At 69.6% G+C, this 57,671-nt stretch carries 53 protein-coding genes, 2 tRNA genes and 1 riboswitch (2 of these 56 only partly in view); of the genes, 33 read left to right on the top strand and 22 right to left on the bottom strand.

Annotated features, from left to right (window positions below; all coding sequences use genetic code 11):
- Positions 1–1,234 carry the 5' portion of a patatin gene (locus tag ACSHWB_RS05625; RefSeq protein ID WP_439661024.1) on the bottom strand. Its footprint begins 647 nt before the window's first position, so the window shows 1,234 of its 1,881 coding nt (coding positions 1–1,234); its start codon is at positions 1,232–1,234; its stop codon lies off the left edge, out of view.
- Between the two features lie 78 nt (positions 1,235–1,312).
- Here ACSHWB_RS05625 and ACSHWB_RS05620 point away from each other — a divergent pair, with 78 nt between their 5' ends.
- A complete protein-coding gene (locus ACSHWB_RS05620) occupies positions 1,313–1,972 on the top strand; it encodes a hypothetical protein (protein ID WP_439661023.1) in 660 nt (219 codons plus the stop codon).
- Here the strand turns inward: ACSHWB_RS05620 and ACSHWB_RS05615 are convergent.
- From ACSHWB_RS05615 to ACSHWB_RS05600, 4 genes are read right to left on the bottom strand one after another with little or no spacing between them, the layout of a single operon-like run.
- Complete coding sequence (locus tag ACSHWB_RS05615; RefSeq protein ID WP_439661022.1) at positions 1,960–2,484, bottom strand: AAA family ATPase; 525 nt, start codon at positions 2,482–2,484, stop codon at positions 1,960–1,962. The two genes, ACSHWB_RS05620 and ACSHWB_RS05615, sit on opposite strands and share 13 nt — an antisense overlap.
- Positions 2,481–3,116, bottom strand: a complete 636-nt coding sequence (locus ACSHWB_RS05610; protein WP_439661021.1) for a CatB-related O-acetyltransferase — start codon at positions 3,114–3,116, stop codon at positions 2,481–2,483. The genes ACSHWB_RS05615 and ACSHWB_RS05610 overlap by 4 nt, the downstream gene beginning before the upstream one ends.
- A complete protein-coding gene (locus ACSHWB_RS05605) occupies positions 3,113–4,987 on the bottom strand; it encodes an ABC transporter ATP-binding protein (protein ID WP_439661020.1) in 1,875 nt (624 codons plus the stop codon). Before ACSHWB_RS05605 ends, ACSHWB_RS05610 begins: the two co-directional genes overlap by 4 nt.
- Before the next feature lie 34 nt (positions 4,988–5,021).
- Entirely contained in the window at positions 5,022–5,918 is an 897-nt protein-coding gene (locus tag ACSHWB_RS05600) for an alpha/beta hydrolase (protein WP_439661019.1), read from the bottom strand.
- A 69-nt stretch (positions 5,919–5,987) separates the two neighbouring features.
- Between ACSHWB_RS05600 and ACSHWB_RS05595 the strand changes: the two genes are divergently transcribed.
- Together ACSHWB_RS05595 and ACSHWB_RS05590 are read left to right on the top strand one after the other, a co-directional pair.
- Positions 5,988–7,010, top strand: a complete 1,023-nt coding sequence (locus ACSHWB_RS05595; RefSeq protein WP_439661018.1) for a M48 family metallopeptidase — start codon at positions 5,988–5,990, stop codon at positions 7,008–7,010.
- Positions 7,011–7,025: 15 nt separating this feature from the next.
- Complete coding sequence (locus ACSHWB_RS05590) at positions 7,026–7,808, top strand: S1 family peptidase (RefSeq protein WP_439661017.1); 783 nt, start codon at positions 7,026–7,028, stop codon at positions 7,806–7,808.
- A 26-nt stretch (positions 7,809–7,834) separates the two neighbouring features.
- On the opposite strand, the gene ACSHWB_RS05585 is transcribed toward ACSHWB_RS05590, so the two are convergent.
- Together ACSHWB_RS05585 and ACSHWB_RS05580 are read right to left on the bottom strand one after the other, a co-directional pair.
- Complete coding sequence (locus ACSHWB_RS05585) at positions 7,835–10,024, bottom strand: tetratricopeptide repeat protein (RefSeq protein ID WP_439661016.1); 2,190 nt, start codon at positions 10,022–10,024, stop codon at positions 7,835–7,837.
- A 15-nt stretch (positions 10,025–10,039) separates the two neighbouring features.
- Entirely contained in the window at positions 10,040–10,648 is a 609-nt protein-coding gene (locus ACSHWB_RS05580; RefSeq protein WP_439661015.1) for a LysE family translocator, read from the bottom strand.
- Positions 10,649–10,796: 148 nt separating this feature from the next.
- Between ACSHWB_RS05580 and ACSHWB_RS05575 the strand changes: the two genes are divergently transcribed.
- Positions 10,797–11,531 (top strand): serine protease, encoded by a 735-nt coding sequence (locus ACSHWB_RS05575; protein WP_439661014.1) that lies wholly within the window; start codon positions 10,797–10,799, stop codon positions 11,529–11,531.
- A gap of 13 nt (positions 11,532–11,544) precedes the next feature.
- The gene (locus tag ACSHWB_RS05570; protein WP_439661013.1) at positions 11,545–12,003 is read left to right on the top strand and encodes a GNAT family N-acetyltransferase; all 459 of its coding nucleotides are present in this window, start codon (positions 11,545–11,547) and stop codon (positions 12,001–12,003) included.
- Here the strand turns inward: ACSHWB_RS05570 and ACSHWB_RS05565 are convergent.
- Entirely contained in the window at positions 11,957–13,150 is a 1,194-nt protein-coding gene (locus ACSHWB_RS05565) for an 8-amino-7-oxononanoate synthase (RefSeq protein ID WP_439661012.1), read from the bottom strand. The two genes, ACSHWB_RS05570 and ACSHWB_RS05565, sit on opposite strands and share 47 nt — an antisense overlap.
- Positions 13,151–13,193: 43 nt before the next feature.
- Between ACSHWB_RS05565 and ACSHWB_RS05560 the strand changes: the two genes are divergently transcribed.
- On the top strand, positions 13,194–14,255 hold the full coding sequence (locus ACSHWB_RS05560) for a hypothetical protein (RefSeq protein WP_439661011.1): 1,062 nt from the start codon (positions 13,194–13,196) through the stop codon (positions 14,253–14,255).
- Here the strand turns inward: ACSHWB_RS05560 and ACSHWB_RS05555 are convergent.
- Positions 14,239–15,072, bottom strand: a complete 834-nt coding sequence (locus ACSHWB_RS05555; RefSeq protein ID WP_439661010.1) for a quinone oxidoreductase family protein — start codon at positions 15,070–15,072, stop codon at positions 14,239–14,241. The genes ACSHWB_RS05560 and ACSHWB_RS05555 overlap by 17 nt on opposite strands.
- An 84-nt stretch (positions 15,073–15,156) precedes the next feature.
- Here ACSHWB_RS05555 and ACSHWB_RS05550 point away from each other — a divergent pair, with 84 nt between their 5' ends.
- From ACSHWB_RS05550 to ACSHWB_RS05480, 15 genes are all read left to right on the top strand, one after another.
- A complete protein-coding gene (locus ACSHWB_RS05550; RefSeq protein WP_439661009.1) occupies positions 15,157–15,663 on the top strand; it encodes a helix-turn-helix domain-containing protein in 507 nt (168 codons plus the stop codon).
- 10 nt (positions 15,664–15,673) lie between these two features.
- Positions 15,674–16,633, top strand: a complete 960-nt coding sequence (locus ACSHWB_RS05545) for a threonine aldolase family protein (protein ID WP_439664525.1) — start codon at positions 15,674–15,676, stop codon at positions 16,631–16,633.
- A gap of 30 nt (positions 16,634–16,663) precedes the next feature.
- Positions 16,664–16,802: riboswitch (cobalamin riboswitch) on the top strand.
- A 39-nt stretch (positions 16,803–16,841) separates the two neighbouring features.
- Positions 16,842–18,749: a putative cobaltochelatase gene (locus ACSHWB_RS05540; RefSeq protein WP_439661008.1), complete on the top strand. Its 1,908-nt coding sequence runs from the start codon at positions 16,842–16,844 to the stop codon at positions 18,747–18,749.
- Between the two features lie 10 nt (positions 18,750–18,759).
- Entirely contained in the window at positions 18,760–19,374 is a 615-nt protein-coding gene (cobO, locus tag ACSHWB_RS05535; protein ID WP_439661007.1) for a cob(I)yrinic acid a,c-diamide adenosyltransferase, read from the top strand.
- Positions 19,371–20,747 carry a cobyrinate a,c-diamide synthase gene (locus ACSHWB_RS05530; protein WP_439661006.1) on the top strand — a complete coding sequence of 459 codons (1,377 nt, stop codon included), beginning with the start codon at positions 19,371–19,373 and terminating at the stop codon, positions 20,745–20,747. The genes cobO and ACSHWB_RS05530 overlap by 4 nt, the downstream gene beginning before the upstream one ends.
- Before the next feature lie 31 nt (positions 20,748–20,778).
- Positions 20,779–21,861, top strand: coding sequence for an SAM-dependent methyltransferase (locus ACSHWB_RS05525; RefSeq protein ID WP_439661005.1), 1,083 nt, complete (start codon positions 20,779–20,781; stop codon positions 21,859–21,861).
- A 5-nt stretch (positions 21,862–21,866) separates the two neighbouring features.
- Positions 21,867–22,682, top strand: a complete 816-nt coding sequence (locus ACSHWB_RS05520) for a hypothetical protein (protein WP_439661004.1) — start codon at positions 21,867–21,869, stop codon at positions 22,680–22,682.
- A gap of 31 nt (positions 22,683–22,713) precedes the next feature.
- A complete protein-coding gene (locus ACSHWB_RS05515; RefSeq protein ID WP_439661003.1) occupies positions 22,714–23,970 on the top strand; it encodes a cobalamin biosynthesis protein in 1,257 nt (418 codons plus the stop codon).
- A gap of 102 nt (positions 23,971–24,072) precedes the next feature.
- Entirely contained in the window at positions 24,073–25,443 is a 1,371-nt protein-coding gene (locus tag ACSHWB_RS05510; RefSeq protein WP_439661002.1) for a M36 family metallopeptidase, read from the top strand.
- A 123-nt stretch (positions 25,444–25,566) separates the two neighbouring features.
- Complete coding sequence (locus ACSHWB_RS05505) at positions 25,567–26,343, top strand: S1 family peptidase (RefSeq protein WP_439661001.1); 777 nt, start codon at positions 25,567–25,569, stop codon at positions 26,341–26,343.
- Between the two features lie 50 nt (positions 26,344–26,393).
- Positions 26,394–27,107: a PIG-L deacetylase family protein gene (locus tag ACSHWB_RS05500; protein ID WP_439661000.1), complete on the top strand. Its 714-nt coding sequence runs from the start codon at positions 26,394–26,396 to the stop codon at positions 27,105–27,107.
- 51 nt (positions 27,108–27,158) lie between these two features.
- Positions 27,159–28,367, top strand: a complete 1,209-nt coding sequence (cobA, locus tag ACSHWB_RS05495; RefSeq protein WP_439660999.1) for a uroporphyrinogen-III C-methyltransferase — start codon at positions 27,159–27,161, stop codon at positions 28,365–28,367.
- 123 nt (positions 28,368–28,490) lie between these two features.
- Positions 28,491–29,354 carry a ricin-type beta-trefoil lectin domain protein gene (locus tag ACSHWB_RS05490; protein WP_439660998.1) on the top strand — a complete coding sequence of 288 codons (864 nt, stop codon included), beginning with the start codon at positions 28,491–28,493 and terminating at the stop codon, positions 29,352–29,354.
- 130 nt (positions 29,355–29,484) lie between these two features.
- Positions 29,485–31,215, top strand: a complete 1,731-nt coding sequence (locus tag ACSHWB_RS05485; protein WP_439664524.1) for an ABC transporter ATP-binding protein — start codon at positions 29,485–29,487, stop codon at positions 31,213–31,215.
- A complete protein-coding gene (locus tag ACSHWB_RS05480; RefSeq protein WP_439660997.1) occupies positions 31,212–33,050 on the top strand; it encodes an ABC transporter ATP-binding protein in 1,839 nt (612 codons plus the stop codon). Before ACSHWB_RS05485 ends, ACSHWB_RS05480 begins: the two co-directional genes overlap by 4 nt.
- Here ACSHWB_RS05480 and ACSHWB_RS05475 read toward each other — a convergent pair.
- The 4 genes from ACSHWB_RS05475 to yaaA form a co-directional block, all read right to left on the bottom strand.
- Positions 32,995–34,173, bottom strand: coding sequence for an MFS transporter (locus ACSHWB_RS05475; protein WP_439660996.1), 1,179 nt, complete (start codon positions 34,171–34,173; stop codon positions 32,995–32,997). The genes ACSHWB_RS05480 and ACSHWB_RS05475 overlap by 56 nt on opposite strands.
- A 68-nt stretch (positions 34,174–34,241) precedes the next feature.
- Positions 34,242–35,801 (bottom strand): DEAD/DEAH box helicase, encoded by a 1,560-nt coding sequence (locus ACSHWB_RS05470; RefSeq protein WP_439660995.1) that lies wholly within the window; start codon positions 35,799–35,801, stop codon positions 34,242–34,244.
- 225 nt (positions 35,802–36,026) lie between these two features.
- Entirely contained in the window at positions 36,027–36,995 is a 969-nt protein-coding gene (locus ACSHWB_RS05465; RefSeq protein WP_439660994.1) for a serine protein kinase RIO, read from the bottom strand.
- A gap of 210 nt (positions 36,996–37,205) precedes the next feature.
- Positions 37,206–37,934, bottom strand: coding sequence for a peroxide stress protein YaaA (yaaA, locus tag ACSHWB_RS05460; RefSeq protein WP_439660993.1), 729 nt, complete (start codon positions 37,932–37,934; stop codon positions 37,206–37,208).
- A gap of 61 nt (positions 37,935–37,995) precedes the next feature.
- Here yaaA and ACSHWB_RS05455 point away from each other — a divergent pair, with 61 nt between their 5' ends.
- The 3 genes from ACSHWB_RS05455 to ACSHWB_RS05445 all read left to right on the top strand — a co-directional run bounded on the left by ACSHWB_RS05455 (position 37,996) and on the right by ACSHWB_RS05445 (position 39,492).
- Entirely contained in the window at positions 37,996–39,324 is a 1,329-nt protein-coding gene (locus ACSHWB_RS05455) for a hypothetical protein (RefSeq protein WP_439660992.1), read from the top strand.
- A gap of 16 nt (positions 39,325–39,340) precedes the next feature.
- Positions 39,341–39,412, top strand: a tRNA-Gln gene (locus ACSHWB_RS05450).
- A gap of 8 nt (positions 39,413–39,420) precedes the next feature.
- Positions 39,421–39,492 (top strand) — tRNA-Lys (locus ACSHWB_RS05445).
- Between the two features lie 277 nt (positions 39,493–39,769).
- On the opposite strand, the gene ACSHWB_RS05440 is transcribed toward ACSHWB_RS05445, so the two are convergent.
- The gene (locus tag ACSHWB_RS05440; protein ID WP_439660991.1) at positions 39,770–40,525 is read right to left on the bottom strand and encodes an SAM-dependent methyltransferase; all 756 of its coding nucleotides are present in this window, start codon (positions 40,523–40,525) and stop codon (positions 39,770–39,772) included.
- A gap of 85 nt (positions 40,526–40,610) precedes the next feature.
- Here ACSHWB_RS05440 and ACSHWB_RS05435 point away from each other — a divergent pair, with 85 nt between their 5' ends.
- Positions 40,611–41,567, top strand: coding sequence for a GNAT family N-acetyltransferase (locus ACSHWB_RS05435; protein WP_439660990.1), 957 nt, complete (start codon positions 40,611–40,613; stop codon positions 41,565–41,567).
- Positions 41,568–41,628: 61 nt separating this feature from the next.
- On the opposite strand, the gene ACSHWB_RS05430 is transcribed toward ACSHWB_RS05435, so the two are convergent.
- Positions 41,629–41,988, bottom strand: coding sequence for a VOC family protein (locus ACSHWB_RS05430; protein ID WP_439660989.1), 360 nt, complete (start codon positions 41,986–41,988; stop codon positions 41,629–41,631).
- 135 nt (positions 41,989–42,123) lie between these two features.
- Between ACSHWB_RS05430 and ACSHWB_RS05425 the strand changes: the two genes are divergently transcribed.
- Positions 42,124–43,866, top strand: a complete 1,743-nt coding sequence (locus ACSHWB_RS05425) for a proline--tRNA ligase (RefSeq protein ID WP_439660988.1) — start codon at positions 42,124–42,126, stop codon at positions 43,864–43,866.
- 61 nt (positions 43,867–43,927) lie between these two features.
- On the opposite strand, the gene ACSHWB_RS05420 is transcribed toward ACSHWB_RS05425, so the two are convergent.
- Complete coding sequence (locus tag ACSHWB_RS05420; RefSeq protein WP_439660987.1) at positions 43,928–46,468, bottom strand: BTAD domain-containing putative transcriptional regulator; 2,541 nt, start codon at positions 46,466–46,468, stop codon at positions 43,928–43,930.
- 44 nt (positions 46,469–46,512) lie between these two features.
- Entirely contained in the window at positions 46,513–46,782 is a 270-nt protein-coding gene (locus tag ACSHWB_RS05415) for a hypothetical protein (protein ID WP_439660986.1), read from the bottom strand.
- Between the two features lie 745 nt (positions 46,783–47,527).
- On the opposite strand from ACSHWB_RS05415, the gene ACSHWB_RS05410 reads away from it, so the two are divergent.
- The gene (locus ACSHWB_RS05410) at positions 47,528–50,515 is read left to right on the top strand and encodes a BTAD domain-containing putative transcriptional regulator (RefSeq protein WP_439660985.1); all 2,988 of its coding nucleotides are present in this window, start codon (positions 47,528–47,530) and stop codon (positions 50,513–50,515) included.
- Between the two features lie 45 nt (positions 50,516–50,560).
- Here ACSHWB_RS05410 and ACSHWB_RS05405 read toward each other — a convergent pair whose 3' ends face one another.
- The gene (locus ACSHWB_RS05405) at positions 50,561–51,508 is read right to left on the bottom strand and encodes a hypothetical protein (protein ID WP_439660984.1); all 948 of its coding nucleotides are present in this window, start codon (positions 51,506–51,508) and stop codon (positions 50,561–50,563) included.
- Between the two features lie 116 nt (positions 51,509–51,624).
- Between ACSHWB_RS05405 and ACSHWB_RS05400 the strand changes: the two genes are divergently transcribed.
- Positions 51,625–52,587, top strand: a complete 963-nt coding sequence (locus tag ACSHWB_RS05400; protein WP_439660983.1) for an ABC transporter permease — start codon at positions 51,625–51,627, stop codon at positions 52,585–52,587.
- Here the strand turns inward: ACSHWB_RS05400 and ACSHWB_RS05395 are convergent.
- Positions 52,483–52,890 carry a YjbQ family protein gene (locus ACSHWB_RS05395; protein ID WP_439660982.1) on the bottom strand — a complete coding sequence of 136 codons (408 nt, stop codon included), beginning with the start codon at positions 52,888–52,890 and terminating at the stop codon, positions 52,483–52,485. The genes ACSHWB_RS05400 and ACSHWB_RS05395 overlap by 105 nt on opposite strands.
- 4 nt (positions 52,891–52,894) lie before the next feature.
- Positions 52,895–53,452, bottom strand: a complete 558-nt coding sequence (locus ACSHWB_RS05390; RefSeq protein WP_439660981.1) for a sugar O-acetyltransferase — start codon at positions 53,450–53,452, stop codon at positions 52,895–52,897.
- A 22-nt stretch (positions 53,453–53,474) separates the two neighbouring features.
- On the opposite strand from ACSHWB_RS05390, the gene ACSHWB_RS05385 reads away from it, so the two are divergent.
- The 4 genes from ACSHWB_RS05385 to ACSHWB_RS05370 all read left to right on the top strand — a co-directional run bounded on the left by ACSHWB_RS05385 (position 53,475) and on the right by ACSHWB_RS05370 (position 56,631).
- Positions 53,475–54,428 (top strand): glycosyltransferase, encoded by a 954-nt coding sequence (locus ACSHWB_RS05385; RefSeq protein ID WP_439660980.1) that lies wholly within the window; start codon positions 53,475–53,477, stop codon positions 54,426–54,428.
- Between the two features lie 11 nt (positions 54,429–54,439).
- Positions 54,440–54,904 (top strand): DUF4442 domain-containing protein, encoded by a 465-nt coding sequence (locus tag ACSHWB_RS05380; protein WP_439660979.1) that lies wholly within the window; start codon positions 54,440–54,442, stop codon positions 54,902–54,904.
- The gene (locus ACSHWB_RS05375; RefSeq protein ID WP_439660978.1) at positions 54,897–55,850 is read left to right on the top strand and encodes an aminotransferase class V-fold PLP-dependent enzyme; all 954 of its coding nucleotides are present in this window, start codon (positions 54,897–54,899) and stop codon (positions 55,848–55,850) included. The genes ACSHWB_RS05380 and ACSHWB_RS05375 overlap by 8 nt, the downstream gene beginning before the upstream one ends.
- 67 nt (positions 55,851–55,917) lie before the next feature.
- Positions 55,918–56,631 (top strand): hypothetical protein, encoded by a 714-nt coding sequence (locus ACSHWB_RS05370; protein WP_439660977.1) that lies wholly within the window; start codon positions 55,918–55,920, stop codon positions 56,629–56,631.
- 6 nt (positions 56,632–56,637) lie between these two features.
- On the opposite strand, the gene ACSHWB_RS05365 is transcribed toward ACSHWB_RS05370, so the two are convergent.
- Entirely contained in the window at positions 56,638–57,066 is a 429-nt protein-coding gene (locus ACSHWB_RS05365; protein ID WP_439660976.1) for a ferritin-like domain-containing protein, read from the bottom strand.
- The gene (locus tag ACSHWB_RS05360) at positions 57,063–57,506 is read right to left on the bottom strand and encodes a hypothetical protein (RefSeq protein ID WP_439660975.1); all 444 of its coding nucleotides are present in this window, start codon (positions 57,504–57,506) and stop codon (positions 57,063–57,065) included. The genes ACSHWB_RS05365 and ACSHWB_RS05360 overlap by 4 nt, the downstream gene beginning before the upstream one ends.
- A 129-nt stretch (positions 57,507–57,635) precedes the next feature.
- Between ACSHWB_RS05360 and rimP the strand changes: the two genes are divergently transcribed.
- A protein-coding gene (gene rimP, locus ACSHWB_RS05355; protein WP_439660974.1) for a ribosome maturation factor RimP crosses the window boundary here: on the top strand, positions 57,636–57,671 show its 5' portion. The gene runs 489 nt beyond the window's last position; only the first 36 of its 525 coding nucleotides appear in the window; it begins with the start codon at positions 57,636–57,638; its stop codon lies off the right edge, out of view.

Here is a 57,671-nt window from a genome sequence, read left to right as displayed (position 1 = left end):
TGGGGAAGTTGCTGGTGATACCGCCGTCGGAGAACCAGTGCACGCGCCCGTCCCTGCACAGCGGCACCGCGGCGATCAGGCCGGGGAACGACAGCGACATCCGCACGGCGAGCGCGACCGGCAGTTGGTCGCGTGGAGGCAGTTCACGCAACGGCATGTACTTGTGCAGCGGGCACTTCTCGGCCGTCTCGCGTCCGTTGAGCTGCTCGACCACCCTGCCCGGCAGCACGTAGCCGAGGCACTCCTCGCAGTACTGCCACTCCTCCTGGAACGGCAACCGGTACGGCCGTCCCTCGGACAGGTCCGTCGTCATCAGCACGAGGTTGATGTCGCCGAGATCGCCGAACGTCAACGCCTCGTCGGTGCCCGCGAGGTCGTCCAGCGTGTCGGCGATCCAGTCGGCCAGCGGCGGCACACCCGTCGACTTCGGCACCCCGGCCAGCCGGTCGAACCACGACGGCGTGAAGTCGCCCGTGCCCGGCACGAGTCCGAAGTGGATGGACTGCGCGTTGTTCCTCAGGAACCGCTGCATGGCATACCCGTACGTGACGAACAGCGCGCTGACGGCCGCGAGCGACAGCACCAGCCACACCAGCAGCACGATCGCCGCCGTCGCGTAGTGCCGCGCGAACGCCAGCCCCAGCACGAGCGGCACCGCGACGAACACCCAGACAGGCCAAGGCAAACTCGACCGCAACGGCCACAACACCATCACCAGGCACGCCACCGCGAGCACCACGACCAGCGCCGCGATCCACCCGGGATACGCCGAGGGCGCGAGCCACGCCGAGAACAGCACAGGCCCGCCCAGCCACAACAACGCCATCAGCGCCAGCACCGACTTCGCCCGGAGCCCGACCGCCCCGAGCAACGCGAAGAACAGGCACGAGATCGCACTGCGCCCAGTGGTCTCGCGCTTCTGCATGGACGCGATGACGATCCGGTACAGCGCACGGGTCTTCTCCGCGGGCTGGAACAGCTGCGCCATCCGCCACCGCTCCGCGCCCGAGCCGGACGTGAACCAGTCGATCAGCCCGGCGAGCTTCTCGAACCCACCGGAGGCGCGGCCGCGTTCGGCGGCTGCGGTGAACCCCGCGGCGATCGCACCGGCGGACGCGCCACCGATCTGCTTGAACTCGTAGTGGCGGGCCAGCGAGGCGACCGCTAGGGGGTACACGACGCCGCTGGTCGTGCCACCCCGCATGGTCAGGTCGCAGTAGCGGTCGTACTCCATGTGCCCATGATCGCGCGTTCGGCGCAGTCCGTCGGAAAAATCACTCGGACGCCATGGTGAACAAGCTTGGATGTCGGCATGACCGCGTACGACGTCGCTCGTCTCCTGCCTGCCATCCCGGAGCTGCGTGCGCTGTGCCGTGCGCTGGCTGCGCTCGACGTAGTGCTCAGCCCCGAAAGCGATGACCGGTACCACCTCTACGACACGGCTTGGGCGCCTGATCAGGAGATGGCGTCGATGTACGACGGAAGCGGCAACGAGTACTCCATCGTGTTCACCGCCGCCGGCGCGTACGTGCGCGGGTTCGACCACGAGTCGCCCATGAGCCCCTACGCAACGGACGACGAAAAGGCTTGGCCCGGTGTTCTCGACAGCGTGCCCGAAGTGTTCCGGGAGTGTGTGGAGGAGCCGGCGTTCTCCGATGAGTTCGGCACGCCGTACGTCACCGTGTGCCTGTGGCGTGAGCACGGTGACACCGCCTGGCGGCACGGCGACATCGACTTCCCCGGCGACGGCGAGGACGGGGCCGACTGGATGTTCGCCCTGCTGACGGACGGCACGCCCGAGGCGTTCCAGGACTGGGCGCAGGACTACTACGAGATGCCGGTCGACCTCGGCGCGGTGCGGCACCTCTACGCGGGGCTACCGCTGACCGCGGACGTCGTCACCGCGCTCAACCCCGCCACCACCCTGGCCGCCGTCACCGACGAGGTCGTGGCGACCGGTTATCCGACCTGACGTTCCGCCGCCAGCCACCAGGAGATCACGTCCTGCGCCACCTCGGCCACGGGCTGGTCGGCGTCGACGACGAAGTCCTCGATCCACGACGCGGTGAAGAGCATTTCGAGCTCCTCGGCTCGGGCCAGGTGCCACCGCAGGTCCGCCTCGTCGTCGTGCCGCCGCACGAGCCGCCGCTGGACGACGGTCAGGTCGGCCTTCAACCGGCAGACGTTGAGCTTCGCGCCGATCACCTCGGCGTACCGCGCGCGGTCGTCCTTGCTCTCCACCACGCCCGCGAGCACGACGCGGTGGACCCCGGCGGCGACGTAGTTGGCCACCACGGCCTGAAGGTTCCGCAGCTGCAGCTCGAAGTGGAACGGGTCGTCCGCCGGCGCGGGCCAGCAGGACGACAGCCGGTCGAGGTCGATCACCGCGTGCGGGACCTTCGCCCCGGCCAGCCGCGAGCCGACCGCCTCGGCGACCGTCGTCTTGCCCACGCCGACCGGGCCGGTGATCAGCAGTGCCTTCACGGGGCGATCTCCGCCAGCTCGGCCGGGGTGCCCGCCATGATCACGCGGACGTGCTCGGTCACCTTCTCCACCGGCCAGTCCCACCACGCGACGCGTTCCAGCAGCTCTACTTCGGAGTCGCTGTACCGCTTCTTGATCAGCGTGGCAGGGTTGCCGCCGACGATGCCGTACGCGGGCACGTCCGACACCACCACGGAGCCGGCGGCGATGATCGCGCCGTTGCCGATCCGCACGCCCGGCATGATCAGGGCGTTGTAGCCGATCCAGACGTCGTTGCCCACCACCGTGTCGCCGCGGCTCGGTGCGCCGAGGGCGATGTCGAGCGTCCTCTCGCCCCAGACGCCGCCGAAGATCGTGAACGGGAACGTCGACACGCCCGCCATGCTGTGGTTGGCGCCGGACATGATGAACCGCACGCCTTCCGCCAGTGCGCAGTAGCGGCCGATGACCAGCTTCTCGGCGCCGAAGTTGTAGAGCACGTTGCGCTGCTCGAACTCCGTGGCGTGGTGCGGGTCGTCGTAGTAGGTGTACTCGCCGATCTCGATCTGCGGGTTCTTCACCAACGGCTTGAGCAGCACCGTGCGCGCGTAGTCCGGCAACGGGTACAGGTTGTCGGGCGAGGGGATGGTCACGGTGCTCCGATCGGCTCTTCACTGAACTGAGTGCGGTACAGCTTGGCGTAGTGGCCTTCCCTGGCCAGCAACGTCTCATGCGTACCACGCTCGACGATCTGACCTGCGTCGACGACGAGGATCTGGTCCGCGGCCCGGATCGTCGACAGCCGGTGTGCGATCACCAGCGACGTCCTGCCCGCCAGCGCCTCGACCAGCGCCTCCTGCACGGCGGCCTCCGATCGCGAGTCCAGGTGTGCGGTCGCCTCGTCCAGGATCACCACGCGGGGCTTGGCCAGCAGCAGGCGGGCGATGGTCAGCCGTTGCCGTTCGCCGCCGGAGAGGCGGTAGCCGCGTTCGCCCACCACGGTGTCCAGCTGGTCCGGCAGCGACGACACCAGGTCCGCCAGCCGCGCACGGGTCAGCGCGTCCCAGATCTCCTCGTCCGTGGCCGTGGGGGCCGCGAGCCGCAGGTTCGCGCCGATCGACTCGTGGAACAGGTGCCCGTCCTGCGTCACCATGCCCACGGTCTCGCGGATCGAGTCGAACGACAGGTCGCGCACGTCCACACCGGACAGTCGAACGGACCCGGAGTCCGCGTCGTACAGGCGGGGCAACAGGGAGGCGATCGTCGACTTGCCCGCGCCCGACGCGCCGACCAGCGCGATCAGCGAACCCGGCTCGGCGACGAACGACACGCCGCCCAGGATCACCTCGCCACCGCGGGTGTCGAGCGACGCCACCTCCTCCAGCGAGGCCAGCGAGACCTTGTCGGCGGACGGGTAGGCGAACTCCACGTCCGCGAACTCGACGGACACCGGCCCGTCCGGCACGGCCACCGGTGAGGGCTTCTCCTTGATCAACGGCGGCAGGTCCAGCACCTCGAAGACGCGCTCGAACGACACCAGCGCCGTCATCACGTCCACCCGTGCGCCGGCCAACGCGGTCAGCGGCGCGTACAGACGGGTCAGCAGCAGCGCCAGCGTCACGATCGTGCCCGGCGCCATCTGCCCGGCGAACACGAAGTACCCGCCCAGTCCGTAGACCAGCGCCAACGCCAGCGAGGACACCAGGGTCAACGCCACCAGGAACAGCCACTGCGCCACCGCGGTCCGCACGCCGATGTCCCGCACTCGCCGTGCGCGCGCCCCGAACTCGGCGCTCTCGATGGACGGCCGGCCGAACAGCTTGATCAACGTCGCGCCCGGCGCGGAGAACCGCTCCGTCATCTGCGTCGTCATCGCCGAGTCGAGGTTCGCGGCCTCGCGGTGCATCGACGCCAAGCGCTTGCCCATCCGCCTCGCCGGGATCAGGAAGATCGGCAGCAGCACCATCGCGAGCACCGTGACCTGCCACGACAGCGTCAGCATCACGATCAGCGTCAGGACCAGCGCGATCACGTTCGTGACGACACCGGAGATCGTCTCGGAGAACGCCCGCTGCGCCGCGATCACGTCGTTGTTCAGCCGCGAGACCAGTGCGCCGGTGCGCGTGCGGGTGAAGAACGCGATCGGCATCCGCTGCACGTGGTCGAAGACGGACTGCCGCAGCCGCAGGATCAGGTCCTCGCCGACCCGCGACGACTGCCATCTCTCGGCCATCGAGAACCCGGCCTCGAGCACCGCCACGCCGGCGATCGCCAGCGCGAGCCACACCACCAGACCGAAGTCGCGGCCGCCGATGATGGTGTCGACGACACGTCCGGCCAGCACCGGGGAGGCCACCGCCAGCACCGCCGCGACCGACGAGGTGGCCAGAAGTCCGTACACCGCACGGCGTTGCGGGTGCGCGAACCGGACGACACGCTTCAACGTCGCCCGGCTCACGCGACGGCTCTTCTCGTCCTGCATCGCGCTTTCGAGCGCGTACCAGGCGTTGAAGTCGATGTTCATGAGGACAAGTCTCGAACCTCGACCTACAACGAGGTCAAGCCGTTTTCAGGAACTCGTCGACTTCGGCGAGTGCCGCCGCACGCACCGGCTCAGGCGACAGGAACAGGTCGTGCATGCCCGCCTTGATCTCCACGACCTTCACCGAAGATCCGATCTTCGGGCCCCACTTGCGCATTCCCTCGACGTCGAGCACGGCGTCCGCCTTCGAGACGTCCTCGCTCCACTCGCGGGCGTTCAACATGCTCTTGTCGGAGTGCAGCACCAGAACGGGCACGCGCACGTCGAGTCCGTTGTGGACCTTCTCCTGCGCCAGCAGCACCGCGCGGATCCACCCGGCGAGCACGGGGAAACCGGCCAGGGGCTTCCACTTCAGGTCGAAGTCCCACTCGCCGTTGCGCGAGTTGTGGATCGCGGCCCCGTACGCCTCACCGAGGTTCGCGCGGATCTTCACCTTCGGCGCGATCCCGCCGATCAGCTTCACGACCTGGCGCACGAACGGCGGCTCGACGACGTCCAGCCACGGGCTGTTGAGCACCAGCGCGTCGATCAGGTCGCTGGAACGTCGCTCGTGCGCCCACAACGACGTGGTGAGACCACCGGTCGAGTGCCCCATCAGCACCACACGCGAATGCTCTTCACGAACGACGGCGATCGCGGCGTCGATCTCCTCGAAGTACACGGCCATGTCCGTCGTGTAGTTCGGCACCTCGCCCTCGCGCAACGACCGCCCGTATCCGCGCAGGTCGACGGCGTAGAAGTCGTAGCCCTGGGCCGTGTAGTGCGCGGCCACGTGCTCCTGGAAGAAGTAGTCCGCGAAACCGTGCACGTAGAGGATCGCCCCGCGGTCGTTGGCGACCGCGCGACGGCGGACCAGAGTCGCTGAGGCCCCGCCGCGCAACGGCAGAACTGTGGTGTCTTCGTCGCTGCTCACCGCGCAAGTTTGCAACGGTCCAGGGTCGTTTCCGTGCACCCTTGTCCGGATCGTGTCTAACCTGGGGGAGTGACGGGGGATATTGAGCAGTCATCGAGGGTGCGGTTCCCGGGCATCAGCCCACGCGCCTATGAGCATCCTGCCGACCGAGGCGCCCTCGCGGTGCTGAGGGCGGTGCCCGCTGTGGCACCGATCCTCAAGGCGGTCGCCGGAGCCTTCACCGAGCGGGGTGAGCGCCTGCTTCAGGTGGCGTCCTCCGTCCGGGTGGGTCCCAAGCAGTACCCGACGCTCGACCGCATCCGCAACGAGGTGGCGGCGACGTTCGACCTCGCGGAGGTGCCCGAGCTCTTCGTCGAGCGCAACGCGCAGGCGTACGGCTACACCTACGGCATCGACAAGCCGTTCATCGTGATCAGCACCGGCTCGGTCGACCTGCTCGACAACGAGTCGCTGCGCTTCCTGATCGGTCACGAGATGGGCCACGCGATGTCGGGCCACGCGCTCTACAACACGCTGCTGCGCAGGCTGGTCGACCTCACGACGTCGTTCGCGTGGGTGCCGGCCGGTGCGATCGCCATGCGCGCGGTCATCGCGGCGTTGCGCGAGTGGCAGCGCAAGACCGAGCTGTCCTGCGACCGGGCGGGTCTGCTGGCCTGCCAGGACCCGCAGGCCGCGCTGCGCACGCACCTCGCGCTCGCGGGTGACCTCGGCGGTCAGGTCGACATCGCGTCGTTCCTCGCCCAGGCCAAGGAGTACGAGGAGGTCGAGGACATTCGCGACAGCATCCTCAAGCTCCTGCACACCGAGACCCGCACGCACCCGCTGGTCGTGGTGCGCGCCGCCGAGCTGCAGCGCTGGTCGGCGAGCGAGGAGTACCGCGAGATCCTGACGGGCACGTACGCGCGCCGTGAGGACGACAGGCCGACGACGAACCTCGGCGACGACATCAAGTCCGCGGCCAGGTCGTACAAGGACTCCATGAGCAACTCGGCCGACCCGCTGATCAAGACGATCAACGACATCGGCGAGTCGGTCATGGGCGCGGCCGGCAGGGTCTGGAGCAAGGTTGCTCCGAACGGCCCAGCGGAATAGCTACCATCTGGAGTCATGAGACGACTCCTGGTGTTGGTTCTCTCCGCATTGCTCGCTTCCACGGGCACCGCCGCCGCCGACGAGCAGGTCGTCGGCGGCGAGCGGGCCTCCATCGAGGCCAACCCGTGGGCCGTCTACCTGGTCGACGACCGCGGCACCCAGTTCTGCGGTGGCACGATCGTCGCGCCGGCGAAGGTGCTCACCGCGGCGCACTGCGCGCTGGGCCGCTCGCCGAAGGACCTGAAGGTCGTCGCCGGTCGTGAGGACAAGCTGGACCGCGGCGCCGGGGTGACGGCCACCGTCACCAAGATCTGGATCCACAAGCAGTACGTCTCCGCGGACGAGGGCGAGGACGTCGCCGTCCTGACGCTGAAGGACGAGCTGCCCTCCACGTACACGCCGCTGCCGCTCGCCGAGCTGTCCGACCGGGCGCTCTACCAGCCCGGCACGCAGCTGCGCGCGCTCGGCTGGGGCCGGACGGCGGAGAACGGCAAGACGTCCCGCTTTCTCATGCAGGCCACCGTGCCGGTGCTGCCGGACGAGTTCTGCGTCGACACCTACCCGCAGTTCGTCCGTGCGGACATGTTCTGCGCGGGCTACGAGGGCGGCAAGGTCGACACCTGCCAGGGCGACTCCGGCGGCCCGATCGTGGCCGACGGCAAGCTCGTCGGCGTCACGTCGTGGGGCGAGGGCTGCGCGCGCAAGAACAAGCCCGGTGTGTACGTCAGGATTTCGCGCTACGCGAAGGACCTTCACTCGGTCGTGGATGCTTCCACGCCTGGAGTTGTCGACCCGTAGGCCGCCCCCCAGCGTCTACACGCACGTCACGGCGTACTTGCGTTCCTGATCAGATCGGCCCGGTAGCGCAGCCCCGCGCTCTCGGCCCGTTCGATCGCCTTGTCGTACAACGCCTTGTCGTGCGTCAGCGCGGCCTTGCCCGCCAGCGCACGCACCTCGATGATGCGGAACTCGGCGTCGGCCGCGCGGCGCAGCACCTCGTCGTACTCGGCGACCGACCGGTTGACCTCCGCGAGCACCAGGCAGGCGTCGACCTCGATGAACAGGTCGTCGTCGCCGGCCAGTTCGAGCGCCCGTTCGGCCTGGTCACGGGCTTCCTCGCGGCGGTCGACGGCGATGAGCAGCTCCGCGTACTCGACCCGTGCGGACATCTCGATCGGCCTCAGGCCGTGCTGCCGGGCCAGGTCGAGGGCCTCGCTGAACGCGCTTTCCGCGGCCGCGTGCTCCTGCCGGGCCGCCAGCACCACACCGAGGTTGTTGAGGCCGTTCGCGAGGTGCTGCCAGTCGTCGATCTCCGCGGCCAGCTCGACGGACCGGCGCAGCGCGTCCTCGGCGGAGGCGAGCCTGCCGAGCTCCAGTTCGACCAGCCCGAGGTTGCCGAGGCCGCCGATCAGCTGCGCGCGCATGCCGTTGGGACCGTAGAGCGCGATGGCGGAGGCGAGGTGCTCGCTCGCGCGGTCGAGCTCACCGAGGTCGTGGTAGATCCCGGCGAGGATGTTGAGCGCGGTGGCCTCCGGGGCCTGCGAGCCGGCGGCGCGGTACTCGGCGATGGCCCGTTCGCTGTGCTCGATCGCCCTCCGGTGCTCTCCGGACCGCCAGTCGAGGTAGGCCAGGCACACCCGCATCGCCGCCGCGCGCTGGCCGGTCTCGCCGCTGTCCAACGCGGCGCGCGCGATCGTGCGCAGATCGGTGTAGTGGCCGGTGAGCAGCAGGTACGGCCTCGTGGCCGCGACCAGCGACGCGTCCGGCCGTTCCTCGGCGAGCGCGACGAGGTTCAGCCGTTCCGCCTCGAACCAGGCCATCGCCTCGTCGCGGTCCGCGAACGCGACGGGGTCCGGAGTGGACGGGAGGAGGCGGGTGAAACCGACCTGCAGCTGGGCTTCGGCACCGTCGGCGCGTTCGAGGTACCAGTCGAACACCGCCTGCCGGTCCTGCGCGGTCGCCCGTTGGTGCGCGTAGAGGCGCAGGAGGTCGTGCAGCTGGTAGCGGTTGTTGTTCTGCTGCACCAGGTTCGCCGCGACCAGCTCGTCGGTCGCGGCACCGGCCAGCTCGCGCGGGATGTCCGGGCCGGGCACCGCGCCGAGGAAGTCGAACGTCCGGCGCGCCTGCGGGGAGAGCTTGCGGTACGAGAGGTCGAACGTCGCCTGCACGGCCGTGTCGTCGTCCTCGATCTCCAACGCTTCCAGCCGGTGTTCGCGCAGCTCCTCGACGTAGTCCGGCAGGTGCCGCCCGGCGAGGTTCGCCCCGGCGATCCGCAACGCCAGCGGCAGCCGCGCGCACAGCCCGACCAGCTCGCCGGTGTCGCCCTCGACCCGCATGTTCTTCAGCAGCTCGCGTGCCTCCTGCTCGGCCAGTACGGAGAGCGTGACCTGGGCGAACTGCGGCAGGTCCTGGCGGCTCGTGATCAACGCGGCGCAGCCGGGGGTGGCGGGCAGCAGCGGCTCGATCACCTCCGCCGTCGCGTTGTCGAGCACCACCAGCACCCGCCGGTTGCGCAACAGCTCGCGGTAGTCGTCGTTCGGCCCGCCTCCCAGCGCCCTCACGAACCGCTCCAGCGCCTGCTCGACCGTCATGGACGGCCCGGTGGAGAAGCCGCGCAGGTTCACGTAGAGCTGCCCGTCGGGGAACTCGGGCCGCAGCCGGTGCGCCTCCCTGACGGCGAGCACGGTCTTGCCGACGCCGGGCAGCCCCGTGATGGCCCGCACCGGCTCGTCGATCCGCTCCAGCCGCGCGATCTCCGCAGTCCTGCCGACGAAGTCCGGCAGGTCGGCGGGCAGCTGGCACGGCGCGGGTGGCCGCGGCACGAGCCGGTACCCGGTCGGTTCGGTGATCACCTGCTCGGTGGCCCGCAGCCGGCTGACCAGCGTCCGCAACGCCGCGCGCGGGTGCATCGGCGGTTCGTCCGGCCACACCTCGGCGGCCAGCACGTCGAACGGCACGGGCTCGCCGGGACGTGCGGCCAGCGAGTCGAGCAGGGCACGCAGTCGATCCGCCACGTGATCGAGTGTGCCTCAGAGCACGAGACCCACGGACATGGTCAGGAAGACGGCGGCACAGACCGCGTCCAGCGCCGTCGTCACGCCAGGCCGCTTGAGCCTCCCTGCCACCCGCGAGGCGGCCAGCACGATCATCAGCTCCCACACCGCCGCGAGTCCGAGGAACACGACCGCGAGCATCGCGAGCTGCGGTGCCGGTTCACCCGATCCGATGAACTGCGGCAGGAACGCGAGCGAGAACAGGATCATCTTCGGGTTCGTGATGTTGGTCAGGAAGCCCTGCCGGAACGGGCGGCTGCTCATGACCTCCTCCGGCTCGCCACCGGACCGCTTGATCAGCCCGCGCGTGATGGAGATCGCCAGGTAGAGCAGGTAGCCGGCACCGATCCAGCGCAGTGCCGTGAGCACCACCGGGTACTGCGCGAGCAGCACGCCGAGGCCCGAGATCACCAGGGCGACCTGGACCGCAGCGGCCGCGTGGATGCCGCCCAGCGCGAGCAGCCCGGCGCGGGTGCCCGAGCGCAGTGACGTGCGCAGCAACAGGAACGCGTCCACGCCGGGGGTCACGATGACGACCGCGCACGCGATGAGAAAGGCCGGAACCTGGCCGAAGTCGAACAACACCGTACATACCCCCGTGATCTAAGTCATAGACCGCAAAATCTCCGGCCTGATGGGACATTAACACGAGAATCTCCGGTTTTGACGCCGTCCTAGCGCGGTCGCTACCGTTGGTGACCGATCGTCCACCTGGCGCAACGAGGAGTGGTCCGTGAGGGGTAAGCGGTGTGCCGTGCTGGTAGCGGTGATCGCGCTGGTCAGCGGTGCGACGTCGGCCGATGCGATCGTTGGGGGGACCCCCGCGCGGGTGGCGGACACCCCGTGGGTTGTGGCGATCACCACCACGGACGGTCAGCTGATCTGCGGCGGCGCGCTCGTCGCCCCGGACAAGGTCATGACGGCCGCGCACTGCGTGACGCTCAAGGGCGTGCTCGGCAAGAACCAGCGCCCCGCGGAGCAGTTGCGGGTGGTCGCCGGCCGCACCGACCTGCGCGAGAAGAGCGAGGGTGTCGAGGCCGCGGTCGCGGGCGTGTGGCGGCACCCCGAGTACGTCGAGGTCACCAAGGGCGACGACGTGGCGATCCTGACGCTGGGCCGCGCGCTGCCGTACCGGACGATCGCGCTCGGCGAGGTCGGGGACGACGGCGTGGTGCTCGGCTGGGGCCGCACCTCCGAGACCACCCCGCCCGCGATGTCGCTGCGCAAGGTGACGGTGCCGATCCTGTCCGACTCCGAGTGCCTGCTGAAGGAACCGGACTACCGGCCGGGCGCGATGCTGTGCGCTGGACGCGGTGGCCGCGACGCCTGCACCGGTGACTCGGGCGGCCCGCTGGTCGTGCGCGGCAGGCTCGCGGGCGTCGTCTCGTTCGGTCGCGGGTGCGCCCGGCCAGATGAACCCGGTGTCTACACCCGGCTCGCTCACTACCGGGAGACGCTCGGGTTCTGATATCCACGACCAGGTGCGAACCACACAGTTTCCCGCCACCCTGCGCCGGCAGTGGGGGCTCGACCTGAGCCCAGCCCAGCTCTACGCGATCCTGCGCCTGCGGCAGGACGTCTTCGTCGTGGAGCAGAACTGCGTCTACGCCGACGTGGACGGTCATGATCTCGACCACGGCACACGGCACTTCTGGCTGGAGGCCGAGGGATCGCACGATCCGCTCGCGTACCTGCGGTTGGTCGAAGAGCCCGACGGCACGTTCCGCGTCGGCCGTGTCGCTACCGCGCGGATGGCCCGCGGCCGGGGTTACAGCCGTCGCCTGATGCAGGCAGCGCTCGTGGACATCGGCACCACGCCGTCAGTGCTCGACGCGCAGACGTACGTCGCCGACTTCTACGCGTCGTTCGGGTTCGTCGCCGAGGGCGCCGAGTTCATCGAGGACGGGATTCCACACCTGCGGATGCGGCGCTCTCCCTGATCACGCGCACCGCGCGCTCGATGTCGGCCTCGGTCAGATCGGCGCGTGCGGTGAGCCGCAGCCTGCTGATCTGGTCCGGCACCGACGGCGGCCGGAAGCACCCGACGACGACACCGCTCGCGCGGCAGTTCTCGGCCCACTTGAACGCCTGCTCCGGGCCGGGCGCGCGCACGCTCACCACGGCCGCCGTCGGAGTGCTGACCTGGAAACCGGCCTCCTTCAGGCGGTTGCTCAGGTCGTGCGCCACCGTCAGCGCGCGCTCGGGACGGTCGGGCTCCTCGCGCAGGATCTTGATCGCGGTCAGCGCCGCGGCCACGCTGCTCGGCGCGAGTCCGGTGTCGAAGATGAACGGGCGCGCGGTGTCGATCAGGTGCTTGATCACCCGGCTCGGGCCGAGGACCGCACCGCCCTGCGCGCCCAGCGACTTGCTCAGCGTCAGCGTGGTGATCACGTCCGGCGCCCTGATGATGCCCGCCTCGGCGACCGCGCCGCGCCCACCGGGCCCGACGACACCGAGGCCGTGCGCGTCGTCCACGACCAGCGCGGCACCGGTCGCGCGGCACGCCTCGTGCAGCTCGTTCAGCGGGGCGATGTCGCCGTCGACGCTGAACACCGAGTCCGTGACGACGATCGCGCGCCGCTTGCCTCGGGTCTCCAGCGCGTGCCGGACCTTGCCGACGTCGCAGTGGTCCGCGACGACCACGTCCGCCTTCGACAGGCGCGTGCCGTCGATCAGGGAGGCGTGGATGTGCTGGTCGGCCACGATCGCCGTGCCGGGGCCCGTCAACGCCGTGACCGCGCCGAGGTTCGCCATGTACCCGCTGCTGAACACCAGCGCCGACTGCGAGCCGCAGAAGTTCGCGAGCTCGAACTCCAGCTCGGCGTGCAGCTCCGTCGAGCCCGTGACCAGGCGCGATCCCGTCGAGCCAGAGCCCCACTTCAGCGTGGCGGCGGCCGCGGCACCCGCGACGCGCTTGTCCTTGGCGAGGCCCAGGTAGTCGTTGCTCGCGAGGTCGAGGTCCGTCGAGTCCGACGTGCGCGGCCGCAGCCGCCGGCTCAGACCTGCCTTGGCTCGCGCTTCAGAGCGGACGTCGATCCAGTCGAACGTCGACTCACCACCACTGGAAATCGCCTCAGTTGTGCTCACGGTCACCGCCTGAGTCTCCCATCCGCCCGCTAGCGTGCCGCTCGTGGACCTGTTCACCTTCACGCGCGCCGAACTCACCTCGCCGGTGCAGTTCCTCGGCGGACGCTGGGTGGTGTCGGCCTACGACGACGTGCGCGCCGTGCTGGCCGATCCGGTCACCTACCTGCCCGACAACGCGCTGACCGCCGTGACCCCGGTGGGCACGGCCGCGTTGCGCTCCCTGGTCCGCGCCCGCTTCTCCCTGCCTCCGACCCTGGCGAACAACGGCTCGGACTCGCACGCTCAGCTGCGCCGCCTGGTGGCGTCGTTCTTCACCCCGGCCCGTGTCGCCGCTGCGGAGCCTCGCATCCGTTCCCTGGTTTTGGAACGGCTGGGTGGCGCGGATCTCGTGCGCTCGCTCGCGTGGGACCTGCCGGCGATCGTGCTGATGGACCTCCTCGGGTTGGAGAACGTCGACATCCCGACGTTGAAGCGCTGGAGCACCGGGTCGCTGGAGTTCTTCTGGGGTGACGTCACCCGCGAACGGCAGCTGGAGCTGGTCGACGACGTCGGCGACTTCCACCAGTGGCTGATCAAGCGCTACCACGCCCGTGACGGCGAGTTGTTCTGCGCTTTGGCCGATGCCGGAGTGTCCGCTGAGGACTCCGCCGGTCTTTGCTACTTCCTGCTGATCGCGGGCCAGGAGACGACGACTCAGTTGTTGTCCACGGCGTTGCACCGTGCGTTGCAGGACCGCGCGTTGTGGGCGCGTCTGGGCTCGCCTGGTGTGGCCGAGGCCTTCGTCGAGGACGTGCTGCGGACCGACACGCCCGTGGTGACGTGGCGGCGGCTGACCGCGCGTGAGGTCGTGCTGTCCGGTGTGCGCGTGCCTGCCGGTGCGGAGCTCGTGTTGTTGTTGAGCGGTAAGGAAACCGATCCGCGGCACTTGGCTTTTGGCTATGGCCGGCACTTCTGCCTTGGTGCGGGGCTGGCCCGGTTGGAGGCCGCGGTGACGTTGCGGACGGTGGCCGAGCATGAGCCGTCGTTGCGGCTGGACGGGTCGGAACCGGAGTGGCTTCAGCTGCTGTCGTTCCGCGCGCCCCGGTCGGTCACGGTCGCGCGATGAGCTTGCCCGTCGTGGTGCGGGCTTCCAACGCTTTGTGCGCTTCGGCGATCTCGTCGAGCCGGTAGACGTCGCCGAGGACCGGCTTGAGTTGTAGCTCGAACACTTCTTCTGGCGTGACGTCGCGGGGGAGACCCATGAGCGCGACGCCCTTGCGGAAGATGTCGCTCGCCGTAACGTCCAGCGGTTCGCCACTCGCGTAGCCGAACACGACCATGCGGCCCACGCCGTCCTTGAGCAGCTCGAACGCGCGTTTCCCGATCTCGCCGCCGATGGACTCGAAGACGACGTCAACGGGGTCGAGGTCGTCCCAGTCGTAGCCGATCCCGCCTTTGCTGGACGCCGCGAGCACCGTCGCGCCCGCCCGTTCCGCGAGTTGGACGAGCAGGCTGCCGACGCCACCGGACGCCGCCTCCACGAGCACCCGGTCGCCCGGCTGGATCCGGGCCGCCTTGGCCGCCGCGACCGCTGTCGTGCCCTGCAGCAGTAAGGCGAGGGCCTCGTGGTCGCTGACGCCGTCCGGCACGTCGATCGGGTGCTCTATGACGGCCTTCGTGGCGTAGGCGCCGTCGCGCGGCACACCTATGACCCTGCGGCCTTCTCCTGTGGTGCCAACGACCTCCGAGCCGAGGGTGATGGGGAACGAAGGCCCCGGGTACCACGGGAACAGCTCCTCGCCCTTGCCCCGGCGGATGACCGTCTCGCCGTAGTTGAGGCCGATCGCGGTGACGTCGACGAGCGTGTCGCCTGCCGGGTCCGGGACCTCCTCCACCCTCAGCACCTCGGGCCCGCCGAACTCGTGGAACCGCACTGCCTTCATTCGCTGCCTCCCCTGGATAAGCGGACCGCTGGTCCGGTTGCTAGAATACGGACTGACGGTCCGCTTGTGTCAAGGGAGAGTTCGTTGGAACGTGCCGATGCCGCCCGCAACCGGGCCGCGATCCTGGCCGCCGCCACCCGGCTGATCGGCGAGCGCGGTATCGACGCCGTGTCGGTGGAGGACGTGGCTGTCGCGGCAGGCGTCGGCAAGGGCACCGTGTTCCGGCGGTTCGGCGACAAGGCGGGCCTGGTGAACGCAGTGGTCGACGAGACGGCCGCCTCCTGGATCAAGACGGCATCGTTGGAGTGCCGCTCCGCCGGGGAGTTCGCCGGCACCCTGTTCGACCACGTGCTGGCGTCGTTGCCGCTGGTCATCGCGGTGGAGCGGACGACGGCGCGCAGCTGCGAGGGCAACTTCCGGATCACCGTGGAGCGACTCGCCCGGCTGGTCGGCTCGACCTTCAAAGCGCACACCGTGCTGGCCGTGCTCAGGGGCGAGCACATCGAGTTCCTGCTGGCCCAGGGCATGACGGCCGCCGAGATCCGGGACGGGGTTATCTCGCTCGCGGACACGCTCGCCGCTGAGGTTTGATGCGGTGGTGATGAACCGACAGCTCTCCGGAACCCGCAAGAAGACGCTCCTGGAGAGGCTCGGCCCGGTGCCGGACGTCGACCCCGACCGCTACGGCGACGGCGGCCCGGTGGGCGCGCTGGAGGAGCGGGTCGCGCAGCTGCTGGGCACCGAGGCCGCGCTCTTCGTGCCGACCGGGACCATGGCGCAGCAGATCGCCCTGCGGTGCTGGGCCGACCGCACGCACAACCCGATCGTGGCGATGCATCCGCAGGCCCATCCGCTGGACCACGAGGACGACGCGCTGACCGTGCTGTCCGGTCTGCGTCCGATCAAGGTCAGGAATTCCGAGATAGCCACCTGTCCCGAGCCGTACGGGACGTTGCTGCTGGAGGTGCCGGACCGCGAGGCCGGGTTCGTCCTGCCGACCTGGGACGAGCTGACCTCGCTGGTCGACGCCGCCCGCGAACGGGACGCGGTCGTGCACCTCGACGGCGCCCGGCTGTGGGAGAGCACACACGGCCTGGGCAAGCCGCTGCCCGAGATCGCCGGGCTCTTCGACTCGGTCTACGTGTCGTTCTACAAGTCCCTCGAAGGCATCTCCGGCGCGGCGCTCGCCGGCACCCGGGACTTCATCGACCAGGCACGGGTGTGGCGGCACCGGTACGGCGGCATGCTGTTCCAGCAGTGGCCGGCGGCGCTGTCCGCGTTGCACGGCCTGGACACCGTGCTGCCCCGGCTGGGCACCTACGTCGAGCACGCCAAGGTCGTGGCCGCCGCCATGGGCCTGCCGGAGCCGCACACCCACCAGTTCGCGCTGCACCTGCCCGGCGACCCGAAGCGGCTCACCGAGGTGAGCGGGAAGTTCCTCGGCAACTTCTGGCGGGACGGGACGCTCGCGAAGAACGAGATCACCGTCGCGGAGCCCGCACTGGAGTGGACGGCGGACGAGGTGGCGGAGGCCTGGGCACAGTTCCAGAGCCTGATCTAGGGCGACGTCGCTCACCTGGCTGTTGGACCCGGCGGTGCGAAATGCGACGATGCCGGGGCTGTGAGGGGAGTGCGAGGAAGCCGGTGCGAATCCGGCGCCGTCCCGCGACTGTGACCGGTTCTTTGGAGTGAACCGGGAGTCAGGAACTCGTCCCCCTCTTTGATCACCGACCGCGGGCGTGGACACCCGAGGAAGGACTTCGCCGAGCATGTACCCCTTTTCGGCTGTCGTCGGCCATGACGACCTCCGGCTCGCCCTGCTGCTGAACGCCGTGCACCCCGGCATCGGCGGCGTGCTGGTCCGCGGTGAGAAGGGGACCGCGAAGTCGACCATCGTGCGTGCCCTCGCCGCGCTGTTGCCCGAGCTGGACGTGTCGGAGGGCTGCCGCTTCGGCTGCGTGCCCGGCAGCACCGACTGCCCCGACGCGCCGCACGACGGCGTCGAGCGACGACCGGCCAAGCTCGTCGAGCTGCCCGTCGGCGCCACCGAGGACCGGCTGGTCGGCTCGCTCGACCTGGAGAAGGCGCTGACCGAGGGCGTGCGGGCGTTCCAGCCGGGACTGCTGGCCGCGGCGCACCGGGGCGTGCTCTACGTCGACGAGGTCAACCTGCTGCACGACCACCTGGTCGACCTGCTGCTCGACGCCGCCGCGATGGGGCGCGCGCACGTGGAACGCGAGGGCGTCTCGGTCTCGCACCCGTCGCAGTTCCTGCTGGTCGGCACCATGAACCCCGAGGAGGGCGAGCTGCGGCCGCAGCTGCTCGACCGGTTCGGGCTGACCGTGGCGGTGAAGGCGGCGCGGGACGTGGGCGTGCGCACCGAGGTCATCCGGCGCCGGCTCGCCTACGAGGCCGACCCCGTGACGTTCGCGGCGAAGTGGGAGGCCGAGGACGCGAACCTCAGGCAGCAGATCGCCGAGGCCAAGCGGAAGCTGCCGCTGGTGTCCCTTCCGGACGGTGAGCTGCGCCGGATCGCCGCTGTCTGCGCGGCTTTCGAGGTCGACGGCATGCGCGCGGACCTCGTCGTCGCCCGTGCGGCGATCGCCCACGCGGCGTGGCGCGGTGCCGAGAGCGTCGAGGAGACCGACGTCGAGACCGCGGTCCGGCTCGCCCTGCCGCACCGGCGCCGCCGCGACCCGTTCGACGAGCCCGGCATCGAGGAGCAGCAGCTCGAGGACGCGATGCGCCAGGCGGCCGAGCACGCGGAGGAACCCGACGACCAGGGCCCGGACGACGACGGCCCTGGCGGTGGTGAGCTCCCGGAACCGCAGGAAGGCCCCAAGGGCAACGGGAACGCGCCCAACGACCGTCCGGCACCGGAGCCCGCGCCCGCGTTCAAGGCACGGCTGCTGGAGGTCCCTGGAGTCGGCGAAGGCGCGCCTGGCAAGCGTTCCAGGGCCCGCGCCCGCACCGGCCGGATCGTCCGTTCATCCAAAGTGGACGGCAGCGGGCTGCATCTCGTCGACACGCTCACGAACGCGGCGCCGCACCAGGCGACGCGCGGACGGACCGGCCCCGGACTGCTGCTGACCGCCGCCGACCTGCGCAAGGCCGTCAGGGAGGGCAAGGAGTCGAACCTCGTCCTGTTCGTCGTCGACGCCTCCGGCTCGATGGCGGCGCAGAAGCGGATGTCGGCCGTCAGCGGCGCGGTGATCTCGTTGCTGCGCGACGCCTACCAGCGCCGGGACAAGGTCGGCGTGGTGACGTTCCGCGGTACCCAGGCCGAAGTCGCTTTGCCCCCGACGACTTCCGTGGACGCGGCCGCCACCAGGCTCAAGAAGATGCGCACCGGAGGCCGGACCCCGCTCGCGGACGGTCTGATGAAGGCCCACCGCGTCCTGGAGATCGAACGGATGCGCGACCCGCAGAAGCGCCCGCTCGTGGTGCTGCTGACGGACGGCCGCGCGACGTCGTCGGGCCTCGGCGGCGATCCGACCAAGGACGCTTTGAAGGCTGCCGGCCTGTTCGAGAAGACCGCTGTCGTGGTCGTCGACTGCGAACAGGGCCACGTCCGCCTCGGCCTCGCGCAGAAGATCGCGGAGGCGTTGCAGGGCACCTGCGTGAAGCTCGACCAGCTCAGCGCCGACCACCTCGCCGGCGTCGTCCGGGCTGCATAAGGAGATTCCAGTGCCTCAAGGACAACCCACCGAGGTGCCGAAGGACGGCCTGACCACCCGCCAGCGCCGCAACCGGCCGCTGCTGATGCTGCACACCGGTGAGATGAAGGGGAAGTCGACGTCGGCGTTCGGCATGGCGCTGCGCGGCTGGAACCAGGGCTGGGACATCGGCGTGTTCCAGTTCGTGAAGTCCGCCAAGTGGAAGGTCGGCGAGGAGTCCGCGTTCAAGGCGCTCGGCCGGCTGCACGACGAGACCGGCGAGGGCGGCGCCGTCGAGTGGCACAAGATGGGCGAGGGCTGGTCCTGGACCCGCAAGCAGGGCACCGAGGACGACCACGCCACGGCCGCTCTCGAGGGCTGGCACGAGATCCAGCGCCGGATCAACAGCGAACGCCACGGCTTCTACGTGCTCGACGAGTTCACCTACCCGCTGCACTGGGGCTGGATCGACGTCGACGAGGTCGTGGAGACGCTCGCGAACCGGCCCGGCCACCAGCACGTCGTGATCACCGGTCGGTACGCGCCGCAGAAGCTGGTCGACGCCGCCGACCTCGTGGTGGAGATGACCAAGGTCAAGCACCCGATGGACGCCGGGCAGAAGGGCCAGCGGGGGATCGAGTGGTGAACAGGCTGGTCGTCGCCGCCCCCGCCTCGGGCAGCGGCAAGACCACCGTGGCGACGGGCCTGATGGCCGCGTTGCGCAGGGCGGGGTCGCGGGTCGCGCCGTTCAAGGTGGGGCCCGACTACATCGACCCCGGCTACCACTCGCTCGCGACCGGCAAGCCCGGCCGCAACCTCGACCCCGTCATGGTCGGCGAGCAGCGGATCCCCGGCCTGTTCGCCCACGGTGCCAAGGGGTGCGACATCGCCGTGGTCGAGGGCGTCATGGGGCTGTTCGACGGCCGCATCGACACCGCGGGCATCGGCTCGACCGCGCACGTCGCCAAGCTGATCAACGCACCCGTGCTGTTCGTCGTGGACGCGCGCGGGCAGAGCCGCTCGCTCGCCGCGTTGCTGCACGGGTTCCGCGGCTACGACCCGACGGTCCGGCTCGGCGGCGTGATCCTCAACCAGGTCGGGTCGGAACGGCACGAGCAGGTGCTCCGGTCGGCGTGCGACGAGGTCGGCCTCGACGTGCTCGGGGTGCTGCCGCGTGATCCGCAGTTCTCCTTGCCCTCACGGCACTTGGGGCTCGTGACGGCGGCGGAGCACGGACCGGAGGCCGTCGCCGCGGTCGACGCGATCGCCGCCGCCGTGGGCAAGCACGTCGACCTCGACGCGGTGCGCAGGCTGGCGAGGTCCGTCCCCGCGATGGCGGTCGCCGCGTGGGAACCCCAGGTCGACCGCGTCGAGAACGAGCCGGTGGTCGCGGTCGCGGGCGGGGCCGCGTTCACGTTCGGCTACGCCGAGCACGTCGAGGTGCTCCAGGCGGCCGGAGCGGCCGTCGCCGTCGTCGACCCGTTGCACGACGAAGACCTTCCGGAGGGCACTTCGGGTCTGGTCCTGCCCGGCGGATTTCCCGAGCAGCACGCGGAAGCGCTGTCGGCCAACACGAAGTTGCGCGCGGCGGTGACCCGGTTCGCTCGATCGGGTGCGCCGGTCCACGCCGAGTGCGGAGGGTTGCTGTACCTCGCGAGATCGATCGACGGGCACCCGATGTGCGGCGTGCTCGACGCCGAGGGGTTCATGACGCCGAAGCTGACCCTGGGCTACCGCGACGCGGTGGCGTCCGCGAGCTCACCGCTGCACCCGCCGGGCAGCCGCGTGACCGGCCACGAGTTCCACCGGACCCAGCTGTCCACACCGCACTCGACCCCACCTGCGTGGCACTGGCGCGGCGTCGACTCGCGGCCCGTCGCCGAGGGTTTCGTGGCGGGCGGCGTGCACGCGTCGTACCTGCACACGCACCCGGCCGGTGATCCGGAAGCCGTAGCCCGTTTCGTGCGGGCCTGCCACCCGTTCGTGGCAGGAGTGGCAGACGGTACGGTCATCGCTTAAGCCTCTCCCCGAAACCCCCTGTGGAGCTGTCGTGACGACGACCGGTCGGGTCTCCTTCGTCGGCGCCGGTCCCGGTGCCGCCGACCTCATCACTCTCCGAGGCGCGCGCCGCATCGCGGCAGCCGACGTCGTCATCTGGGCGCCCACGGCGGTGGACGCCGAGTGCGTGCGCGAGCACGCCCGTGCCGACGCCGAGCTGGTCGACTTCTCCCGCGTCTCGCCGGAGGAGATCACCGACCTGTACCGCCGTGCCGCCGCGTCGCGCCAGGTCGTCGTGCGCCTGCACTCGGGCGACGCCGCGACCGGTGGAGGCGTGCAGGAGCAGCACGACCTGTGCGTGCGCCTCGGCCTCGAGGTCGAGGTCGTGCCGGGCGTGTCCGTCGTCGCCGCCGCTGCCGCCAAGATCGGCCGCGAGCTGACGCTGACCGAGGCGTCGTCCACCGTGCTGATCTCGCCGGAGAGCAGCGAGCTCGTGAGCGAGTTCGCCGCGCTGCAGACCACGATGGCCGCCACGGTCTCGGGCGCGCGCACCGGCCAGTTCGTGGAGAAGCTGCTGCAGGGCGGGTACTCCGAGGCCACGCCGGTCGTCGTCGCGTACAAGGTGAGCCAGGCCGACGAACTGGTCGTGCACACCACGGTCGGCGAGCTCGAGTCGGTCGTGAAGCAGCACAAGCTGTACCGCCCGACGCTGTTCCTCGTCGGTGCCGCGGTGAAGGCGCCCACGCGTCGTGTCTCGGCCTCGGTGACGGCGTCGGTGGACGAGCCGCTGCGCGCCGCCCGCCCGACCCGCTGGTCCCGCCGCGCCGCCTCGCGCATCGCGACCCGCGTCGACGAGCCCGTCCCGACCCGCGCGGACGAGGCCGTCGTGACCCGGCCGGACGAGCCCATCCCGGCCTCCGAGCCCGCTCACGCCCCGGCCGAGCCGAACCCGGCGTGGACGGCGGTCGAGGGAATACAGCAGTCGATGCGCAAGCCCGCGGAGGAGCCCGCGCCGAAGCCCAAGCTGACGGTGGTCGCGGCGGAGAAGCCGAAGCCGCCGACGGTCCGCGCCTCGACGTCGACCCAGAAGAAGAAGCCTGTGCCCCGTAAGCCCAAGCGCACCGCCGGCAACTGATGTCGGTGGAGAAGCTGCTGGAGGCAGCGGGCCGTCCCGTCGAGATCGTCGACGCCGCGGACGGCCTGCGCCCCGCGCTGAACGTGTGCCGCGCCCACTCCGCCGTGATCGTCCGGCTGGCCGACGGCGTCGGTCCCGCCGAGGTCGGCGCGGGCCTCGCCGGCTGGCGCCGCACGCTGGTCGTGCAGGACTCCGGCGAGCTGACCACTGTGGACCCGAGGGACGCGGTGACGAGGCGCTGGACCGCGCCGGACGCCGTGTTGTGCCTGGCGGACAACGAGTTCCTCCATTCGAACGACGGCTGGGCGCTGCCGGACGACTCCTTCGCGAGCCGCACGCACGTGCTCGGCGCCGAGGTCCGCGCGTTCGTGCTGGCCCGTCTCGCCCCGCGCCCCGGCGTGCTGGTGTGGGACGTGCTGGCGGGTTCCGGCGCGGTCGGTGTGGAGTGCGCCCGGCTCGGTGCCGCGGTGATCGCGGTCGAGCCGGATCCCGTGCAGTGCGTGCGGATCATCGCGAACGCGTCCGCGCACGGCGTCGACGTCCGCGTCGAGGAGTCCGAGCTGGACGCGCCCTCGTTGCCGCGTCCGGACGCGGTGTTCGTCGGCCGCGGTGAGCTGAGCGCGGTCAAGGCGAGCGCGGCGGTCTCGGCACGTCGGGTCGTCGTCGCGACGGAGAGCGTGGACGAGATCGTGCCCGCGCGGGATGCGCTGGCGGCCGCGGGATACGAGGTGGAGGGCGTGCACTGGACCGCCTCGCGCCTGCTGGACTCGGGTTTCGCGCCGGCGGTCCCGGTGACGGTGTTGTGGGGGAACAAGAAGTGAGTGCGGTTGCTGTCTCGCGGGGAGCGCGGGCGTGATCGGTGTCTTCGCCGGTCCCGCGCAGCGCGGTGACGCCGCCGACCTGGCCGGTCTGCTCGGTGCCGACGCCGTCGTGCCGGACGGTCCCGTCAAGCCTGCCGCACGCAGTCTCTGGCCCCGCCTCGGTGCCGCCGTGCTCTTCCTGGACGCGGCCACCGCGGTCCGGTTGATCGCGCCCCTGTTGCGGGACAAGGGATCCGACCCCGCCGTGGTGTGCGTGGACGAGCACTTCGTCGTCGCGCTGGCCGGTGACGCGGACCTGTTCGCCCGGCACGTCGCGGACCTGCTCAACCGCACGGCCGTGGTGACCAGCGGCCCGTCCATCGACTCGGTGCTCGACGAGCTGGTCGAGCAGCTGGACGCCACCGCGGACGGCGACGTCGAGGCCTGCACCGCCGCCATCGAGGCCGGCGAGAAGGTCGTGCTGCGCAACCCGTTGAACTTCCCGCTGCCCGCGTTGCCGCCGAACGTCGTGGCGGGTGGTGAGGACGCGACGTGGGTGATCGTCGTCGATGACCGGGCCGCCGCGTCCAAGGACCACGTGCTGCGGATCGTGCCGCGCACGCTCGTCGTCGGCGTGGGCTCGACACGCGGGGCGTCCGCCACGAGCGTGGGCGCCGCACTGTCGGAACTGGACACCTACGGCGGCCTGGACCTGCGTGCCATCAAGGCGTTCGCGACGGCGGACGCCAAGGCGGACGAACCCGGCATCGTGGACGCCGTGGAGGACTGGGGTTTCTGGCACGGCGACACCGCCGAGCTGCTGACGTTCCCGACCGAGGAGCTCGCCGAGATCGGTGTGCCGAACCCGAGCTCGGTGGTGCGCAACTCGATGGGCACCGCGAGCGTCGCGGAGGCGGCCGCGTTGCGCGGCGCGCGGAGCATCGGGCACGGCGGTCCGATCGAGCTGGCGGCCGAGAAGTTCAAGCGGGACAACGTGACCGTGGCCGCGGCACGGGTGCTGCCGCGCGGCAGGCTCGCCCTCGTCGGGCTCGGTCCCGGCTCCGCGGAGGAACGCACGCCCCGCGCGGAGGCGGAGATCCGGCGCGCGGCGTTCGTGATCGGGACACCGGAGGCGATCGACGCCGTCGGCCCGCTTCTGCGTTCTGGCACCGAAGTCGGTCACGAGGGCGCGTGCGATTTGGCCGCTCGGGGTGCGGCCGTCGCGTTCGTCGCTTTCGGAACCGGACCAACGCTGGACATTCCGGTCGAAGCCGACGTGATTGTTGTTCCCGGAGTCTGGGAAAGCTGATGGTTTTCCTTCTTTCGTAGGGTCTCCGCTGAAGTTTTCTTGATTAGCGTCGCCATGCACACGGCCCACCCCTGCACCGGGCCCGAAGCACTGGAGACCGGCATGAGAGCCCGCCGTCTTGTCGCCGTCGCCTGCACCGCAGGCGTCGCGCTGTCCCTGCTGACGATCACCGCCCAGGCCGCCGCACCCAAGGAAGGCTTGCGACTGCTGGTCGTTCGCGACTCCCTGACCGCCACGCACACCTGGTACGAGCAGACGTTCGACGGGAAACCGGTGCTGGGCGCCTACTACGTCGAGCACGTCGACAAGGCGACCGGCGTGAAGACCGTGGACGACGGCAGGCTCGCCGTGGGCGCGGTGGACGTCACGCCCGCCGTCACCGCCGAGGACGCCAAGACCAAGGTCAGTGCTCCCGAAGGCGCGAACCTCAAGGTGCTGCCCGGCACCGGCCTCGTCTACGAGGTGATCTCCGACAACGGCAAGGGATCCGAGCGCACGCTGGTGCACGCGGAGTCCGGCGCCGTCGTGAAGACCGAGAGCCTGGTCAAGCACGCGAACGGCACCGGCAAGGTGTTCAGCCCGAACCCCGTGTCGTCGCAGCAGAACCAGAACCTCAAGGACGCCGACGACGCCGACTCGGCCGTGCCCGCCGCCGCGTACAGGACGGTCACGCTGTCCGATCTGGACGGTTCCGGCTACCTCAAGGGCAGCTACGCGACGATCACCGGCGCCAAGAGCAAGCTCGCGTACAACAAGAACAACAAGTTCGAGTACACGCGGGCCAACGACCTCTTCGAGCAGGTCAACGCCTACTGGGGTGTGACGGAGGCGCAGAAGTACATCCAGGGCCTCGGGTTCAAGAACGTCAACAACGAGGCGCAGAAGATCACCACGCTCGGCCTGACCGAGGACAACTCGTTCTACGACCCGTCGAAGGACCAGATCACGTTCGGCACGGGCGGGGTGGACGACGCCGAGGACGTCGAGGTGGTGTGGCACGAACTGGGGCACGCGATCCAGGACGCCCAGGTGCCGGGCTTCGGTTCGTCGTTCGACGGCGGTTCGATCGGTGAGGGCTTCGGCGACTGGTGGGCGTTGATCATGTCCTCCGGTGACGCGAAGGACACCGCCACGGTCCCGTTGGCCTGCATCATGGACTGGGACGCGACGGCGTACACGACCACCACGCCGCACTGCCTGCGCCGCACGGACACCGAGCTGAAGGTGGGCGACCGGCAGAACGAGGTGCACTTCGACGGCCAGATCTGGTCGCGGGCGCTGTTCGACGTCTACAAGGCGTTCGGCCGGGACAAGTCGGCGAAGATCGTGCTGGAGGCGCAGTTCTCCTACACGCCGAACACGACGTTCAAGGCCGCCGCCGAGGCGACCGTGGCCGCGGCCAAGAAGCTCTACGGCGACGCGGATGCCGCCACGGTTACGGCCGCGTTCAAAGCGCGTGACATCCTCAAGTAGTCAAATGTGAAGTCGGACATGTGCGACTAATGGCGGTTACGCCGCCGAATCCCTGCCCGTGACGCTGTGTGTGCCGCTGCTGTACACCCTGCACATACAGTGTCATCGGGAAGGACTGGCAACATGGCGAAAACCCTGCATCGCCTGATCGTGTCCATCGTGGTGTCCGCTCTCGCGAGCATCTTCTTCATCGCTCCCGCAGCCAACGCCGGCGACGTGTCGCCGATGATCGTCGGTGGAACGCGGGCGAGCACCGCGACCTATCCGTGGGTCGTCTACCTGGCTTCCTCGTCCGGATCGCAGTTCTGCGGTGGAACTCTCGTGAAGGCCAACAAGGTCGTCACCGCCGCGCACTGCGTCAAGGGCAGCTCCGCCTCCAGCGTGCGCGTCGTGCACGGCCGTGACGACAAGCAGAGCACCGCGGGCACGGTCGTCAGCGTGACCAGGATCTGGGTGCACCCGAGCTACACCACCGCCACCGCCGGCTACGACGTCGCGGTGCTGACGCTGTCCAGCAACATCAACTCGGCGACCCTGCCGCTGGCCACGCCGTCCGACACCGCGCTCTACACGGCGGGCAACTCGGCGCTGATCCTCGGCTGGGGCACCACCTCGTCCGGTGGTTCCGCCTCGCGTTACCTGCTCAAGGCCAACGTGCCGCTGACCTCGGACGCGACCTGCAAGACCGCGTACCCGCAGTACAGCAACACCTCGATGGTGTGCGCGGGCTTCCCGCAGGGCGGCACCGACACCTGCCAGGGCGACTCCGGTGGCCCGCTGGTGTACGGCGGCAAGCTCATCGGTGACACCTCGTGGGGCCGCGGCTGCGCCGGTGCCGGCTACCCCGGCGTGTACGGCCGGATCGCCCCGTACTACTCGGTGATCAACGCTCAGCTGTAAGCCGTCATTTGCCTGTTGCAGGGTGCGTGCTTGGCGCGCACCCTGCACGCATGGCTGATCTAGAACCTGTACCGGAAGACTGGTCGAACGCGCTGGTCGTCGTCGCTCACCCCGATGACATGGAGTACGGCGGTGCGGGCGCCATCGCGCGGTGGACCGCTCAAGGCAAGAACATCGCGTACGTGCTCGCGTGCCGTGGGGAGAACGGCATCGACTCGATGGAACCGAGCGTCTGCGGGCCGTTGCGGGTCGCGGAGCAGATCGCGTCGTGTGTGGCCGTCGGCGTGACCGAGGTCGAGTTCCTGGACCACTCGGACGGCACAATCGAGTACGGACTCCCGTTGCGGCGCGACATCGCGGCCGCCATCCGCCGCCACCGCCCGGAGTTCGTGATCACCGGCAACTACCGCGAGACCTGGCCGGGCGGCGGGCTGAACATGGCCGACCACATCGCCGTCGGGCGTGCCACCGTCGACGCCGTGCGGGACGCGGGCAACCGGTGGATCTTCCCGGAGCTCGGGCTGGAGAAGTGGGAAGGCGTGAAGTACGTGGCGGTGGCGTCCTCGCCGTTGGCTACGCACGCCGTGGACATCACCGACTCCTTCTATGCCTCCGTGGTCTCTCTACGCGCGCACAAGGCGTATCTGGAGGCGTTGAGCGGCGACATGGCCGATCCGGCGACGTTCCTCCGATCGATGGCGGAGAACGCGGGGAAGCGGTTCGGAGGGGTCCTCGCCACTTCTTTCGAGCTGATGACGCTGTGACCATGTTCCCTTCGGCTGGACACGGCGGGTCCGGTGTGGATGCTTCTACGCATGCCCTTTGAACAGCACTACCTGGCCGGCCTCGACCTCCGGGGCCGGCGCGTCCTCGTGGTCGGCGGAGGTACGGTCGCGCAGCGCCGCCTGCCCCGCCTGATCGCGTCCGGCGCCGTCGTCGAGCTCGTGTCGCCGTCCGTCACACCCGCCGTGCAGGGCATGGTCGACGCGGGCGAGCTGACGTGGCACGAGCGGCGGTTCGAGGCCGGTGACGTCGAGGGCGCTTGGTACGTGGTGGCGTGCACGTCCGACGTCGAGGTGAACACGCAGATCGGCGAAGAAGCGCTCTCGCAGCGTGTGTTCTGCGTGCGCGCGGACATCGCCGTCGAGGGCACGGCCGTGACGCCGGCGACCGGTATGCACGACGGCATGTTGATCGGTGTGCTGGCAGGGGGTGAGCACCGGCGGTCGGCGTCGGTGCGGGACGGACTCGTGTCGGCGCTGCGTGACGGCCGGATCGCGGACCAGGCCGCACCGCCCGTCGGTGTCGCGCTGGTGGGTGGCGGACCCGGCGACCCCGAGCTGATCACGGTGCAGGGCAAGCGTTTGCTGGCTCACGCCGACGTGGTCGTGGCCGACCGGCTGGCCCCGCGTGAACTGTTGGAGGAGCTGCCGGCGCACGTCGAGGTCGTGGACGCGGCGAAGATCCCGTACGGGCGTGCGGCGACGCAGGAGTTCATCAACCAGACGCTGATCGACCGCGCGAAGGAGGGGAAGTTCGTCGTCCGGCTCAAGGGCGGTGACCCGTACGTCTTCGGGCGGGGTTTCGAGGAGCTGCTGGCGTGCGCCGAGGCCGGGATCCCCGTGACCGTGGTGCCGGGCGTGACGTCGGCGTTCGGTGTGCCCGCACTGGCCGGTGTGCCCGTGACGCATCGAGGCGTGGCGCACGAGGTCGTCGTCGTCTCCGGCCACGTCGCGCCGGACGATCCGCGCTCTCTCGTCGACTGGTCTGCGATCGCGCGCCTTCGTGGCACCGTCGTGCTGATGATGGCGGTCGAACGAGCTGGTGCGTTCGCCACGGCGTTGATGGAAGGCCGTCCCGGTTCGACGCCCGTCGCCGTGATCCAGGAGGGCAGCACCGCATCTCAGCGCGTCTACCGGTCCACTTTGGACTCTCTCGGTGTGGACGTGAAGGCCTGGGAGGTTCGTCCTCCGGCGATCATCGTGGTCGGTCCCGTCGCGGGGATTGCTTCCGCAAATAGTTAGATAAGTTTCTTTACAAAAGCCGCGCGCCCGGTGGACTCTGCATTCACGCCGCCTGAGTCCACCGGTTTTGCGGAGGCCCGCATGAAACGCGTCCTGTCTTTGGCGGCAGGTATTTTGCTGGCGATGTCCGGTTTGGTCGTTTCGACCCCGGCGAACGCGGCATCACAACAGGTCTTCTGGACCTTCTACGGCTGGTACGACAACACGCCGCCCGGTGGTGACATCGCCTACCCGCAGATCCACGACACAGCAGGCGGAAAGGGCACGTGGTCGGACCCGATCACGTTCGCCACGTCCAGCAAGGAGGCCAAGCCGGGAACCAAGATCTATTTCCCGCGGGTCAAGAAGTACTTCATCATGGAGGACTCCTGTTCCTCCTGTGAGCAGGACTGGAGCGGCAACGGCCCCAACGGCGGCCCGAAGCTGTGGCACTTCGACGCGTGGGTCGGCGGCAAGGGCGGCAACGCCATGAACGCCATCGACTGCGAGGACGCGCTGACGAACTACCACGACGACGGCAAGCCGGTGCTGGAGGAGACCATCCTCAACCCGCCGTCGAACCTGGCCGTGGACTCGACGCCGATCTTCAACACCTCGACCGGCGAGTGCTACGGCGGCGCGAAGCCCAAGACCACCAACGGCGAGTACAAGAACGTCTCGACCGGCAAGTGCCTGCAGGGCGGCGCGTCCGGCGCGCAGCTGACCACGGCCACCTGCAGCGGTGCGGCGAACCAGCAGTTCAAGTTCCACGGCGCGTTCATGGAGCAGGGCTCGCCCCAGCAGTGCACGACGCTGTCCTCGGGCAAGGTGCTGCTGAAGAAGTGCGACGGCGGACCGGCTCAGCAATGGTCGATCAACCCGAACAAGACCATTTCGGACATGCAGTACAACACCAAGTGCTACCGGGACGCGTCCGGCAAGGTGACTGCGGCGTCCTGCTCGGGTTCCGCCGCCCAATGGACATTCAAGGCAGCCGCCAAGAAGTAGCAAATTCGCTTTGCGGCTTTACTCACCACCGTCCAGGCTTCGGTCTGGACGGTGGTTTTTTCGTGCACCTCTCGACCTACAGGAGCCTTGCTTGTCCACCCAGACAGCCGCGCCACCAGGCGGGGACCGAGTGCTCACCCGCCTGCTGACGACCTACCTGCGGCCGTACCGCAGGGAGCTGACCATCGTCGTCGCGTTGCAGCTCGTCGGCACGATCGCCTCGCTGTACCTGCCGAGCCTCAACGCCGACATCATCGACAACGGCGTCGCGCGCGGTGACTCGGCGTACATCCTGGACCAGGGCGTCTGGATGTTGGTCGTCTCGCTGGTGCAGATCGCCTGTTCGATCGTGGCCGTCTGGTACGGCACGCGCACCGCGATGGCGTTCGGGCGGGACGTGCGCTCGGGGGTGTTCCACCGGGTCGGGTCGTTCTCCGCACAGGAGGTCGCGCGGTTCGGGGCGCCGTCGCTGATCACGCGGACGACGAACGACGTGCAGCAGGTGCAGGTGCTGGTCGTGATGCTGACGACGATGTTCGTCGCGGCGCCGATCATGTCCGTGGCCGGCGTCGTGATGGCGCTGCGCGAGGACGTCGGGCTGTCGTGGCTGCTGCTGGTGTGCGTGCCGGTGCTGGCGGTCGCGATCGGCATGATCACCATTCGGATGGTGCCGTTGTTCCGCCGTCAGCAGGAGCGCATCGACCACGTGAACCGGGTGCTGCGCGAACAGCTCACCGGCGTGCGCGTGGTGCGGGCGTTCGTGCGGGAGAAGGCGGAGACCGAGCGGTTCGCCGACGCCAACGCGCAGCTCACCGACATCGCGCTGCGGGCGGGCCGGCTGCAGGCGATGATCTTCCCGACAGTCATGCTGATCTTCAACGTGTCCAGCGTCGCGGTCCTGTGGTTCGGGGCGCACCGGGTGGCGGACGGGGAGATGCAGGTCGGCGCGCTGACCGCGTTCCTCGCCTACCTCCTGCAGATCCTGATGTCGGTGATGATGGCGTCGTTCGTCTCCACGATGGTGCCGCGTGCCGCCGTCAGCGCCGGACGGATCATGGAGGTCATCACCACCGAACCGTCGGTGCACGCCCCGGTGGAGCCCGTGGCCGCGTCGGTCGGACGTGGCGAGGTCTCCTTCCACAGCGCGGAGTTCCGGTACCCCGGCGCCGACGCGCCGGTGCTCAGGAGCACGTCGTTCAGCGTGGGCGCCGGGCAGACCACCGCGATCATCGGCAGCACCGGCTCCGGCAAGACGACGCTGATGAGCCTGATCCCGCGGCTGATCGACGTGACGGCGGGGGAGGTTCGGGTCGGCGGCGTCGACGTGCGGACCCAGGACCCGGAGGCGCTGCGGTCGCGGATCGGGCTCGTGCCGCAGGTGTCGTACCTGTTCACCGGCACCGTGCGGTCGAACCTGAGCCACGGCGCGCCGGACGCCACCGACGAACAGATGTGGACGGCGCTGGACATCGCGCAGTCACGCGACTTCGTCACCGCGATGGGCGGGCTCGACGCCGTGATCGCGCAGGGCGGCTCCAACCTGTCCGGCGGCCAGCGGCAGCGGCTCTCCATCGCACGGGCGCTGGTGCGCAGGCCGGACGTGTACCTGTTCGACGACTCGTTCTCCGCGCTCGACCTCGCCACGGACGCGGCGCTGCGGGCGGCACTGAGGCCGTACACGCGCGACGCCGCCGTGATCGTCGTGGCGCAGCGGGTGTCCACAGTGGCCCAGGCCGACCAGATCCTCGTGCTGGAGAACGGCGAGATCGTCGGCAGGGGCGCGCACCGCGAGCTGATGGAGACCTGCCCCACGTACCTGGAGATCGTCCAGTCCCAGCTCACGCCGGAGGAGGCGTCATGACGACCACCACCTCTCGCGAGCAGCCGCGGCCGGTCGGCGGCCCCGCAGGCCGGTTCGCCATGCAGGCGCCGGTCAGCAAGGCGGCGGACTTCGGCACGTCGGCCCGGCGGCTGGCCGGCCTGATGAAGCCGGAACGCGTCACGTTCGTCCTCGTCGTCGGCTTCGGCGTGCTCGGCATCGCGTTCACCGTCCTGGGCCCGAAGATCCTCGGCGACGCCACCGACATCATCTTCAACGGCCTGCGCGGCTCCGGCATCGACTTCGGTGCGCTCGCGTCCGTGCTGTCGTTCGCACTCGGCCTGTACGTGTTCGCGTCGCTGTTCAGCTGGCAGCAGTCGCGGCTGCTGAACGGCGTGGTGCAGCGCGTGGTCTACCGGCTGCGCGAGAGCGTCGAGGCGAAGCTGCACCGGTTGCCGCTCAAGTACTTCGACGGCCAGCCGCGCGGCGAGCTGCTCTCCCGCGTCACCAACGACATCGACAACATCTCGACGACGTTGCAGCAGACGATGAGCCAGCTGCTCACCGCCGTGCTCAGCCTCATCGGCGTCACCGTGATGATGTTCGTGATCTCACCGCTGCTGGCCGGGGTGATGATGCTGGTCATCCCGCTCTCGGTGGTGCTGACCGGTGCGATCGGCAAGCGCGCGCAGAAGCAGTTCGTGGCGCAGTGGAAGCACACCGGCCAGCTGAACGCGCACATCGAGGAGGCGTTCAGCGGCCACCAGCTGGTGACCGCGTTCGGCAGGCAGCAGGAGTCGGAGGCGGAGTTCCGCCGCCGCAACGCCCAGCTCTACGAGGCCGCGGCCGGCGCGCAGTTCGTGTCCGGCCTGATCATGCCGTCGATGATGTTCCTGTCGAACCTGAGCTACGTCGCCATCGCGGTCATCGGCGGCCTCCGCATCACGTCCGGCAGCATGACGCTCGGCGAGGTGACGGCGTTCATCCAGTACTCGCGCCAGTTCACCCAGCCGCTCACCCAAGCGGCATCGCTGTCGAACCTGCTGCAGTCCGGCGTCGCGTCGGCGGAGCGCGTGTTCGAACTGCTCGACGCACCGGAACAGCGCCCGGACCCGTCCGACGCCGTCCCGCCGCCGTGGCGCTGCGGCAAGGTCGAGTTCCAGGACGTGTCGTTCTCCTACGACCCGGACCGGCCGCTGATCGAGAACCTCTCGCTCGTCGCCGAACCCGGCCAGATGATCGCCATCGTCGGTCCCACCGGCGCGGGCAAGACGACACTGGTGAACCTCATCATGCGGTTCTACGAGCTCAGCGGCGGCCGCATCACCCTCGACGACGTCGACATCACCTCGCTGCGCCGCGCAGACCTGCGCGCACAGGCGAGCATGGTGCTGCAGGAGACATGGCTGTTCGGCGGCACGATCCGCGACAACATCGCCTACGGCAAACCAGGCGCCACGGAGGAGGAGATCCTCGCCGCGGCCCAGGCGACCTATGTGGACCGTTTCGTCCGATGCCTGCCCGACGGCTACTACACCGTGATCGACGAGGAAGGCTCGAACGTCTCCGCGGGCGAGAAGCAGCTGCTCACCATCGCGCGAGCGTTCCTGTCCGACCCGACACTGCTGATCCTCGATGAGGCCACCAGTTCGGTCGACACCCGCACGGAGTCGTTGGTGCAACACGCCATGGCTGCGCTGCGGTCGTCGCGCACGTCGTTCGTCATCGCCCACCGGCTGTCCACGATCCGCGACGCCGACCTGATCCTGGTGATGGAGGCGGGGCGCATCGTCGAGCAGGGCACGCACGAGGAGCTGCTCGCTAGGGAAGGGGCCTACCACCGGCTGTACTCAGCGCAGTTCGCCGCAGCGCTGTGAGGCTGAGCAGCCCCACGGTGGTCCGCAGCGCGACCGCCACGTACCAGGGCGCGAGTAGCCCGAAGTAGTCCGCGGTGAGTCCGCCCAGCAGCGCGCCGACCGGCTGAACACCCCAGGTGATCAGGGTCTGCGCGCTGCTGACGCGGCCGAGCAGTTCCGTGGGCACCACTCGCTGCCGGAAGCTCGCGGTCGCCACACCCCACACGGCCGTGCAGAACGAGCTCACCACCGCGAACACCGCGACCGTGGCGAGGTCGTGGGCGAGCGTCACGATCCCCAGCCACATCAACGGGATCAGCACCACCGTGACCGCGACGGTGTGGCGATACCTGCCGATCAGCCGCTCGGCGAACACACCGCCCGCCACACCGCCGCACGCGAGCGTGGCCAGCAGCGCGCCGTACCCGGTGCCGGTCAGCCCGAGCCGTTGCTCGGCGAACAGCACCAGCGTCGCCATGGTCATCGCGATGCACAGGTTCGACGTGGCCGACACGACCGTGATGGTCCTGAGCGCCTTGTGCTTCGCCAGCCACCGCAAGCCTTCCCTGGCTTTCGGCCTGGACGCCGGTGCTCTGTGCCGAGTGCGCATCATCGTGACCAGCCCTGCGGCGACGGCGAACGTCAGCGCGTTGACCCAGAACGGCGCCGGTGCGGCAAGCACGAACAGCAGCCCACCCAACGGCGGTCCAGCGAACTGCAGCGCCACCGCCTGCGACGCGAACAACCTGCCGTTCGCCCGCTCCAGCAGATGGTTCTCCACAGTGGCCTTGATGAGCGGCTGACCGACCGCCCTCGGCACGGTCTCGGCGACGCCGATCAGAAACGCCATGCAGTACAGGAAAACGATGTGCCCGCTGTGGAACGTGGCGAGCAGCGCCATCAGCCCACATTGGACCCACAGGGCGGTGAGAAGCAGGCGCCGGCCGTCATACCGGTCCGCGGCCACTCCCGCCGAGAGCGAGACCAGCAACCAGGGGAGCGTGCCGAAGAAGCTGACGCCGGCGATCAGCTTCGGGTCCTGGGTGAGGGTGGCGGCGAGCAACGGGAGGGCCGCCAGGAAGATGCCGTCCCCCAGCGCGGAGACGGCGCTGCCGCTCCACAGCAGGTACCAGTTCCGCCCCATGCCGCACCGTACACACGACGAAGGCCGCCTCCCCGAAGCGGGGAAGCGGCCTTCAGCCGTGGATCAGATCAGTGCTGCGGTGCGGCACGGCGCGGACGACCCGCGCCACGCTCGGTCCGGCCGAAGGTGCGACCACCCTCGGAACGCTCCGAACGGCGCGGTCCACCGCGGAACTCGCCACCCTCGGTGCGGCGGCCGGAGCCACCGCGGTAGCCACCGCCACCGCTGCCTGCGGCGGCAGGAGCACCGAAGCGACGACCACCGGAGCCACCGCTGCGGCGGGCCGGCTTCTCGCGCTCGATGATCGGCTCACCGCTCGGGATGCGGGCGCCGGTGATGCGGACCAGGTCCTCGTCACCGGGGCGCACCTTCGTGCTCTCCGGACGGATGCCCGCACGCGCGGCCATGCCCTGGACTGCCCGGCGCTGGTCGTGCGTGACCAGCGTGACGACCGTGCCGGACTGGCCGGCGCGCGCCGTGCGACCGGCGCGGTGCAGGTAGTCCTTCGGGTCGGCCGGCGGGTCGACGTGGACGACCAGCGAGACGTCGTCGACGTGGATGCCGCGGGCGGCGACGTCGGTGGCGATCAGGACCGGCATGGTGCCCTCGCGGAACTCGCCGAGCACGCGGGTGCGCGCGCTCTGCGCCTTGCCGCCGTGCAGCGCTCCGGCGTTGACGCCCATCGAACGCAGCTTCTTGGCGAGGCGGTCCACGTGGTGCTTGGTGCGCACGAACATGATCGTGCGGCCCTCGCGTGCGGCCACCTCGTTCACCACGTTCTGCTTGTCCTCGGCGGACACGAACAGCAGGTGGTGCTCCATCGTCGTGACGCTGGCGGTGGCCGGGGCCACCGAGTGCGTCACCGGGGAGTGCAGGTACTGGCGGACCAGCTTGTCCACGTCGCCGTCGAGCGTCGCGGAGAACAGCAGGCGCTGGCCGTCCTGCGGGGTCAGGTCGAGGATCGCGCGGACCTGGGGCATGAAGCCCATGTCCGCCATCTGGTCGGCCTCGTCCAGCGCGGTGATCTCGACGGAGCCGAGGTCGCACGTGCCCTGGCGGACGTGGTCGGACAGACGGCCCGGCGTGGCGATGAGCAGGTCGACGCCGCGGCGCAGGTGATCGATCTGGCGCGGGAACGACGTGCCGCCGACGACGACGCGGCACCACAGGCCCAGCGAGCGGGCGTGCGGCATGAGAGCCGTCTCCACCTGCATCGCGAGCTCGCGGGTCGGGACGAGGATCAGGCCACGCGGCTTGTGCGGCACGGAGCGGCCACCCGCGAGGCGGGTCAGCATCGCGAGACCGAACGCCAGCGTCTTGCCGGAGCCCGTCTGGCCACGGCCGAGGATGTCGCGGCCGGCCATGGAGTCGGGAAGGGTGGCCGCCTGGATGGGGAACGGCTCGGTGATTTCGTTGGCGACGAGCGAGCGGATCAGCGCGTCGGCAAGGCCGAGTTCAGCGAACGAGGGCAAGGGGCCTTCCGGCAGCGTGCTCTCGAACGGCTCGGCGACGATCGGTTCCTCGACCCGCTGCTGCGGACGCGAGGAATTGCCCTGGCGACCCGAGCGGCGCCGCGGTGACCTGCGGCTTTGCCCATGCTCGGAACGACCTTCGGACATTGATGGCAAAACAAACCTCCGGGACATGGCACGTCTCGAGGCTGCCCCGCGAGCTACCGCGGTGCCGATCACAAGGACGGGCCCGGCGTGATGGTCACGCCGCTGATGAGTGGGTGGAAACACCGGTCAACGGCCGTCAGGCCTTCATCGGTGTACAGCACAGTCTAGCTGATCTCTCGCGAAGCCTTGCGCGCCCGGCAGTGTCGTTGGACACGGCCGGACGCGCAACGTGTGTCAGGCCATACCCGCCACGTCCAGCAGCGTCGCCACCAGCGACGACGGGTCGCCGATCTCCGTGGGCAGGCCGCGCGAGGCGAACCAGCCGCAGATGTTGCGGACGTCGCGGTCGAGGAACTCGGGTCCGCGGGGGTTCGCGACGAGGTCGACCACCTGCGGCAGGTCGATCATGATCAGCCGGCCGTCGTGGACCATCAGGTTGTACGCCGAGAGGTCGCCGTGCGTGATGCCCGCCTCGGCGAGCGTCATGAGCGTCGCGACCAGCTGGCGCCACAGGTCGAGCAGCTCGTCCTCGTCGGGACGGGTCTGCGCGAGCCGCGGTGCCGCGTTGCCGTCGGCGTCCCCGATGAACTCCAGCAGCAGCTCGGTGCCGCTGCGCTGCACCGGATACGGCACGGGTGCGCCGATCTGCCACAGCTTGGAGAGCGCGGCGAACTCCGCGACCGTCCACTGTTCCGCGATCAGGTTGCGCCCGAACGCGGTGCGGTTGGCGATCGCCCGCGTCTCACGGGACTTCTTCATGCGACGACCCTCGAGATACCCGGCGTCGCGGTGGAACATCCGGTGGTCGTTGCTGCGGTAGCGCTTGGCGGCGAGCAGGGTCGACCTGTCGCCGATGGCGCGTTCCAGCAGGAAGACGTCCGCCTCCTTGCCGGTCTTCACGATGCCGAGCTCGCGGTCGACCGCGGCCAGTTCCGTGATGAGCCAGTCGGGATGCGGTTTGGGACCTTGGTCGGCATCGCCCCAAGTGGACCAGCGGTCGCCGTCCTCAGGGGTGTCCGCAGAGCTGAGCTGGTCCTCGCGCAGTCGCGAGACGCGCAGCTTCTCTTCTTCGGTCATGCGGCCGCGACGCGTGGGTTCCGCGTCGTCGGCCCGGCGGTTGGTGCGCTTTCCCTTGCGCCGCATGGTGTCGTCGGCGCCGTCGAAAGCAGATTCGTAACGTTCGAAAAGATCGTGCTCGCGCACGGTGGGGTCTCCCAGGCGATGAAGGGTGACCGCCCCACTGGCGCTCTGCGATCAAACGGTGCTGATCAGGCGCGAAGGGCGGCTGGACGGGTCGCGAACGCGGTGCCACGTCCAAAGACAGGCTCTGACATCACGCACCTCCTCGGTCCAGCTCCGTTGTCACGCTTCGGGGAGAAGCCTGCCCCCGCGGGTCTGGTGCCCGCAACCGAATTAACCGGTGATCAGGTCCGCGGTCTTCGCGCCGGTCGGCACCATCGTGAGCCCGGCCTTCTGCGCGAGCCTGACCAGGCCTTTAAGGTCATGTGGCTCGGCGCTGGACTGCGCGATGGCCCGCGCGAGCAGTCCCTTGTGCGCCTTGTTGAAGTGGCTGACGACCTTGCCCTCGCTGGTGACCACCCGGACGACCACGGAGTGCGGGATCCGCGCGAGGCTCGAGTACGCGCCGGACCGCAGGTCGACCACGAACTCGTCGGCCTCGGCGAGCACGGGTTCCAGCGCGGGCTTCCACACCGTGCGCAGGCTGCCGTGGCCGGGCAGCGCGCTCCCGCCGGACAACCGGTACGCGGGTACGGGATCACCGCCGCGGATCACCCCGAACAGCGCCGACGAGACCGCCAGCCGCTCGTACGCGCGTTGCCGCTCGGTCTTCCTGAGCGACGGGAAGTCCAGGTTGTCGTAGAGCACGCCGGTGTAGCGCAACAGCGCGGGTGTGGTCTCCGACGTGCGCAAAGACGCGTTGCGGTGCACCTCGTCGACCTGGCGTTCGGAGATGTCGAGGGCCTTGAGGCTCGCCGGCACGTCCTGCGCGAGATCGGCCAGCGCGGACACCAGCTTGTCGCGCACGGGATTCAGCTCGGGGAACGACAGCGCGTCGAGGTCGAGCGGCGCGCCCTCGCCGCCGATCGCCTTGGTCTCCGACGGGGGAAGCAGCACCAGCACGATGCGAAAGCGTAGGGCAAAGCCGGAAAACAGCTGGACAGGGCGTGGTGATCTGGAAGGCGTGGACGCACTCGACCGCCTGTACAGCTCGCTCGACGCAAGGCCGCGCCCGGAGGACGTGGCCGTCCTCGTGCTGGAGGCACTCCCGAACCCGACGCGCCGCGAGCGCGCGGTGATCGGCGGCGTAGCGGCACACGCCGCGCGCTGGCAGGGCTTCTCCGGGATGAGCGACGACTACGCCCGCCCGGTGGGCGCCGCCCGCCAGGTAGCCGCCACCCGGCGTCTGTTCGGTGTGGACGCGGAGGTCGACGCCGAGGACCCGTTGTCGGTGCTGGAGTTCGCGGCACATGCCGGCGCCGGCATCGGCTGGGACGCCGCGCACACGGACTTCCTCGCGGACCGTCTGAACCGCGACGCCCGCGCGTCAGCCGGCATCGACCTCTCGAAGCGCCAGTACAACCGCCGCTTCCGCATGCTGCGCAGACTCTCCGCGAAGGCCGGGCGACTCGGCCGCACCCGGGAACTGCGCCGCGCGACCCTGCTCGCCTCGGCGGGCTTCGTGGGCGTGATCGACCGTGACCGCTTCCACGTGGACCCGGCCGCGGCCTGTTTCGTCGCCTACTTCACGGCCCGACGCAAGCTGCGCCGCGAGTTCAGCCTCGCCGGCCGCGAGAACCCGTTCGACCAGGTCGCCGACGTCCTCTTCGCCCGCTGCCGGGCCTCTGCGGACACCGACTGGCCGATGATCGCTTTGGCACACCCGGTGTGGGACGTGCTGAGGCACCTGTCCGCCGAGCAGTTGGGTGTGTTGCTCGGCCGGTGGTCCGCGGCGACCAGGGCGGTCGCCGCGGTGCTCGCCGACCTGTGGCGCACGTCCGACGTGGACCGCACGACCATGATCGTGCGCTCCGGCGTCGACTCGTCGACCTGGAACGCCTTCGCGGCCGCCTACAACACCGCGCGCACCGCGTGGATCACCTGCCTGCACGCCGCGGGCCTCACGTCGTTGCTGGAAGACGCCTGGCCGGGCAAGGCGATGCGCGTGATGGCGGCCGACCTCACCTGGTGGCACGAAGAGGCAGGCGGCCTGCACCCGGACACCGCGGTGTGGGCCGCGCTGCCGCTGCCGTGGGAGGTGCTGGACGGCACGGCTCCTTGCACCCGTGCCGACGCAGAGGCCGCCTGCCGCGCGCACGGCGTGGATCCGGCACGCGCCTGGACCGGACCTCGCACGCACTCGTTGATCGCGCGCTTCCGGCCCACCCCGGAGCTCGTACACGGTGTCGCCGTGTCGGATCCGTTGTGGGCCATGGCGTTGCGGCGTGCGCGGGCGTTCAGCGGCAAGCCACTGCGTGCCGAGGTATTCGGTGGACAGGAGCTTTCCGGCTGAGCAGGCTGGTGGGCGTTCGGTGGTAGCTCAGTGGTGGAGCGCCCGGCTCTGGACCGGGTGGACGCCGGTTCGAGCCCGGCCCGCCGAACGCACCTGGAACGCGTAGCTCAGTGGTAGAGCGTCCGGCTCTTCTCCGGAGGGACGCCGGTTCGAGCCCGGCCGTGTTCCCTGACTGGGTCCTGCGGGTCCCGGCTGCGATGTCGCGGTCGGGGCCTGCGGGGCACGGTCTCGCCTGCGGTATTTGCGGACGGACCTGTGCTGCGCGGCTTCGGACGCGACCTCGTGGACGAGATCCGCGAGACGTGGCTGCCACACCGCGGATGGGTCCTGTGGGACCTGGCCTCTCCCGCGACATCGCCGACAGAACCCTGCAGGCCTCCGCCGCACCGCAACATCGCACCCGAGACCGGCGGGCGACATCGTGGCCAAGACCCGCAGACGTCCCCTAAGGCGCCTGCAGCGTCAGATAGGCCAGGCCGAGCGTGCCGCGCCACCCCCGCAACCGGTAGTTGCGAGCCGTGTCGGCCTTGGCCCTGATCTCCGCGGCATGCTCGGAGTCCGGGTTGGCGCGCAGCCAGCGTTCCCAGGCGAGGCCGTGGCCGTTCTCGAACACGTCCCACTCGTCGAGGCTCGCCTGTTCCACACCGAGCATGCGGTAGCCGTGGGCGTGGGCGAGGTCCACCAGGTCGGCCACCGAGCCGTACTGCTCGCGGGGCACCGGCATCGCGGCCAGCTGCTCCGCGGTGGGCTCGCGTTCCCAGAAGCCCTCGCCCAGCAGGAGTCTGCCGCCGGCGCGGAGCAGTTGCTTGGCTGCGGTGAGGGCGTTCGCCGTGTGCTGCAACGGGTCTCCGCCCCACACCTGGGTGGCGCCGTTGACGATCAGCACGTCGGCCGGGCGGTCCGGTTGCCACTGGGCCACGTCCGCCACCTGCAGGCTGACGCGGCCGGTCAGGCCCCTGGCCTCGGCGTTGGCCTGGGCGTGGGCGATGTCTGTGGCGTTCAGGTCCACACCGGTGCCGGTGGCCGTGGGGGCGGCTTCCAGGGTGCGCAGGAGGAACTCGGCCCAGCCGCAGCCGACGTCGATCACGTGGGCGTTGGCCAACGGCAGGAGCGAACGGATCAGGCGGGCTGCCCGTTCCTCGGACAAGGGGCCGTGGAAGGTCAGGTCCTCGTGCAGCGGGGCGATCTCTGGTGGCGTCATCGCACGCAGGATGGCCGTCGGGCTGAGTGCGGGCAACGCGTTATTCGGTTGTTGGCGGTACCTCCTGTCCGTAACTTCAGTTGGCGTGGAACTCGTGTGGCGCCCGCTCACGACAGCGGACATCCCGGCGGTGGCCGCGCTCTGCACCGCGGCCGAGACTGTCGACGACACCGGCGAGCTGTTGTCCGAAGAGGACTTCGCCGAGTCGTTCGGCAAGTCCGACCTGCCCGGCGGGTCGCTGGCCGTGTTCGCGGACGACACGCTCGCCGCTTACGGGCTCGTTGCGTTGCGCGACAACCCCGTGGGCACGCATCGCGTGCGGCTCGACGGTGTTGTGCACCCCGAGCACCGGCGCGCGGGCATCGGGCTGCAGCTGCTGCCGCGCCTTGTCGAGCTGGCGCGCCGACTCCACGTCGCACGACACCCGGACATGCCGCTGACCGTGTGCACGATGGTCGAGAGCCGGTCCGTGGGGCATGTCGCGCTGACCAACAAGCTCGGCTTCAGCGCCGACCGCCACTTCTACGAGCTGGAGGTGGCACTGGGCGAGTCACTCGCCCAGGTCCCGATCCCGCCCGGCTACGAGATCGTGCCGTTCTCCGCGGCCCGTGACGAAGAGGTCCGGCTGGTCTGCAACGCCGCGTTCGCCGAGCACTGGGGTTCGGTCGAACGCACCCCCGAGGAGTGGGCGGCGTCGTTCACCGACAGCAAGAGGTTCGTTCCGGAGTCCTCCTTCCTGGCGCTCTCCCAGGGCGCCGTGGCCGGGTTCGTGCTCGCACGGCACTACCCGGTCGTCGAGGAGATGACGGGCGTGCGCGAGCTGTGGATCGGGGACGTCGGCACCCTGGAGGAGCACCGCGGGCGTGGTGTGGCCGCGGCCCTGCTGAGCTGGACGCTGGCTCAGGGCAGGGTGGCGGGCTACCAGCGCGCCGGGCTCTCCGTGGACTCGGCCAACTCGACCAGTGCGCTCGGCGTGTACGAGCGCGCGGGGTTCGAGGTGGCGCGGACCTGGGTCGACTACGGGCTGCCGGTGGGGAGCTGACCGCCGCCCCCACGACCAGCACGCGGATGTGGGAGCGGCACCAGCACGGACCAAGGGCCGTTCAGAGTTCCTCGCCGGCCTGGCCGACGCAGAACTCGTTGCCCTCCGGATCCGCGAGCACGGACCAGACGAGCCCGGGAACGCTGTGCACCGCGACCTCCGTGGCGCCGAGCGCGACCAGGCGGGCGACCTCGGCCAGGCGGTCCGGCACGTGCGAGTCGAAGTGGACTCTGTTCTTGCCGGGAGTCGCGTCCGGCACCTGCTGGATGCCGAGCGCGACGCCGCCTTCCGTGTTCGGGGCGAGCACGATGAACTCGCCCCAGTCGTTCTGGATCGTGGTCCCCAGGGCGGCCGTCCAGAACTCCGCGAGCTTGCGGGCGTCGCCCGTGTCGATGGTGATCATGGCGATGGTCAGAGGCATGGAACGGACGCTACCCAGGGGGTCTGACAATTCTGGTCAGTGCAGGTCAGAGCCCATGAAAAGCACCGCGCGCGATTTCGAGGAACGTCCAACCAGTACGCTGCTTCAACTGCCCGTGAACGAGGAGTACCCACCGTGATCACCAGGATGTCGTCGCTGTTCCTGCGCACCCTTCGCGAGGATCCGGCGGACGCCGAAGTGCCCAGCCACAAGCTGCTGGTGCGCGCCGGCTACGTCCGCCGCGTCGCGCCGGGCGGGTACACCTGGCTGCCGCTGGGCCTCAAGGTCCTGCGCAACATCGAGGCCGTCGTCCGCGAGGAGATGGACGCCTTCGGCGCGCAGGAGATCCAGTTCCCCGCGCTGCTGCCCAAGGAGCCCTACGAGGCGACGAACCGGTGGACCGAGTACGGCCCCAACCTGTTCCGCCTCAAGGACCGCAAGGGCGCCGACTACCTCCTCGGCCCCACGCACGAGGAGATGTTCACCCTCACCGTGAAGGGCGAGTACAGCTCCTACAAGGACTACCCCGTCACGCTGTACCAGATCCAGACCAAGTACCGCGACGAGGCGCGTCCCCGCGCGGGCATCCTGCGCGGCCGCGAGTTCCTGATGAAGGACTCGTACTCCTTCGACCTCACCGACGAGGGCCTGAGCGAGTCGTACAAGAACCACCGCGACGCCTACATCCGCATCTTCGACCGGCTCGGCCTGGAGTACGTGATCGTCTCCGCCACGTCCGGCGCGATGGGCGGGTCGGCGTCCGAGGAGTTCCTCGCCGTCGCCGAGACGGGCGAGGACACGTTCGTGCGCAGCACCGAGTCGGGCTACGCGGCGAACGTCGAGGCCGTCGTCACGCCCGCGCCCGCCGAGCAGTCGATCGACGACAAGCCCGCCGCGCAGGTGCACCACACGCCGAACACGCCCACCATCGAGACCCTGGTGGACTTCCTCAACGCGAACACCGACCGCAAGTTCACCGCGGCGGACACGCTGAAGAACGTCCTGGTCAAGGTCAAGCACCCCGGCAAGGACTGGGAGCTGCTCGCGGTGGCCGTCCCCGGTGACCGCGAGGTCGACTTCAAGCGTCTCGAGGCAGCCCTCGAACCCGCTGAGGTCGCGATGCTGGAGGCGGCCGACTTCGCCAAGAACACGTTCCTGGTCAAGGGCTACATCGGTCCCGGCGCCATCCAGGCCAACGGCATCCGCTTCCTCGCCGACCCCCGCGTCGTCAAGGGCACCGCGTGGGTCACGGGCGCGGACAAGGCAGACCACCACGTCGTCGACCTGGTGGCGGGCCGCGACTTCACCCCCGACGGCGTCATCGACGTCGCCGAGGTCCGCGAGGGCGACGCCTCCCCGGACGGCCAGGGCGTGCTGGTCGCCGCGCGCGGCATCGAGATCGGCCACATCTTCCAGCTCGGCCGCAAGTACGCGGACGCGTTCTCGCTCGACGCCCTCGGCCCTGACTCCAAGCCCGTCCGGATCACCATGGGCTCGTACGGCGTCGGCGTCTCGCGTCTCGTCGCGGTCATCGCGGAGCAGTCGCACGACGACCGCGGCCTGATCTGGCCCCGCAACGTCGCGCCCGCCGACGTCCACGTCGTGGTCGCCGGCAAGGACGAGACGCTGATGAACGCCGGTGAGGACTTCGCGACGAAGCTCAGCGCCAAGGGCCTCACCGTCCTGCTGGACGACCGCAAGGCGAGCCCCGGAGTGAAGTTCGCGGACGCCGAGCTCGTGGGCATCCCGACGATCCTGGTGATCGGCCGGGGTCTGAAGGACGGCACGGTCGAGGTCAAGGACCGCCGCTCCGGCGAGCGCGTCGAGGTGCCGGTCGCGGAGGCCGTCGACCACCTGGTGCAGGTCGTCACCAGCTGAAGCAGGAACTGAACGCCGGGCAGCGCGCTGGGGGTGGACGCGCGGCCCGGCGTTCAGCGTCTCACCCGGCCCAGCGGTCGGTGAGGTCCAGCGCGGGCTCCTCGAACCAGGCCTGCGCCCGTTCGTGCTTCGAGGCACGCGTGGCACGCGGGAGTTGTTCCGCCACGACATCGCGCACCAGCAGGTGCCGGAAGCCGTACTCGATCTCGCCGGTCTCGCTGTTGCGGCCCTGACGGCGCAGGATGTCCCGCTGTTCCAGCAGTTCCAGCGCCTTGGCGACGTCCAGCACGTCCCGCCCGCCGGTCGCGGCCACAGCTCCTGGCGACACCAGGTCACCCGCGACGGCGGCGTCCTGCAGGACGGCCTTCACGTCGAACGGCAACGAGTCGAGCTGCGTCGTGAGCACTCCACGCACCGAGGGCGGCACCGGCAGCGATGAGCCGTTCTGCACGCACGGCATGCGCGGGTCGGACACCATCCGTGCGTACTCGGTGGCGAACAACGGATTGCCGCCGACACACGACACCAACGCCTGCCACAGTTCCGATGACAGCTCACTGGTCTGCAACAGCGAGTTCAGCAGACTGCGCGTTCCGTTGTGGGACAACGGCTCCAGGCTGATCGTGGTCGCGTTGCGCTTGCCGCCGAACCACGACGGCCGGCGTTGCAGCAGTTCCGGCCGCGCCGTCGCGATCACCAGCAACGGCACCGAACCGGCGTGCTCGCTCAGCTCCTCCACGAAGTCGAGCACCACGTCGTTCGCCCAGTGCACGTCCTCCAGCAGCACGACCAGCGGCGAGGACTCCGCGACCTCCTCCAGGAACCGCCGCCACGCCGGGAAGTCCGCTTGCACGCCGGGCCCCGGCTGGGCCAGGCAGGCGAGGCTCCCGTGCAACCGGTCCGCGAGCTCACCGACGCCGACCAGCGATGACAACGAGGCACGCAGGGTCTCGAAGGAGGAGAAGCCGCTCACGACGTCGGACAGCGGTCCATAACCGTGGTCGTCGCCGAAAGCCGTTGCGGTGCCACGCAACGCGGTCGAACAAGAAGTAGCGAGCTCGTTCACGAGCCGTGTCTTGCCCACGCCCGCCTCACCGAGCACGGTCACGAAGTGCGGACGCCGACGGACCGAGACCTCGTCGAGAAGTCCCTGCAACACCAGCAACTCGCGTTCGCGCTCCACGAACGGCACGGCCGCCTGCGAACGCCGGGTCGCCCCACGCGGTGACACGCACGAGACCGCCTGCCAGCCTCCGGTCGGAGCACCATCGGCCTCCCACGTAACGGAACTGGCCGCGTCACGGGTCGAAGTGCACGCACGAACCGCACCCAACGGCGCCAACGCCATCAGCTGACGGCACTGGTCGAGCAGCACGCCCGTCGCAGTGGGCACACCGGACGAGGGCAGACGCACGAGAGAGTCGCCGGTCGCCACCCCGATCTGCACGTCCGCGACAGCAGCCAGCCGATCGCGAACGGCGAGAGAAGCACGCACGGCGCGGTCGGCGTCGTCCTCAGCGGTCTTGGGCACACCGAACATAGCCAGGAACACGGAACCGACGTTGCCGCCGACGACGCCGCCCAGACGGGAGACCTCGGCGGAGACGACGGAAGCGACCTCCTGGTGTACCGCGTCGACGTCCTCGGGGTCGCCGTCGCCGGCCGCGAGACCGAGCTGGGCGGACACCATCACGACGCTGACGAGTTTGCGCTCCACGGTCGTCACGTCCAGCGCGTCCACGGTGACAGCCGGCGGCTCCACGACGGGCGCGGGGGTGATGACGACGGGAGAAGCCTGGCCGACGGCGAGCAGGTGCCTGCGTTGCACCGACGGCGGAAGGTCCAGCGCGGGGGCGTGGTCGAGGATCGCGCGCTCCAGTTCCTGGAGCTCGCGGCCCGGCTCGAGACCGAGTTCCTCCACCAACGCCGCCCTCGTACGGCGGTAGACGCTCAACGCGTCCACCTGCCGGCCACACCGGTACAGCGCGAGCATCAACTGGCCGCCCAGCCGTTCGCGATACGGCTCGACCTCGATCAGCGACTCCAGCTCGCCGATGATCTCGTAGTGCCTGCCGCAGGCGATCTCCGCTTCGAAGCAGTCCTCTTGCGTCGCCAGTCGGCAGTCCTTGATGGCCGTCAGCTCCGGCCAGTTGATCCCGGTCTCCGCAAGATCCGCGAGCACCGGTCCGCGCCACAGGCTCAGTGCCTTGCGGAGCACCTTCGCCGCGGCGGGCCAGTTCCCCGCGGACAGTTCACCTCGTCCCTGCTCGGTCAGCTGCTGGAAGCGCGACAGGTCGAGGGAGTTCTGGTCCACGCGCAGCAGGTAGCCCGGAGCGTGGGTCAGCAGCAGTGCCGACCCTTCGGGAGTGCTGCCGTGGGGAGTGAGAACGCCTCGCAACCCTGAGACGGCGTTCTGGAGCATCTTGCGCGCCGTGGGCGGGACGTCCCGTGACCACAGCGCCTGGAGCAGCTTGCTCGTCGCCACCACTCGGTTGGCGTGCAACAGGAGGAAACCCAGAGCCGCGCGCTGCTTGACGCCGCCCAGCGGCACGGGCAGGTCGTCGTCGAGGACTTCCAGTGAGCCCAGCAGGTGGAATCGCATGGTTCTGGCCTCCATTGGTGGCTATCCGGACGGAGGGGGAAAGATCAGCCCCAGGGGGTGTCGTCGTCCCACGGGGTGTCGTCGGTCGGAACTGCCGGAAGCGTGACGGAACGGCCCCACGGGGTGTCGTCGGATGTGATTGCGCCCCAAGGGGTGTCGCCGTCGGCGACGATCTGGCTCCACGGGGTGTCACCGTCGAGTCCCTTGCCCCACGGGGTGTCGTCGGCCTGTGCGGTGCCGGCGAAGAGCGTCATCGCCAGGGCCGCCGGGATGGCGGAGAGAACCAGAGCGGCAGCGGTCGTCTTGCGGATCATGTCGGCCTCCTCTTGCTTGTCGGACCTCGGCTCGAGTTGTGCTTCAGACACCTTCGAGCGGCGTCTGAGAAGGAAGTTAGGAGTGCCGCCCATCGCCGCTCTATCGCGCACCCACCGCGTATCAATCGGCCATGATGGCGAGGTTCACCGCGCCAATTGAGACGCATCAATAGCTGACGCGCCAGTCAGCACACAGCTGTTACTACGCAGGGTGGTCGCTTATCCGGAGAATTAGGTGCGGTGTACCGCAATGGTTGGGTGCGGTTAGCGATCCGAACGAACGGCTTGTGCCGCTCGGAGTAGTCCCGATGAGACGTTCAGGCTGCTTGGCGGCATGCCGTACGATCGTCGTGAAGTCCGCCGTCACAACGATGAATTCTCTGGTTCACGTGCTGGTTGATCTGCCCCGATGCGCCGGATCTGATCATCTCCAAATGAGATGCCTATTGAGATCGGACGCATTATGGTGGATCGTGTAGAGATGCACAAGAAGGATCTTGACAGTTTTACCGGTCGGGTCTAACTTCGGAGATCATCACCCATGCGAGCGACCGTCTGCAGTTGATGCAACCGGAGGTCAAACACGGGATGTGAAACTTCTTCAGATAGCTGCGGATCTTGAGGTGACGCCCCGGGAAGTACTTTTTCCCCGTCCTCGGTAAATGTGATTCAGTAACGGTGGAATCGGCCGGAGCGTGAGGTGCAGGGGCATTGCGGGAAATAGAGGCGCGAGGGGTCGTCAGTCATGAGCTCCGCCCCTGACGAGGAACTGATTTTCAAGCTGCTCGGCCCGATCGAGGTAATCGGAGCCGAGGAGCAGGTGCAGGTGCCGCCGGGACGTCAACAGACGATCCTGGGCGCATTGCTGCTCGAAGCCAATCGTGTCGTCAGCATGGATCAGCTGATCGACCTCGTCTGGGAGCACACCCCGCCGTCGACCGCACGGGCGCAGATCCAGATCTGCGTGTCCGCGCTCCGGCGGGAGTTCGCGAGAGTCGGCGTCGACGCCCAGATCGAGACGCGCCAGCCCGGCTACCTGCTGCGAGTCGCCGCAGACAAGATCGACACCTTCCTCTTCGAACGCCGCGTGGCCGACTCTGACGCCGCCGTCCGCCAGGGCCGGATGGAAGAGGCGTCCACCGTGCTGCGCGCGGCTTTGGCGTTGTGGCGCGGACCGGCACTCGGCGGCGCCGGGGCCACGTTGCAGAACAAAGCGCTGCGCCTCGACGAGAAACGCCTGTCGGTGCTGGAGAACTGCGTCGACATCGAGTTGTTGCTGGGGCGCCATCACGCACTCATCGGTGAATTGCAGAGCATGGTGACCGAACACCCGCTGCGTGAACGGCCGCGCGGTCAGTTGATGCTCGCGCTCTACCGATCCGGCCGTCAGTCCGAGGCGCTCGACGTTTACCGCGCCGGCCGCGACCTGTTCATCGAACACCTCGGGCTCGAACCGAGCGACCAGCTGCGCAAGCTGGAGACCGCGATCCTGACCGACGACGAGGTGCTGCGCCTCGACCAGGAGAAGCCGGTCCCGGTCACGGTGCAGAACGTCGTGTCACCGCACCAGCTTCCGGCGACCATCTCGGACTTCATCGGCCGCCAGGACGTCGTGGCGCGCGCTGAGAGCGTTCTCGCGGGCGACCACATGACCATGCCGGTGGTGAACATCTCGGGAAAGGCCGGCATCGGTAAGAGCGCTCTCGCGGTCCACGTGGCCCATCGTGTCGCCGCCGAGACCTACCCCGACGGCCAGCTGTACTGCGATCTGCGCGGCACGCAGGCACAACCGGCCACACCAGCTGAGATCCTCGGCCGGTTCCTGTCGGCGTTGGGCGCCGTGGGCTCGACCCTGCCCGACGGTGTCGACGAGCGTGCGGACATGTACCGCAGCATGCTCGCGAACCGCCGCGTGCTGGTCGTGCTGGACGACGCGGGCAGCGAGTCGCAGGTGCACCAGCTGCTTCCGGGCTCGCCGACGTGCGGTGTCGTCGTCACGAGCCGCACCCGGCTGACCGGTCTCGCCGGATCTCATTTGGTCGACGTCGACTTCATGGACTCCGATGACGCTCTGGAGTTGTTGGGGCGCATCATCGGCACGCGCCGGCTGGAGAGCGAACCGGTCGCCGCGGCCGCGTTGGTCGACGTCGTGGGAGGGCTCCCACTGGCGTTGCGCATCATCGGCGCCCGCCTCGCCGCCCGCACGCACTGGAGCCTCGCCTCGATGGTCGGCCGCCTCGCCGACGAACGCCACCGCCTCGACGAACTGGTGCACGGCGACATGGTCGTGCGCGCCAGCCTGTCGCTCACCTACGACGGCCTGGAGCCCGACACGTGCCGGGTGATGCGGCTGATGTCGTTGCTGGAGGCGGAAAGCCTGCCCGTCTGGACGGCGTCGGCGCTCACCGACGACGACCGCCACCGCGGCTTCGACCTGCTGGAGCGCCTCGTCGACGCCCAGCTGCTCGACGTCGTCGGCAGCGACATCACGGGCCTGCCGCGCTACCGCTTCCACGACCTGATCCGCTTGTTCGCCAAGGAACAGCTCGCCGGGCACGAGGCCCCCGCCGTCCAGCTGGAGTCGGTCGAACGCGTGGCCGGCGGCTGGCTCGCGATGGCCGAACAGGCGCACCAGCGTCTCTACGGCGGCGACTTCACGGTCCTGCACGGCAGCGGGCGGCGCTGGCAGCCCAGCGCCCCGTACCTCGACCAGGTGCTGCAGGACCCGTTGGGCTGGCTGGAGAGCGAGCGCCCGAACATCTGCGCCGCCGTGCTGCAGGCCGCCGACGCCGGTCTGGACGAGCTGTGCTGGGACCTCGCGATGACGCTCGTGACGTTGTTCGAGACCCGCAGCTACCTCGACGACTGGCAGCACACCCACGAACGGGCCCTGGAGGCCGTGCGCAACGCGGGCAACAAACGCGGCACCGCGGCCCTGCTGTGCTCGCTGGGGTCGTTGCACCACAGCCAGCGCCGCATGGACGCGTCCCGTGCCGCGCTCGAACCGGCGCTGGAGCTGTTCACGGAGCTGGACGACACCCACGGGCTCGCGCTGGTGCGCCGCAACCTCGGCCTGCTGGAGTACAACGAGGGACACCCGGAGATCGCGCTGCGGATCTTCGAGCAGTCGCTGGTGGGCTTCAAACGCGTCGGCGACGTCGTCGGCCAGGCCTACGTCGTGTCGCAGCTCGCGCAGCTGTCGCTCGACCGCGGCGAGCACGAGCTGGCCGTCGGTCAGCTGCGCGGAGCCCTCGGCATGTGCCGGGAGATCTCCAGTCCGCGCGTGGAGGCCCAGGTGCTCTACCGGCTCGGCAGCGCGATGCTGGTGCAGGGGCGGTACGAGCAGGCGCAGCAGCTCATCACGTCCGTGCTCGGCATGGTGCAGCGCTCCGGCGACACCGTGGGGGAGAGCTACGCGCTGCACTCGCTGGGCCTGATCCACGGCCGCATGCGCATGTTCGCCGAGGCGGGACGGCTGCTGCGGCGCGCGATCCGGCTGTGCGAGGAGAACCTCGACCGGGTCGGGGCAGCGCGGATCCGGCTCGACCTGGCGCAGCTGGTGTCGCAGCGCGGGGAGACGTTCCACGCGATCGCCATCGTGGAGCAGGCGATGATGACGTTCCAGGAGCTGCGGCTCTCGTTGTGGGAGAGCAAGGCGCTGGCGGTGCTGGAGAAGATCACGGCCGAGAACCCGCTGCCGGCCGCGGTGACGTCCAACGGCGGCGCTCGCTGAACCTGCCCGCCGCCGTCGCGGACAACGGCGGCGCGACAGGATCCGCTACGACGTGGGCGTCAGCGAGTCGATCATCTTCTGCAGTTCGGACTCCTTGGGCAGCGGCGGGGTGGCGCCGCCGCCCCCACCCTCCAGGTCGCCGTTGACGGCCAGCACGTGCAGCTTGTTGCTGCCGTTGAGCACCACGACCTTGACCATGCCCTTGCTCGCCAGGCACTTGTTGCCGGTCTGCGTGACGGTGGCGTCGACCTGCACGCCGTCGATGACGACCTTCGAGCCGTCCTTCTGGGTGTGCTGGATCTTCACCGGCTTGGGCTGCGTCACCGAGACCTTGGGGTCGCCGCCCGACGAGTAGTACTGCGCGGCCAGTGCCTTGGTGAAGTCGGTGGCCGCGGTGTTGATGTCGCTCTTCGGGAGCAGCGTGCCACCGTTGGTGCCCTTGGTGAACGGCTTGCCCTCGCAGGTGTAGTCGCCGTACGTGGTGATGCCGGACAGCGAGATGCCCGGGATCGCGTCCACCGGGATCTTGGCGTCGGCGATGACGTCCCAGGTCTTCGGGACCACGTAGTTGTAGCCGAGCGTCGTCTCGACGCACTGCTGACCTTCGCTCTTCGGGCAGGCCGAGTCGGTCGGCTGCGCGGAGGTGCTGTTCGGCGTGGACGGACCTGGCTCCGCCGTGGTGCCGTCCTTGCGCGAGAGCAGGAACCAGGTGAGGCCGCCGCCCACGAGCAGCACCAGGACCACGGTGCCGAGGACGAGCCAGAGCGTCTTCTTGCTCTTCTTCGGCGGCTCGTTGTCGAAACCGCCGTACACGCCTAGGCCGCCGTACCCGCTGTAGCCCTGCTGCGGGAACTGGCCCTGCTGCGGGAAACCACCGGTCTGCGGGTAGCCGCCGGTCTGGTAGCCACCGCTCTGGTAGTCACCCTGTTGCTGCTGGCCCCAGCCCTGCTGGTCGTTCCAGCCGCCCTGTCCGCCGCCACCTGGGTAAGTCACGGGCAAACGGTACCTGGTGGGTCTGACAGGGGCTTAATTCATCGGGCGTTGACTTCGGGAGCGCGCGAGGCGTAGCGTGCCGGCTTAAATTCAACGCACGATGAACTCAGGGGTCGATGATGCACACTGTGCTGGTCGCCGCCGTCGCAGGCGCGGTGGTGGCGTTTCTCCTGGGACTGCTGACCTTCGGCGTGCAGGCGACCGTGCACCCGCACGACGTCCCGCTCGCCGTGGTGGCGCCTCCGCCGATCGCGGACCGCGTCGCGAACGCCGGTTCCGCCGAGGTCGACATCAGGGCCGTGTCCGCGGACGAGGCCCGGAACCTCCTGCGGGACAGGGAGGTCTACGGCGTGCTGGAGATCGCGCCCGGCCAGGCGACGATCAGGCTGAACCCCGCCGTCAACCCGTCCGGCACGCAGGTCGCTCAGCAGGTGCTGACCGGCGTCGCGCAGGGTGCGGGGCTGCCGGTCAAGGTCGAGGCGCCGGCCGTCAGCGCCGCCGAACGCACGGCACCGCTCGCCGTGAGCGCGCTGCTGTGGGTCGGCGGGATGATCGCCGGACTGCTGTTCGTGGTGCTGAAGGGCACCACGAACAGGTGGTTGTCGGCCTTGACCGCAGCCGTGCTCGTCACCGGTTCGACCGCGGGGCTGCTCGCGTGGTGGGGCGTCACGTTCAGCGCGCAGGCGTTGACGTTCATGCTCGCCGTCGCGGCGTCGTTCGCGCTGCTGCAGGCCGGGCTCTTCAAACACCTCGGCATCCGTGCGATGGGGATCCTCGGCCTGCTCTACCTGATGGCGCCGGCGGTCGCGGGCCAGGTGCCGGAGCTGCTCAACCCCGTCTACCGGGCGGTGCTGTGGTCGTGGACGCCGTTCCGGTTCTCGGCGGAAGGCCTGCGCAGCCTCATGTACGACGGGTCCATCAGCACCGAGTGGTGGGTGTTCGGCGGGATCGCGCTTGTCGGACTCGTGCTGTTGCTAGCCGGCAAGAAAGCTCAGACGGACCGTGCGGACGGGGTTGTCGACGTTGGTGTCGACCAGGCAGATGGACTGCCACGTGCCGAGAGTCAGCACACCGCCTAGCACCGGGATCGTCGCGTAGGGCGGCACCAGCGCGGGCATCACGTGGTCACGGCCGTGGCCGGGGGTGCCGTGCCGGTGCCGCCACCTCACGTCGCGGGGCAGGATGCGCTCCAACGCGGTCAGCAGGTCGTCGTCGCTGCCCGCGCCCGTCTCGATGATGGCGACACCCGCGGTCGCGTGAGGCACCCACACGTGCAGCAGGCCGTCGCCGTCCTCGTTGGCGAGAAACCGCTCGCACTCTCGCGTGAGGTCGTGGACGACCTCGTCCGAACCGGTGCGGATCTGGATCTCCTCGCTGCGCATGACCTCAGATCTTACGAACGACCCGTGCGGGGTTGCCGACCGCGAGCACGTGAGCAGGCAGATCACGCGTCACGACACTGCCCGCGCCCACCACCGTGTTGTTGCCGATGGTGACGCCGGGGCACACGATCACACCGCCGCCGAACCACACCTTGTCGCCGATGACGATCGGCGCGGTCGTCTCCCAGCCCTCGATGCGCGCCTCGTGGTCCTCGATCGGGTGCAACGCCGTCAGCAGCTGCACGCTCGGCCCCATCATCACGTGATCGCCGATGGTCACCGGGCCGCAGTCGAGGATGATGCCGCCGTAGTTCATGAAGCTGTTCGCGCCGATGCGGGTGTTGTAGCCGTACTCGATCTGCAACCGCTGCATGAACGTCGAGTTCTCGCCGATCTCCGCCACGAACCCCTTGAGGATCGCGTACATCCCGTCGAGGTCCTCCGGGTCGTGCGCGTTGAACCTGGCCATCTCGCGCCAGCCGCGGCGCCGGTCCGCGTCGAGCTCGGGATCCGCCGGCAGGTAGGGCTCGCCGTTGATCATCTTCTCGCGGTTGGTTCCCATGAGGACTCAGTATCGTCACGGCATGCGCGTGCTTTTCGCCAGCATGGCCGCAGTCGGCCACACGTATCCGTTGGTCCCGTTGGCGTCGGCCCTGCGCAAAGCCGGGCACGAGGTGCACTTCGCGGTCGGCGAGGAGATGCACCCGGTGCTCGGCAAGCTCGGGTTGCGTCCGTTCCGGCCGGGGATCGTGTTCGGCGAGATCTACGCCGAGGACATCGCGCCGGAGCTGGAACGGCTGCTGCCCGACCTCGTGATCGGCGAGTGGGCCGTGCCCGAGGTCGTGTCCGAGGCCCGGCGCCGCGGGTTTCCCGCGCTGTGGCACGGGTTCGGGCGGATGTTCCCCGACGGCATCGGCCTCGTGCGGCCCACCGGCGGGCGGCACCTCGACATCTGCCCGCCGTCGTTGCAGGACGCCGCCTTCCTGCGGGAGGACCGGATCCCGTTGCGCGCCGTGCCTTTCTCGCCGCCCGGTGACGTGCCGGTGCGCACCGCCGGGAAGCTGATCTACCTCACGCTCGGCACCGCGTTCGGCACGCGCGAGCTGCTCGCCGAGGCGGTCGTCGGGCTCGGCAAGATCCCCGAGGCGCAGGTGGTCGTGGCCGCGCCGCACGTCGAGCTGGCCCACGTGCCGGCGAACGTGACGGTGTACCCGTGGCTGCCCCAGGCGGAGGTGCTGCGGTACGCGGACGTCGCCGTCCACCACGGCGGCAGCGGCACGATGCTGGGCGCGCTCGCCGCCGGGGTGCCGCAGGTCGTGCTGCCGCAGGGGGCGGACCAGTTCGGCAACGCGCAGGCGCTCGTCGCGGCCGGTGCGGCGCTGCGTCCCGCCGCGTTCAGTGCCGGGCCGATCGCGGACTGTGTGCGGCGGCTGTTCACGGACTCGTCCTACCGGGAAGCCGCTGGTCAGATAGCCCGGGAGATACGTCACACGCCGTCGCCCGAAGAAGTTGCGGACAGTCTGGCGGACGTTGTGTAACACTGTTTTTTATGAAGGCAAGCCGCCTGCGCCTCGGGATGAACCTGTGGCCGCCGTTCCTGTTCGCCGGCATCCGAGTCGAGGAGATCTCGCCGGACTACCGGTACGCGCGGGTGCGGATGCGCCTGCGCCCGTGGAACCGCAACTTCTTCGGCACCCACTTCGGCGGGTCGCTCTTCGCGATGACCGACCCGTTCTGGGTGTTGCTGCTGTTCAACCAGCTCAAGGGCCAGCACGTCGTGTGGGACCAGGCCGGTGGGATCGAGTTCGTCGCGCCGGGCCGCGGCACGGTGACCGCCGAGTTCCGGCTGACCGACGAGCACGTCGACCAGGTGCTGGAGCAGACCAGCGGCGGCGAGAAGGCCCTGATCTGGTTCGAGACGGACGTCGTCGGGCAGGATGGGGCCGTGATCGCACGGGTGAAGAAGCAGGTCTACGCGCGCCGCAAGCGCGACAAGCAGCTCGCGCATGCGTGAGGCCTTCGGGGCGGTCTTCGACGTCGGGCCCGGTTACCTGAACACGGCGTCCATCGGCGTGCCCCCGCGGCACGTCGCCGACGCCGTCGCGGCCTCGCACGACCGGTGGCGGCGCGGCCTGGACACGTCGTCCACGTTCAACGACGCAGTGGAGACCTCGCGCGAGGCGTTCGGGCGGCTGATCGGCGTTCCCGCTGCGTCGGTCGCCTGTGGCGCCACGGTCTCGCAGTTCACCTCGCTCGTCGCGCAGTCGCTGCCGGCCGGGTCGAAGGTCTTCGCCGACCCCGGCGACTTCACCAGCGTCACGCTGCCGTTCGTCGCCGCCGGACACCAGATCGTGTCCACAGTGGACGAGTGCGACCTCGTGGCCGTCAGCGTCGTGCAGTCGGCCGACGGGAGGATCGCGGACCTCGCCGCGTTGCGGGCCTCGGGCAAACCGGTGCTGCTCGACGTGTCGCAGGCCGCCGGGTGGCACCCGTTGTCGTTGGCGTGGGCCGATTTCGTTGTCGGTGTGGCCTACAAGTGGCTGATGGCACCGCGTGGCGCGGCCTGGATGGCGGTGCGGCCGGACCGGATGGAGTTCCTCAAGCCGTTGGCGGCCAACTGGTACAGCACCGGCGAGAACTACGGCACCAAGCTCGCGCTCCGTTCGGATGCACGGCGGTTCGACCTGTCGCCGACGTGGTTCTCGCACGTCGGTGCGGCGGTCGCGCTGCCGTGGGTGGCCTCTTTGGACCTCGGGGCCGTGCGCGCGCACTGCGTGAACCTGACGGATCGCCTCCTGGCCGGTCTGGGGCTGCCGCCCAACGGCTCGGCGATCGTCTCAGTCGGCAAGCCACCCGTTCAGGGGGTCGTCTCCTCGGTTCGCGCAGGTCGCACACGGTATGCGTGTCACTTGTACAACACGATCGAGGACGTTGACCGGGTGCTCGAAGCGCTCGTCTGACTGCCGTCCGTTACCGTGGGTCCTTGTGTCGGAACCACGCCAGTCACCTGAAGAGGTGACCCAGAACATGCCTCGCTTCCCGCCGAGGCCCACCGACACCGCGCCGTTGTACCCGGCCGACGAGCTCGTGAAGCTGCAGTCGATCATGGACAACCGCCAGGGCCAGCAGCCGCCTCCGCCTCCGCCCCAACGCAGGTCGACGTGGGTGGGCAAGGCGCTGGCACTGGTCGGCGTCGCGGTGGTGTCGGGGTTCGTGTGGTGGGTGTTGCAGCCGTCGAACCCGGTCGACCAGCAGGTCGCGCAACCGCAGAAGACCGCGGGGGAGTTCGAGTTCACCACCGTGCCGGAGCTGCCGGAACCGGTGAAGGACAGCGACTGCGCTGCCCACGCGACGAGCCAGACGCAGGCGTTCTTCAAGACGACGCCGTGTCTCCAGCTGACGCGTGCGTTCTACACGGCCAAGTTGCCGGACGGCCGCACCGTGTACTCGTCGGTCTCCGTCGTGAAGATGAAGACGGCGGACGAGGCGCGGCAGCTGCGCGAGCTGACCCAGAAGGACGGCACCGGCAACGTCAAGGACCTGGTGCTGGACAAGGCCATCAGCGTGCCGCCGCTGACCACGCTGGCCAACGGCGGGTACGCCTCCGAGCAACGCGACCAGCTGGTCGTGATCGTCGAGTCCGACTCGCCGACCAAGGGCTCCGACGCGCTCGCGCACAACAAGGAGATGAAGAAGGTCTCCGCGGACGCCATCAGGCTCGCGTCCGCCTTCGGCAGCTGATCGGGACTAACCCGAGGCGACACCCGGCATCGTGATCGATGCCGGGTTCGTCCCGGCGGCCTTGCGCCACCGCGTCGCCCGCACGGCGGCCGTGGTCAACGCCTCCAGCGCGGACGTGCGCAGCGCGGGGTCGTCGGTCCGTTCGAGCACACCGCGCCACGCGGCACAGGTGTCCTGCTCGACGGCCACCAGCGCGGCCACCGCGGAAGGCCCGTCGGACACCGGCGAGGGCGGCAGGTAGGCGGCCGCGGGCGGGTTCGGCGTGCTGCCGTGATCGCGCAGCCAGCGCTCGGTCGTGTCCCGGCGCGCGCGGTGCAGGTTCGCACCCTCCGCGACGGCCGCGGACTGGTCGCCCAGGAACGCCGACACCATGCCGTAGGTCCACAACGCCGCGTGCTCGGTGCCGAGCGCGGTCTGGACGGACTCGACGCTCATGCGAGCACCTCCCGCAGCGAGGCGCAGCCGGCGGCCACGGAGCCGACGAGACCGGCGCGGTAGGCGGGCAGCTTGGCGACGATCGCCGAGGCCTCGCGGACGGCGTCGTCGAGCGAGGTGCGCAGGGCGGCCAGCGGGTCCGGCGGGGTGGGCGGCGTCGTGGGCGCGGGCGGTGCCGTGGACGACAGCGGCGGGCGTTCGCGGTCGACCTCCGCCTGCAGCACCGTGGCGTGCGTCGCACGGGCCTTCGCGATCTCCGCCGCGGCGGGCACCGTCGTCAGCGTCTGGGCCAGCTTGGCGTCCGCGCGGGCCTGCGCCGCGAGCGCCGACAGCGGGTCAGGCGGTGGTGGCGGCGGTGGTTCGGCGGTGCACGCGACGGCGAGCGGTGCGGCGGCCACCGCGAACAGCACGCGACGGCGGCTGACCGATTCGGAGATCACGCCGACCCATATTGCCAGCAGGCGTGCGGCGCGGTGGGAGCCGGGCGAAGGAGATAGTCTGGTCGTCCACGGCCGCCGAAAATACCGTCGGCCGGGGTTTTCATGCGTTCGAACTGAAGGAGACACCACGTGTCCAGCCCGCCGCGCGGAGAGCTTTCCGCGCAG

This window comes from Lentzea sp. HUAS TT2 (assembly GCF_051853195.1).
GTDB lineage: Bacteria > Actinomycetota > Actinomycetes > Mycobacteriales > Pseudonocardiaceae > Lentzea.
This window is presented reverse-complemented; position numbering and strand designations above follow the sequence as displayed.

Coding starts and splice junctions, on each gene's coding strand:
- ACSHWB_RS05620 (WP_439661023.1), top strand. CDS start 1,313: ATGACCGCGTACGACGTCGCTCGTCTCCTGCCTGCCATCCCGGAGCTG.
- ACSHWB_RS05605 (WP_439661020.1), bottom strand. CDS start 4,987: ATGAACATCGACTTCAACGCCTGGTACGCGCTCGAAAGCGCGATGCAG.
- ACSHWB_RS05590 (WP_439661017.1), top strand. CDS start 7,026: ATGAGACGACTCCTGGTGTTGGTTCTCTCCGCATTGCTCGCTTCCACG.
- ACSHWB_RS05555 (WP_439661010.1), bottom strand. CDS start 15,072: ATGAAGGCAGTGCGGTTCCACGAGTTCGGCGGGCCCGAGGTGCTGAGG.
- ACSHWB_RS05545 (WP_439664525.1), top strand. CDS start 15,674: ATGAACCGACAGCTCTCCGGAACCCGCAAGAAGACGCTCCTGGAGAGG.
- ACSHWB_RS05540 (WP_439661008.1), top strand. CDS start 16,842: ATGTACCCCTTTTCGGCTGTCGTCGGCCATGACGACCTCCGGCTCGCC.
- ACSHWB_RS05510 (WP_439661002.1), top strand. CDS start 24,073: ATGAGAGCCCGCCGTCTTGTCGCCGTCGCCTGCACCGCAGGCGTCGCG.
- ACSHWB_RS05505 (WP_439661001.1), top strand. CDS start 25,567: ATGGCGAAAACCCTGCATCGCCTGATCGTGTCCATCGTGGTGTCCGCT.
- ACSHWB_RS05500 (WP_439661000.1), top strand. CDS start 26,394: ATGGCTGATCTAGAACCTGTACCGGAAGACTGGTCGAACGCGCTGGTC.
- cobA (WP_439660999.1), top strand. CDS start 27,159: ATGCCCTTTGAACAGCACTACCTGGCCGGCCTCGACCTCCGGGGCCGG.
- ACSHWB_RS05490 (WP_439660998.1), top strand. CDS start 28,491: ATGTCCGGTTTGGTCGTTTCGACCCCGGCGAACGCGGCATCACAACAG.
- ACSHWB_RS05480 (WP_439660997.1), top strand. CDS start 31,212: ATGACGACCACCACCTCTCGCGAGCAGCCGCGGCCGGTCGGCGGCCCC.
- ACSHWB_RS05475 (WP_439660996.1), bottom strand. CDS start 34,173: ATGGGGCGGAACTGGTACCTGCTGTGGAGCGGCAGCGCCGTCTCCGCG.
- ACSHWB_RS05440 (WP_439660991.1), bottom strand. CDS start 40,525: ATGACGCCACCAGAGATCGCCCCGCTGCACGAGGACCTGACCTTCCAC.
- ACSHWB_RS05430 (WP_439660989.1), bottom strand. CDS start 41,988: ATGCCTCTGACCATCGCCATGATCACCATCGACACGGGCGACGCCCGC.
- ACSHWB_RS05420 (WP_439660987.1), bottom strand. CDS start 46,468: ATGCGATTCCACCTGCTGGGCTCACTGGAAGTCCTCGACGACGACCTG.
- ACSHWB_RS05415 (WP_439660986.1), bottom strand. CDS start 46,782: ATGATCCGCAAGACGACCGCTGCCGCTCTGGTTCTCTCCGCCATCCCG.
- ACSHWB_RS05410 (WP_439660985.1), top strand. CDS start 47,528: ATGAGCTCCGCCCCTGACGAGGAACTGATTTTCAAGCTGCTCGGCCCG.
- ACSHWB_RS05400 (WP_439660983.1), top strand. CDS start 51,625: ATGATGCACACTGTGCTGGTCGCCGCCGTCGCAGGCGCGGTGGTGGCG.
- ACSHWB_RS05395 (WP_439660982.1), bottom strand. CDS start 52,890: ATGCGCAGCGAGGAGATCCAGATCCGCACCGGTTCGGACGAGGTCGTC.
- ACSHWB_RS05390 (WP_439660981.1), bottom strand. CDS start 53,452: ATGGGAACCAACCGCGAGAAGATGATCAACGGCGAGCCCTACCTGCCG.
- ACSHWB_RS05385 (WP_439660980.1), top strand. CDS start 53,475: ATGCGCGTGCTTTTCGCCAGCATGGCCGCAGTCGGCCACACGTATCCG.
- ACSHWB_RS05380 (WP_439660979.1), top strand. CDS start 54,440: ATGAAGGCAAGCCGCCTGCGCCTCGGGATGAACCTGTGGCCGCCGTTC.
- ACSHWB_RS05375 (WP_439660978.1), top strand. CDS start 54,897: ATGCGTGAGGCCTTCGGGGCGGTCTTCGACGTCGGGCCCGGTTACCTG.
- ACSHWB_RS05370 (WP_439660977.1), top strand. CDS start 55,918: ATGCCTCGCTTCCCGCCGAGGCCCACCGACACCGCGCCGTTGTACCCG.
- ACSHWB_RS05365 (WP_439660976.1), bottom strand. CDS start 57,066: ATGAGCGTCGAGTCCGTCCAGACCGCGCTCGGCACCGAGCACGCGGCG.